The 44,459-nt window shown below is 71.0% G+C and carries 30 protein-coding genes, 4 tRNA genes and 1 riboswitch (1 of these 35 only partly in view); of the genes, 18 read left to right on the top strand and 16 right to left on the bottom strand.

Annotated features, from left to right (window positions below; translation table 11 throughout):
* Positions 1–2,078: the 5' portion of an ATP-dependent RNA helicase HrpA gene (gene hrpA / locus IF67_RS0125210; RefSeq protein WP_051818570.1), read on the bottom strand. The gene continues 2,047 nt to the left of window position 1, outside the view; only the first 2,078 of its 4,125 coding nucleotides appear in the window; the start codon lies at positions 2,076–2,078; the stop codon falls past the left edge of the window.
* A gap of 135 nt (positions 2,079–2,213) precedes the next feature.
* Here hrpA and IF67_RS0125215 point away from each other — a divergent pair, with 135 nt between their 5' ends.
* Positions 2,214–3,314, top strand: a complete 1,101-nt coding sequence (locus tag IF67_RS0125215; RefSeq protein WP_030989317.1) for a membrane protein — start codon at positions 2,214–2,216, stop codon at positions 3,312–3,314.
* Positions 3,315–3,408: 94 nt separating this feature from the next.
* Positions 3,409–3,609, top strand: coding sequence for a hypothetical protein (locus IF67_RS0125220; RefSeq protein ID WP_030989318.1), 201 nt, complete (start codon positions 3,409–3,411; stop codon positions 3,607–3,609).
* A gap of 50 nt (positions 3,610–3,659) precedes the next feature.
* On the opposite strand, the gene IF67_RS0125225 is transcribed toward IF67_RS0125220, so the two are convergent.
* The 4 genes from IF67_RS0125225 to IF67_RS0125240 form a co-directional block, all read right to left on the bottom strand.
* A tRNA-Phe gene (locus tag IF67_RS0125225) sits at positions 3,660–3,733 on the bottom strand.
* Between the two features lie 4 nt (positions 3,734–3,737).
* Positions 3,738–3,812 (bottom strand) — tRNA-Asp (locus tag IF67_RS0125230).
* 48 nt (positions 3,813–3,860) lie between these two features.
* A tRNA-Glu gene (locus IF67_RS0125235) sits at positions 3,861–3,933 on the bottom strand.
* Positions 3,934–4,015: 82 nt separating this feature from the next.
* A complete protein-coding gene (locus tag IF67_RS0125240) occupies positions 4,016–5,677 on the bottom strand; it encodes a metallophosphoesterase family protein (RefSeq protein WP_030989319.1) in 1,662 nt (553 codons plus the stop codon).
* A gap of 121 nt (positions 5,678–5,798) precedes the next feature.
* On the opposite strand from IF67_RS0125240, the gene IF67_RS0125245 reads away from it, so the two are divergent.
* From IF67_RS0125245 to IF67_RS0125265, 5 genes are all read left to right on the top strand, one after another.
* On the top strand, positions 5,799–6,149 hold the full coding sequence (locus tag IF67_RS0125245) for a metallopeptidase family protein (RefSeq protein ID WP_030989320.1): 351 nt from the start codon (positions 5,799–5,801) through the stop codon (positions 6,147–6,149).
* Between the two features lie 233 nt (positions 6,150–6,382).
* Complete coding sequence (locus IF67_RS0125250; RefSeq protein WP_234341319.1) at positions 6,383–7,042, top strand: hypothetical protein; 660 nt, start codon at positions 6,383–6,385, stop codon at positions 7,040–7,042.
* A gap of 272 nt (positions 7,043–7,314) precedes the next feature.
* Complete coding sequence (locus tag IF67_RS0125255; RefSeq protein ID WP_030989322.1) at positions 7,315–9,483, top strand: DEAD/DEAH box helicase; 2,169 nt, start codon at positions 7,315–7,317, stop codon at positions 9,481–9,483.
* A gap of 175 nt (positions 9,484–9,658) precedes the next feature.
* Positions 9,659–9,734: transfer RNA gene (locus IF67_RS0125260), tRNA-Lys, on the top strand.
* A gap of 286 nt (positions 9,735–10,020) precedes the next feature.
* A complete protein-coding gene (locus IF67_RS0125265) occupies positions 10,021–11,163 on the top strand; it encodes a PP2C family protein-serine/threonine phosphatase (RefSeq protein WP_030989324.1) in 1,143 nt (380 codons plus the stop codon).
* A gap of 99 nt (positions 11,164–11,262) precedes the next feature.
* Here IF67_RS0125265 and IF67_RS0125270 read toward each other — a convergent pair whose 3' ends face one another.
* A complete protein-coding gene (locus tag IF67_RS0125270) occupies positions 11,263–12,447 on the bottom strand; it encodes a DUF2332 family protein (RefSeq protein WP_030989325.1) in 1,185 nt (394 codons plus the stop codon).
* Positions 12,448–12,730: 283 nt separating this feature from the next.
* Positions 12,731–12,886: riboswitch (cyclic di-AMP (ydaO/yuaA leader) on the top strand.
* Between the two features lie 11 nt (positions 12,887–12,897).
* Between IF67_RS0125270 and IF67_RS0125275 the strand changes: the two genes are divergently transcribed.
* Positions 12,898–14,025 carry a M23 family metallopeptidase gene (locus IF67_RS0125275; RefSeq protein WP_030989327.1) on the top strand — a complete coding sequence of 376 codons (1,128 nt, stop codon included), beginning with the start codon at positions 12,898–12,900 and terminating at the stop codon, positions 14,023–14,025.
* Between the two features lie 273 nt (positions 14,026–14,298).
* On the top strand, positions 14,299–15,255 hold the full coding sequence (locus IF67_RS0125280) for an aldo/keto reductase (RefSeq protein WP_030989329.1): 957 nt from the start codon (positions 14,299–14,301) through the stop codon (positions 15,253–15,255).
* Positions 15,256–15,352: 97 nt separating this feature from the next.
* On the opposite strand, the gene IF67_RS0125285 is transcribed toward IF67_RS0125280, so the two are convergent.
* A complete protein-coding gene (locus IF67_RS0125285) occupies positions 15,353–15,655 on the bottom strand; it encodes a hypothetical protein (protein ID WP_030989331.1) in 303 nt (100 codons plus the stop codon).
* Positions 15,656–15,691: 36 nt separating this feature from the next.
* On the bottom strand, positions 15,692–16,609 hold the full coding sequence (locus IF67_RS43890; RefSeq protein ID WP_158713164.1) for a hypothetical protein: 918 nt from the start codon (positions 16,607–16,609) through the stop codon (positions 15,692–15,694).
* Positions 16,610–16,798: 189 nt separating this feature from the next.
* Between IF67_RS43890 and IF67_RS0125295 the strand changes: the two genes are divergently transcribed.
* From IF67_RS0125295 to IF67_RS0125310, 4 genes are all read left to right on the top strand, one after another.
* Complete coding sequence (locus tag IF67_RS0125295) at positions 16,799–17,485, top strand: hypothetical protein (protein ID WP_030989335.1); 687 nt, start codon at positions 16,799–16,801, stop codon at positions 17,483–17,485.
* Between the two features lie 16 nt (positions 17,486–17,501).
* The gene (locus tag IF67_RS0125300) at positions 17,502–18,911 is read left to right on the top strand and encodes a ParB/RepB/Spo0J family partition protein (RefSeq protein WP_324608896.1); all 1,410 of its coding nucleotides are present in this window, start codon (positions 17,502–17,504) and stop codon (positions 18,909–18,911) included.
* 8 nt (positions 18,912–18,919) lie between these two features.
* Positions 18,920–20,734, top strand: coding sequence for a DEAD/DEAH box helicase (locus IF67_RS0125305; protein WP_037839827.1), 1,815 nt, complete (start codon positions 18,920–18,922; stop codon positions 20,732–20,734).
* Between the two features lie 183 nt (positions 20,735–20,917).
* Complete coding sequence (locus IF67_RS0125310) at positions 20,918–22,207, top strand: DNA cytosine methyltransferase (protein ID WP_063754392.1); 1,290 nt, start codon at positions 20,918–20,920, stop codon at positions 22,205–22,207.
* On the opposite strand, the gene IF67_RS42010 is transcribed toward IF67_RS0125310, so the two are convergent.
* The 5 genes from IF67_RS42010 to IF67_RS0125330 form a co-directional block, all read right to left on the bottom strand.
* Positions 22,148–22,606, bottom strand: coding sequence for a very short patch repair endonuclease (locus IF67_RS42010; protein ID WP_234341321.1), 459 nt, complete (start codon positions 22,604–22,606; stop codon positions 22,148–22,150). The two genes, IF67_RS0125310 and IF67_RS42010, sit on opposite strands and share 60 nt — an antisense overlap.
* A gap of 96 nt (positions 22,607–22,702) precedes the next feature.
* Positions 22,703–24,007 carry a PrsW family intramembrane metalloprotease gene (locus IF67_RS0125315; protein WP_234341322.1) on the bottom strand — a complete coding sequence of 435 codons (1,305 nt, stop codon included), beginning with the start codon at positions 24,005–24,007 and terminating at the stop codon, positions 22,703–22,705.
* Between the two features lie 27 nt (positions 24,008–24,034).
* Positions 24,035–24,940 (bottom strand): tRNA (guanosine(46)-N7)-methyltransferase TrmB, encoded by a 906-nt coding sequence (trmB, locus tag IF67_RS0125320; protein ID WP_030989344.1) that lies wholly within the window; start codon positions 24,938–24,940, stop codon positions 24,035–24,037.
* Between the two features lie 155 nt (positions 24,941–25,095).
* Complete coding sequence (lhgO, locus tag IF67_RS0125325; protein WP_030989346.1) at positions 25,096–26,307, bottom strand: L-2-hydroxyglutarate oxidase; 1,212 nt, start codon at positions 26,305–26,307, stop codon at positions 25,096–25,098.
* A gap of 236 nt (positions 26,308–26,543) precedes the next feature.
* Positions 26,544–27,992, bottom strand: coding sequence for a hypothetical protein (locus IF67_RS0125330; RefSeq protein WP_030088381.1), 1,449 nt, complete (start codon positions 27,990–27,992; stop codon positions 26,544–26,546).
* 813 nt (positions 27,993–28,805) lie between these two features.
* Between IF67_RS0125330 and IF67_RS0125335 the strand changes: the two genes are divergently transcribed.
* Complete coding sequence (locus IF67_RS0125335; RefSeq protein WP_030989347.1) at positions 28,806–30,905, top strand: asparagine synthase-related protein; 2,100 nt, start codon at positions 28,806–28,808, stop codon at positions 30,903–30,905.
* Positions 30,906–31,354: 449 nt separating this feature from the next.
* The gene (locus tag IF67_RS0125340; protein WP_078889625.1) at positions 31,355–34,903 is read left to right on the top strand and encodes a BTAD domain-containing putative transcriptional regulator; all 3,549 of its coding nucleotides are present in this window, start codon (positions 31,355–31,357) and stop codon (positions 34,901–34,903) included.
* On the opposite strand, the gene IF67_RS0125345 is transcribed toward IF67_RS0125340, so the two are convergent.
* Together IF67_RS0125345 and IF67_RS0125350 are read right to left on the bottom strand one after the other, a co-directional pair.
* Complete coding sequence (locus IF67_RS0125345) at positions 34,890–36,848, bottom strand: sigma-70 family RNA polymerase sigma factor (protein ID WP_030989351.1); 1,959 nt, start codon at positions 36,846–36,848, stop codon at positions 34,890–34,892. The two genes, IF67_RS0125340 and IF67_RS0125345, sit on opposite strands and share 14 nt — an antisense overlap.
* 277 nt (positions 36,849–37,125) lie before the next feature.
* Positions 37,126–38,055: a TetR/AcrR family transcriptional regulator gene (locus IF67_RS0125350; RefSeq protein ID WP_078889619.1), complete on the bottom strand. Its 930-nt coding sequence runs from the start codon at positions 38,053–38,055 to the stop codon at positions 37,126–37,128.
* Between the two features lie 435 nt (positions 38,056–38,490).
* Here IF67_RS0125350 and IF67_RS0125355 point away from each other — a divergent pair, with 435 nt between their 5' ends.
* Positions 38,491–39,879 (top strand): NAD(P)/FAD-dependent oxidoreductase, encoded by a 1,389-nt coding sequence (locus tag IF67_RS0125355; protein WP_030989354.1) that lies wholly within the window; start codon positions 38,491–38,493, stop codon positions 39,877–39,879.
* 309 nt (positions 39,880–40,188) lie between these two features.
* Positions 40,189–42,006, top strand: coding sequence for an ATP-binding SpoIIE family protein phosphatase (locus IF67_RS0125360; protein ID WP_030989357.1), 1,818 nt, complete (start codon positions 40,189–40,191; stop codon positions 42,004–42,006).
* A 129-nt stretch (positions 42,007–42,135) separates the two neighbouring features.
* Here the strand turns inward: IF67_RS0125360 and IF67_RS0125365 are convergent, their stop codons facing one another.
* Positions 42,136–43,440, bottom strand: a complete 1,305-nt coding sequence (locus IF67_RS0125365; protein ID WP_030989358.1) for an MFS transporter — start codon at positions 43,438–43,440, stop codon at positions 42,136–42,138.
* A gap of 188 nt (positions 43,441–43,628) precedes the next feature.
* Here IF67_RS0125365 and IF67_RS0125370 point away from each other — a divergent pair, with 188 nt between their 5' ends.
* Positions 43,629–44,189, top strand: coding sequence for a MarR family winged helix-turn-helix transcriptional regulator (locus tag IF67_RS0125370; RefSeq protein WP_030989360.1), 561 nt, complete (start codon positions 43,629–43,631; stop codon positions 44,187–44,189).
* Positions 44,190–44,459: the final 270 nt, after the last annotated feature.

The following is a 44,459-nucleotide window of genomic DNA, read 5'->3' on the forward strand; positions in this document are numbered from 1 at the left end:
TTGGCGTCCGTGTCCTTGATGCCGATGTGAGAGAGCAAACCGGAAAGCAGGGAGGTATGGATGTGGTCGGGGGCCGCATCCTCCTCGCTGAGGTGAATGCCCATGGTCTTGGCGACCGAACGCAGCTGGGAGTAGATGTCCTGCCACTCACGTATCCGGAGATAGTTCAGGAATTCACTCCGGCACATGCGGCGGAAGGCGGAGGAGGACAGCTCCTTCTGCTGCTCGCGGATATAGCGCCAGAGGTTGAGGAAGGCAAGGAAGTCGGAGGTCTCGTCCTTGAACCGGGCGTGCTGCTGGTCGGCCTGCTGCTGCTTGTCGGCGGGCCGCTCGCGCGGGTCCTGGATGGACAGCGCCGCCGCGATGACCATGACCTCGCGGACACAGCCGTTGCGGTCCGCCTCCAGCACCATCCGCGCCAGCCGTGGGTCTACCGGCAGCTGGGAGAGCTTGCGGCCGAGCGGGGTCAGGCGCTTTTTGGGGTCCTTCTGCTTGCTGTCGAGCGCGCCGAGCTCGCTCAACAGGTCGACGCCGTCCTTGATGTTGCGGCGGTCCGGCGGGTCGATGAACGGGAACTTCTCGATGTCGCCCAGGCCGGCCGCGGTCATCTGGAGGATGACGGAGGCGAGGTTCGTCCGGAGGATCTCCGCGTCCGTGAACTCGGGACGGGAGAGGAAGTCGTCCTCGGAGTAGAGGCGGATGCAGATGCCGTCACTGGTACGGCCGCACCGGCCCTTGCGCTGATTGGCGCTGGCCTGCGAGACCGGCTCGATGGGCAGCCGCTGGACCTTGGTGCGATAGCTGTAGCGGGAGATACGGGCCATGCCCGGGTCGATGACGTACCGGATGCCCGGGACGGTCAGCGAGGTCTCGGCGACGTTCGTGGCCAGCACGATCCGTCTGCCCGTATGCCGCTGGAAGACGCGGTGCTGCTCGGCGTGCGACAGCCGCGCGTACAGGGGGAGGACCTCGGTGAACGGCAGGGCTTTCTTGTTGAGCGCGTCCGCGGTGTCGCGGATCTCCCGCTCGCCGGAGAGGAAGACCAGGATGTCGCCGGGCCCCTCGGACTGGAGCTCGTCCACGGCGTCGCAGATCGCGGTGATCTGGTCGCGGTCCCCCTCCAGATTGTTCGCAGCCTGGCCGCCCTCCTCCAGCAGCGGGCGATAGCGCACCTCCACCGGATACGTACGGCCGGAGACCTCGACGACCGGCGCGGTCGGCTTCGCCGCGTCGTCGCTCCCGGAGGCGTCCGGGGCAGCCGGGGAACCGGCGCGGCTCGGCGCCGCCCCTACGGACGCGAAGCTGCCGAAGTGCCGCGCGAACCGCTCCGGGTCGATGGTCGCCGAGGTGATGACGACCTTGAGGTCCGGGCGCCGGGGCAGCAGCTGGGCCAGATAGCCGAGGATGAAGTCGATGTTGAGGCTGCGCTCGTGGGCCTCGTCGATGATGATCGTGTCGTACTGGCGCAGCTCGCGGTCCGTCTGGATCTCGGCGAGCAGGATGCCGTCCGTCATCAGTTTGACGAGGGTGTCGCCGCCGACCTGGTCCGTGAACCGGACCTTCCAGCCGACCGCCTCGCCCAGCGGGGTCTTGAGCTCCTCGGCCACCCGCTCGGCGACCGTACGGGCCGCGATCCGGCGGGGCTGGGTGTGCCCGATCAGGCCCCGGATGCCGCGGCCGAGCTCCAGACAGATCTTGGGGATCTGCGTCGTCTTGCCGGAGCCGGTCTCACCGGCGACGATCACGACCTGGTGGTCGCGGATCGCGGCGAGGATATCGTCCTTCTTCTGGCTGACCGGAAGCTCTTCCGGATACCTGATCTCGGGCACCGCGGCGCGCCGCTGGGCGACCCGCAGCTCGGCTTCGTCGATGCCGTCGGAGATCTCGGCGAGGACGGCCGCCCGGGCTTCGGGCTTACGGATCCGGCGCGCGCCGTCGAGCCGGCGTCCCAGCCGCTGCTGATCGCGCAGCATCAGCTCGGGCAGCCGCTCCAGCAGCGCGTGGAGGGTGGGAGCAGGGATGCCCGGCAGGGCGGGAGCAGTGCCGTCGGGCAGGGCGGAGGCAGGCTGACTGGACATACGTCCCCCAGGATCTCACCTCACGTAATCGACTGGCGAACCATTTGCCCGCACGGCCGGATCACGGACATCTGGGAGGCCGCACACGGGGTATCTGCCCGGGTATGCCCGGCATTGCTGTTTTAGCGTGTCCCTATGGCTGATCACCGCGGCCCCTCGGGCGATTCGGGTCCGCCCGGCGAACCCGCCCGGCACGGCGCACACGGCAGGCCGCGGACCGTGGCGGAGAAGTGGGCGGACTTCAAGGCGTCGCCCCACTTCCCCGCGGTCGTGCTGGTCTTCATCGTCGCCGCGGCGGCCGGCCTCTTCGCCGGCTCGTACACGTACGCCATGGCCAATCCGACCCCGCGGTCCATCCCGACCGCCGTGGTCGGCTCGCCCGCCGTCCCGCAGGTGAAGGCGTTCACCCTGGGGATGGAGAAGGCGCTGAAGGCCTCGCTGCAGGTGACCCGGTACGCCACGTACGGCCAGGCCCGGCGGGCCGTCGACGAGCAGGAGGAGTTCGCGATCCTGGGCGCCCGCGGCAAGAGCGTGGAGCTGGACGTGTCCGGCGCCTCGGGTGCCACGGTGGCGCAGCTGCTGGCCGAGTCGGGCGCGAAGGTCGGCAGGGCGATCGGCGTGGACGTCCGGATCCGGGACATCAAGCCGCTGCAAATGGGTGACCCGCGCGGCCTGGCGCTGTTCTACATCTCGCTCGCCGCGGTGATCATCGGCTTCGTCGGGGCGATCCAGCTCAGCGTGCACGCCAAGGCCCTGGAACCGGCCGAGCGGATCGCCTTCACCGTGGTCTATGCGCTGCTCGGAGGCTTCTGCATCGCGGCGGTCGTCGACTGGTGGCTGGGTGCGCTGCGGCTGCCGTTCGTGGAGTCCTGGCTGATCCTGGCGCTGACGATGTTCACGTCCGGGATGGTCTTCACGATGTTCAACGCCCTCATGGGGCGCTGGGCGATGATCCCCACCTGGGGACTGATGGTGCTGCTGGGCAATCCCTCCTCGGGCGGCGCGGTCTCCTGGCCGCTGCTGCCGTCCGGCCTCGGCCACATCGGCCGCTGGCTGCCCCCGGGCGGTTCGGTCAACGCCCAGCACACCGCGGTCTACTTCGGCGGTCACCAGCACGCCTTCCCCTTCCTGGTACTGGCCGGCTGGCTGGTGGTCTCGTGCACGGTCTTCTGGATCCTGCGGCACCGCCACCCGGGTGGCCGGGAGACGGCTCCGGCCCCTGCCGCGGACGCCTGAGCCGGCAGCCGCAGGAAAGCGCGACGCCGAAAATGGGATTACGGCGCCTTGGTACGTACGCGAGGATGGCCGTATGGACAAGGGATTACGACGAATGGCGGGCGTCGCAGTGATGGCCGCAGGTATCGCGTTCGCCGCCTGGCTGGTCTTCGGCGCGCCGCACGACTGGGACGGCGATGTGCGGCTGGTGCGGATGGCCATGGGCCTCGCGGCAACGGGAGTGATCAGCGGTGGTGCCCGGCTGATCTTCTGGCAGCCGAAGAGCGAGAGCGCCGAAACCGCCGACGTCGCATAGCAACGAAGAGGGCCCCGATTCGATGAATCGGGGCCCTCTTCCAAAGGGTGTGGCTGGGGCCGGGGTCGAACCGGCGACCTATCGCTTTTCAGGCGATCGCTCGTACCAACTGAGCTACCCAGCCGCAGCGGTCCTGACGGGATTTGAACCCGCGGCCTCCACCTTGACAGGGTGGCGAGCACTCCAAACTGCTCCACAGGACCTTGCATTGTGCGAAAGCGGCGTGAACCAGTCTCGCACACGGTGATGCGTGCCCCCAACGGGATTCGAACCCGTGCTACCGCCTTGAAAGGGCGGCGTCCTGGGCCACTAGACGATGAGGGCTGGTGGCCACCTTGGCGTCGTTACCGGCGCCGTCGGGGACGTGAGAAGCATATGGGATGGGAGGACGGTTCGCCAAAACGGTTTACCGGGGGCCGTCGGAAGGGCTCCCGGACGGGTGCGAAGGAGGGCCGGACGGTGGGCCGGACGAGTGAGGGGAGCCGGACGGCGCGGGCGTGGCGCCGGGTTGGTTCTCGCGGGGGAGGTGGCGGCTGACCTCGGCCCGGGACAGGCCCAGTCCGCCGAGGGTGATCTCGTCCCACGCCTGGAGCCGTCTCGTCGTGCGGTCCAGATAGAGCACGGACGCCTCGACCGGTGCGGGCTTCTTGTTCTGCACCGCCCGCAGCCCGCCGCCGCCCGTGGAGCCCTCGACCATCAGCCGGGTGCCCTGGGGGAGCAGGGTGTTCTCGCGGTGGTGGATATGGCCGGCCAGCGCCAGCGGGGCCAGTCCGTCCGCTTCGGTCACCGCGGTGGGGTTGTGGGCCAGCGCGATGTCGGCCGGGGTGCCGGCCAGCCGCTGGGTGCGCAGCGAGTCGGCGAGCCGGCCGCCGGCGGTGCGCTCGGCGGGTTCGCCGGCTGCCACCACGGAGCGGTCCGGGGTGAACTGCGGGTCGCCGACGCCCGCGATGCGCACTCCGGCGACCTGAGCGACCGTGCCGTGGTCGAGGACGGTGACGTGGGCGCGGCGGGTCAGGTACTTCTGCGTGCTGCGCGAGTCGTGGTTGCCGCGCACCCAGACGTACGGGGCGCCGAGGGTGGAGACCGGGTCCAGGAAGTGGTTCTCGGCGGCCGAGCCGTGGTCCATGGTGTCGCCGGTGTCGATGATCACGTTGATCCGGTACTGCTCCACCAGGGAGGCGATGATCCGCCAGCTGCCCGGGTTGAGGTGGATGTCGGAGACGTGCAGCACCCGGATGGTGGTGGGGTCCGGCTGGTACACCGGCAGCGTCGAGGTGGCGTCGTAGAGCTTGGTGACATTGGTGACCAGGCGCGCCAACTCCTTCTGGTAGACGTGGAATTCGCTGACGATGTTGCGGGCGTTGCCGACCACGGACGGGGCCGAGGAGAGCAGTCCGGAGAACTTCGGCTCCAGTACGGACTTGGGGTTCCACGTGGCGTACGCGGTGCCCGCGGAGGCGGCGAGCAGGGCGAGCGCCAGCCCGCCGGCGCCCAGCGCGCGGCGCGGGCGGCGGTAGACGGCCAGCCCCAGCGCGGTCGCGCCGGACGCCACGGCGACACAGGAGTGCAGCGCCAGCCCCAGCGTGCCGCGGGTGACGTCATGGGTGACCTCGGCCTGGAGGCCGGCGAATCTCTCGGGGTGGTCGACCAGCGCCTGGGAGCGGACCGGGTCCAGCCGGTCGACATCGACATCGAGCCGTACGGGCGCGTAGTGGCTGCTCAGTTCCAGGTCGCCGAGCGGCGGGACATTGATCGTCGTGCCGCCGGTCAGTGAGGGGCGCAGCGCCATGCTGGTGTCCATGGGGCCGACGGGGACGTGGACGCGGCCGATGAGGAGCAGCCCCAGCCAGGCACCCAGGGCGGCGACGGCTATCAGGCCGAGCGAACGGGCCAGGGGGTGCGGCGGCTCGATGAGGGTCGCAGTGGGGGCCGTACGGCGGGAGCGGTAGGTGCGGCGGACAGTCGCGGGCGGCGCGGGTACGCCGTCGAACCAGGTACGGAGCAGCCGGTGCAGCGGGTGGTGCGGTGGGTCGGGGTTCGGTGTCCGGGAGCGCGCGGCGCGGGCCATTGGTCCCGTATGCCCTGCCATGGCTGCCGTTAAGCGGGGAGTGGCGGCTTCCGGTTGGGGTGCGGAGTGACGGGCGGGCCGCGACGATCAGTGGTGGGGCCGGGTGGCGGAGAATGGTGGTGTGCTGGAAATGACGCGCGAGGAGTTCGAGGAACTGGTCGCCGAGGCGCTGGACCGGATCCCGCCGGAACTGACCCGGCTGATGGACAACGTGGCGGTGTTCGTCGAGGACGAGCCGCCGGCCGACGACCCCGAGCTGCTGGGGCTGTACGAGGGGACGCCGCTGACCGACCGTGGGGAGTGGTACGCGGGCGTGCTGCCGGACCGGATCACCGTCTACCGGGGGCCGACGCTGCGGATGTGCGACACGCGTGAGGACGTGGTCGCGGAGACCGAAGTGACGGTCGTTCATGAGATCGCGCACCACTTCGGGATCGACGACGAGCGGCTGCACGCGCTCGGCTACGGCTAGAGCGGCCTTGGGGCGGGCTCGAACGGTGGGCTCCCATCGGCCGGGTCTTCCGGGCCGGCCCTACGGGGGCGGGTCCGGCGGGCCGGTGCTGCGGGGCGGCGTGCGTCCGGGCCCGGTCCGAAGGCGCGGCCGGCGCGATCGGCCGGGCCCCGTGCGTGTCCTCAGGTGGGGAGCGGGAGTTGGGCAGGGCGTCCGTGCCGCTGTCCCTGCGCTCCGGATCCGGAGGTCCCGCCGTGCGCCCGAGCCCTTACGACCACTCGCCCCTGACGCCGACACCGTCCCCGTCGTCGTCCGTCACCCCCGCCCCCTCGTCGCGCCCGCCGACGAGCCGGATGCGCTCCCGGGCCACCGCCGCGGCGGTGGCCGTCTCCGCGCTGGCCGCGTCGCTGGCCGGCTGTATGAGCGTGAGCGACGCGGAGAAACCGAGACCCTCGGGCCGTGCCGCGCAGCATGACGGGAAGGACGGGCCGGGCCCCGGCGGGGTGACCGCGGACGGCCGTGGCACCGGCCCGCGGCGGATGGGTCACAAGGGTGCCGGGAAACCGGCCGGCGGCGACGACAAGGCGAAGAAGTCGTCCGGGAGCGCGGAACCGACGCCGTCCGAGCCCGGTGTGCCGTCCCACCCCGTGCAGCCGTCGGGTCCCGAGCCGGGCACGGGCGGGGCCCATGGCGGCTCCGACGGCCAGGGCGGGCGCCCCGGGCACCCGAAGCCGTCGCCGTCGCACCCCGATCACCCCGCCACCCCGCCGGCCTCGCCCCCGCCCAGTACGCCCACCGCCGCGCCGACCCCGCCGCCGAGCAGCGCCCCGCCGCCGCCGAGCTCGCAGGCCTCCGGACCGTCCCCCGTGGCGCCGATGTCGTCGCAGCCGGACCTCTACGAGGAAGGGGCGTAGGGGGGACACAGCGGAAGGGACACACGGGCGCGTGGCGTTGTCCGGGCAGGGGGCTACAGGGGGCGGAAGGCCGGGGCCGGAAGGTCATTTGCCATCCGGGGGGCGGAGTGCGTATGGTGGTAGATCGTTTGATCCCATTTGCCCGGCGCCAGAAAAGAAGCGCGCCGCGTGGCGCGTTCTCTCCCTTGCCGTGGCTGACCGCATAGAGGCGGTCGTGTGAAACACACGGAGTTTGGGCGCGTGCCGAGACTCCGGAAGGTTTCGCATTTCGCATGTCCATTTCCACTGAGCAGTCCGTCATGCCCGCATCCGACGAGCAGACGGCCCCCGAGGTGACGGCGGCCGACGAGTCGCCCGAGACCCCCGCGGCGGAAGCCGCCACCGACACCGTCACCTTCGCCGACCTCGGACTGCCCGAGGGCGTCGTCCGCAAGCTCGCGCAGAACGGCGTCACCACCCCCTTCCCGATCCAGGCCGCGACCATCCCGGACGCGCTGGCCGGCAAGGACATCCTCGGCCGTGGCCGCACCGGCTCCGGCAAGACGCTCTCCTTCGGTCTGCCGACCCTGGCCCAGCTCGCCGGCGGCAGCACCGAGAAGAAGAAGCCCCGCGCGATCATCCTCACCCCGACCCGTGAGCTCGCGATGCAGGTCGCGGACGCGCTCCAGCCCTACGGCGACGTGCTCGGCCTGAAGATGAAGGTCGTCTGCGGCGGTACGTCCATGGGCAACCAGATCTACGCCCTGGAGCGCGGCGTCGACGTCCTCGTCGCCACCCCGGGCCGGCTGCGCGACATCATCAACCGTGGCGCCTGCTCCCTGGAGAACGTCCAGGTCGCGGTCCTCGACGAGGCCGACCAGATGTCCGACCTGGGCTTCCTGCCCGAGGTCACCGAGCTGCTCGACCAGATCCCCGGCGGCGGCCAGCGGATGCTCTTCTCCGCCACCATGGAGAACGAGATCGGCACCCTGGTCAAGCGTTACCTGACCAACCCGGTCACCCACGAGGTCGACAGCGCCCAGGGCAACGTCACGACCATGACGCACCACGTCCTCGTCGTGAAGCCGAAGGACAAGGCGCCGGTCACCGCCGCCATCGCCGCCCGCAAGGGCCGCACCATCATCTTCGTCCGGACGCAGCTGGGCGCCGACCGCATCGCCGAGCAGCTCGTCGAGTCCGGTGTGAAGGCCGACGCGCTGCACGGCGGCATGACGCAGGGCGCGCGGACCCGGGTGCTCGCGGACTTCAAGGACGGCTACGTCAACGCGCTGGTCGCCACCGACGTCGCCGCCCGCGGTATCCACGTCGACGGCATCGACCTGGTCCTGAACGTCGACCCGGCCGGTGACCACAAGGACTACCTGCACCGCTCGGGCCGTACCGCCCGCGCCGGCCAGTCCGGCACCGTCGTCTCGCTGTCGCTGCCGCACCAGCGCCGCCAGATCTTCCGCCTGATGGAGGACGCGGGCGTGGACGCCTCGCGCCACATCGTCGGCGGCGCCGGTGCCTTCGACGACGACGTCGCCCAGATCACCGGTGCGCGTTCGCTCACCGAGGTTCAGGCCGACGGTGCCAACAACTCCGCCAAGCAGGCTGAGCGCGAGGTGGCCGAGCTCACCCGCGAGCTGGAGCGCCTGCAGCGCCGCGCCACCGAGCTGCGCGAGGAGGCCGACCGGCTGACCGCCCGTGCCGCCCGTGAGCGTGGCGAGGACCCGGCCGAGGCGCTTGCCGCCGCGGCCGTCACCGCCGAGGCCGAGGCCGCCGCCGAGGCCGCCGTACCGGCCCAGGCCGGTGGGCCGGACGAGCGCCGCGACGACCGGGGCAACTTCGAGCGCCGCGACCGTCGTGACGACCGCTCGGGTGGCCGTTCTTTCGACCGTGACCGTCGCGATGACCGTTCCGGTGGTGGCTTCAACCGCGACCGTCGTGACGACCGTTCCGGTGGGCGTTCCTCCGACCGTCGTGACGACCGCTCGGGTGGCCGTTCCTTCGACCGTGACCGTCGCGATGACCGTTCCGGTGGTGGCTTCAACCGCGACCGCCGCGATGACCGTTCCGGTGGGCGTTCCTTCGACCGTCGCGATGACCGTTCCGGTGGTGGCTTCAACCGCGACCGTCGTGACGACCGTTCCGGTGGGCGTTCCTTCGACCGCCGTGACGACCGTTCCGGTGGTGGCTTCAACCGCGACCGTGGCGACCGTCCGAGCCGTCCGTTCAACCGTGACGACCGTTCCGCCGGCCGTCCGGCCTCCGGTGGCTACCGCTCCGGTGGCGGCGACCGTCCGTTCAACCGTGACGACCGTTCCGCTGGCCGTCCGGCCTCCGGCGGCCACCGCTCCGGCGGCGACCGTCCGTACGGCCGCCGTGACGACCACCGTGGCGCCACGACCGGTTCCTTCGGCCGCCGTGACGACAAGCCCCGTTGGAAGCGCAACGGCTGATCATCCAGGCTGACCGCAGGGCCCGTACGCACTCAAGTGGCGTACGGGCCCTGCGTGTTGAGCGGGGCGCCGACCCCGTGGAGGTCCCCCGAAGGGGCCTGTGACACCCTTCGGGACAGCCTGATCCCTAATGCCTTCGGGCTGTGGCACGTCCTCGGGCTATGCTGCTCGGTGCGGGCCATTAGCTCAATTGGCAGAGCAGTGGACTTTTAATCCATTGGTTCAGGGTTCGAGCCCCTGATGGCCCACCAGAAGTGGACGGGAGAACCGTCCGGCCTGCTGAGCAGGACCCGAAGGGCCCGGACCGTATGCGGTCCGGGCCCTTCGCGCTGCCCGGGCCGTGAGCGGCCGCCAAGTGGGCCTGAGGAGGGCAATCTTGTGCTGCGGTCTGCGGTCTGCTGCCCTGGCCTGCCCCGTGACCCGTCCGGCCCCTGAGGATTCGCCGCCCGGTGCCGTACCGGAAACGCTGGGGACATCGACGCGGCCGCCACCACGGTGCTCGTACGGACGGGCGGGAGCGGGAAGAGGCCGGTGCGGATGCTCCAGGACGAAGCGCCCTCCAGGGACGAGGGGGAGCGGCGGGTGCGCCGCGGCCGGCGGGGCCCGTCCGGCCGCTCCCTGACGCGCAGGCTCCCCGTCCTTCTGATCGTCTGCGGCCTCGCCCTCGGCATCGGGATGCCGGCCGGCTACACCGCCGCCCCCTTCTTCTGCGCCGCCCCGCTGGTCGCCGCCTCGCTCTCCTCCCTGCGTACGACCGCCGTCACGGCCCTGGCCGCCGTGCTCGGTGAGATCTGGGCCGTCACCTACCGCGGCGCCGCACCGGGCTACGGCGAGTCGCTGGCGGAGACCGCCATGGTCTTCGTCATCGCGCTGCTGGCCCTCGGCATCAACCGGGTCGTGCGGAGGAGCGATGCCCACCTGGCGTCCGTACGGGACATCTCGGAGGCCGCCCAGCGCGCCGTACTGCCCACACCGCCCGAACAGCTCGCCGGCCTCGCCGTCGCCGCCCGCTACGTGGGCGCGCGGGCGGATGCCCGGATCGGCGGCGACCTCTACGCGGTGCAGGACACCCCGCACGGCGTACGGCTGATCGTCGGCGACGTACGGGGCAAGGGGCTGGAGGCGGTGGAGGCCGCGGTGATCGTCATCGGGGCCTTCCGTGAGGCGGCGGAACAGGAGACGACCCTGGAGGCGGTGGCGGGCCGGCTGGAGCGGGCGCTGCAACGGGAGGGCGGGCGGCGTGCGGGGCTCGACCAGTTCGAGGGGTTCACCACTGCCGTCCTGGCCGAGATCCCCGCCAACGGGCAGTCCGTACTGCGCGTGCTCAACCGTGGCCACCCGTCTCCGCTGCTGCTCACCCCGGACGGCGGTCTGCACGAGCTGGTTCCCGCGGCGCCGGCGCTGCCCCTGGGGATGGGCGAGGTGGCGAGCTGGCCGGACCGGTCGGACGAGACGTTCTTCCCGGCCGGCGCCCTGCTGCTCTTCTTCACCGACGGGGTGACCGAGGCCCGCGATCTGCTGGGCCGCTTCTACACCCCGTCGAGCAGACTGCGCGGCCGCCGTTTCACGGGCCCGGACGACCTGCTGGAGACCCTCGTCGAGGACGTCGCCCGGCATACGGGCGGTGCGCCGGCCGACGACATGGCCTTGTTGGCGGTGCAGCGGCCGATGGGGGCGTAGCGACCGGGGATGGGGGCGTAGGGAGGCGTTGCGGGGCGCCGTGACCGGGCGTACGAGGTCGTACGGGGGTGCACGGGGGCGTACGGGGGCGCCGTCCGCTCAGCCCCCGGCCACGCCGTCCGCGCCCGGGAGCCGCCGCAGGATCTCGCCGTGCGGACCGGTGAGCGCGACCGGGCGCTCGTCCAGGGCGAGGGTCAGCAGCGCGTCATCCGGGTGCGGCGGGTGGTGCGCCGGCGGGGTGGTCCAGGGCAGGACGGAGTGGTGCTCGTTGGCGAGCCAGTGCCCGCCGCCCGCTCTGCCGTCGAGCAGCGACCGTACGAGCCGTGCGAACTCCTCGCGGCGGGCGGGCGGGAGGTGGATCAGCGCGTCGGTGTGGAAGACGACCAGCGTCGCCCCGGGCGGCGCCTCGGCGGCGAGCGCGGGCAGCTCGTCGAGCAGATCGCCGCGCACCATCCGCGGCCGCGGCGCCGACCGCACCGCGTCGACGGCCGCGGACAGCCGCGCCGCCCGCGCCCCGTCGCCCGGCCAGACCAGTGCCTGTAGCCAGCGCAGATCGTCCGGTTCGGCAGCCGGGTCGAGCGGGTCGAGGCCGATCCCGCCCCGCCAGACGATGTGGGGCAGCCGGTCGGGCAGCTCGTCGGCCGGCCATCCCGTACGGCACCCGAACACCAGCGGATTGCCCGGCTCCCCTACCTCGGTCCGGAGGGGGCCCCGTTGGAGGGCATCTCCGTGGTGGGCGTCTCCTTGGAGGGCGCCTCCCGGGAGGCCACCCCCGCCCGCACCCCGGTCGTCCTCGTAGCGGTAGTGGTAGCGATAGCGGTCGGGGTACAGACACAGCCCCGCCGACGTGCCGACCTCCAGCAGCGCCAGCGGCTGCGGCAGGCGGGTGAGCAGCGGCAGCAGCGTGGCGCAGTGGGCCGGCTCGTCGGTCCGGGCGGAGCGCTGCATGATCACCGCGCGCACCTCGTCCCAGTGCCGGATGGTCCACTCGCGCCAGCGCCCGTACGCCATGTCACCGCGCGGGCCCAGCTCGGCGTGCGGGCCGTCGAGGTAGCGGACGGCGGCGAGCAGGAGGTCCGGCTGCTGTTTGTCGCCGGCCGGCAGCGATCCCGACAGCAGATCGCAGAGCTCCGGGTCGTGGCCGATCCGCGCGCTCAGCTCCTCATGCGCGGTGCACCGCCCCCGGGCCTGACGCCAGGAGAACTCCCGGTACCGCCCCGCCACTCCCCATGCGCCGGCGGCAGCGCTCTCGACGTTCCCGGTGTTCCCGACGTTGACGACCATGATCCGACGTTACTGCTCTCACGTTCCGTAATCGAGGGGCACCCCTCCGCATAACAACTGACGCACAATCAACGGGAGATCGTTTAGGGGTGGGCGGTCAACTCGCCCGGTTTGCGGCCATGCTGGCCGAAAAAGTCCATGCCAAACCTTGTGCGGAGACGACAGGGATTCACGGGAAGGCTTGGAATTCGGCTGCGATCTCTATTACTGTCCGATAACGCAGCGCGGTCGTCCCAGCCGTCGCAAGAGGCGGCACCGCGCGCCGACGCCGAATCCCGCACGCGCTTTTCACGCACCTCCAGCACCTCGAACTGCACCAAGGGAACCGGGGAACCACTTCCTTGGGGTGAATCGGACGCCCTCCGCCAGCGGGCGCCCGTAGGAGACCTTCCTGCTCCGAACCCGTCAGCTAACCCGGTAGGCGAGAAGGAAGGAAAGGAGAGCGCCCCCGTGGCGTCCAACAGGCCTGCCCCCGAGGGTCCGTCCGCCTACGACCTCGATGACCGAGGTGCCTTTCAAGGCCCCGGTGATGCGGACAACATGAACGACGGACCGTGGGAGGAATGGAATCCCACCGAGGACTCCATCCGCTCCGTCCGCGGCAAGCACCGGGTGGCCAAGCAGCGCGGCGGCGGACTCGCCCGCAGCAGCACGGTCCTGGGCGTCGGCGTCATCGCCGCGGTCGGCGCCGGCGGAATGGCCACGGCCGAGGGCCGCCCGGCGGTTCCGATCTCCATGCCGGACGTCGGCGGAATGGCCGACGACCTCGCCGACAAGCTCCCGGACGCCGAGTCCCTCCCCGGCGTCGGCGACCTCATATCGGACTCGGACTCGGGCACGGACTCCGCAGCGGCCGCGACCTCTGCGACGGACGGTGCGGTTCAGGACGTCTCCGGCCCCCTGACCCAGGCCTCCCGGACGGACTCGGGCACGGGCGCCGGCGAGGCCCTGCGCAGCCGCATCCTCGAGCAGGCCGACGCGCAGCAGGGCGCCGCCGAGCACGAGGCCCGTGAGGCCGCCGAACACGCCGCTTTCCAGAAGGCCGAGACCGAAGCCGCCACGCACCAGAAGTCGGCCGAAAAGGCCGCAGCAGCCAAGAAGGCGGCCGAGATGGAGGCCAAGCGCGAGGCCGAAGAAGCGGCCCGCCGGAAGGCGGAGGCCGCACGCCTCGCCAAGCTGGCGAAGAACTTCATCGCCCCGGTCTCCTCGTACACCCTCACCGCCGCCTTCGGCCAGGCCGGCGACCGCTGGGCCGCTGACCACACCGGACAGGACTTCGCCGCGCCGACCGGCACTCCCGTCAAGGCCGTGCACTCCGGCACCATCACCCAGGCCGGCTGGGCCGGCTCGTACGGCTACCGCATCGTCCTCACCCTCGACGACGGCACCGAACTCTGGTTCTGCCACCTGTCCTCGATGGTGAAGACCTCCGGCAAGATCAATACGGGCGATGTCATCGGCCGCGTCGGCGCCACCGGCAATGTCACCGGCCCGCACCTCCACCTGGAGGTGCGCCCCGACGCCGGCGACCCGATCGACCCCATGCCGTGGCTGCGCGATCACGGCATCAACGTGTGAGGTACGGCTTCAGGGCAGGCGTGACGCGCGGCCTCAAGGTGTGACGCGCGGCCTCAAGGTGTGACGCGCGGCCTCAAGGTGTGACGCGCGGCCTCAAGGTGTGACGCGTGGCCTCAAGGCGGGCGTGGCGCGCGGCCTCAACGTGTGGCGCGCGGCCTCAGGGCGTGACGCGTGGCCTCAACGTGTGACACCGCTGGAAACACCACTGACGGAAGTGGCTGCTGGGGGGCAGCGGAAGGAATAACTCCGCGCCCCCCGACGCTGCAACCACGCATGACCACGGCACAAAGCCCCCGAAACCACCGGCCGCTCGGCTCGCTCTCCGTTTCCCCGCTGTCCCTCGGCGGGAACGTCTTCGGCTGGACGGCCGACGAAGCCGACTCCTTCGCCGTGCTCGACGCCTACGTGGCGGGCGGTGGCAACTTCATCGACACCGCCGACGCCTACTCGGCCTGGGTCCCCGGCAACAAGGGCGGCGAATCCGAGACGGTCCTCGGCAACTGGCTGGCCTCCCGCGGCAACCGCTCCGCTGTCGTCATCGCCACCAAGGTCGGCGCCCACCCGGACCTCAAGGGCCTGTCCGCCGCCACCATCAAGTCCGCGGTCGACGGATCCCTCACCCGTCTGCGCACCGACTACATCGACCTCTACTACACCCACTACGACGACGAGTCGGTCGAGGTCGGGGAGTTCCTCACCGCCCTCGACGACCTCGTGCGGGCCGGCAAGGTCCGCGAGATCGCCGCGTCCAACATCTCGGCGAAGCGCCTGGAGGAGTCCCTGGCCTTCTCCGCCCGCGAGGGCCTGGCCCGCTATGTCGCCCTCCAGCCCCACTACAACCTGGTCTCCCGCGACACCTACGAGGGCGAACTCGCCGACGTGGCCGCCCGCCACGACCTCGCCGCGGTCCCGTACTTCGCCCTCGCCTCCGGCTTCCTGACCGGCAAGTACCGTCCGGGAACCACTGTCGACAGCGCCCGCTCCGGAGGCGCGCTCAAGTACGTGGACACCGACCGCGGTCAGCGCGTCCTCCAGGCCCTCGACACCGTCGCCGCCGCCCACGAGGCCGAGCCGGCCACCGTCGCCCTCGCCTGGCTCGCTGCCCAGCCGACCGTCGCGGCACCCATCGCCAGCGCCCGCACGGTGGAACAGCTGCCGGCGCTGCTCGCGGTGGCCGACCTGACCCTGACGGAGGCGGAACTGGCGCTGCTGAACGAGGCGTCGGCCTGAACCACGCCAGACGGGGGAGGGGACGGGGCCACCAAGGCTCCGCCCCTCCACGCACTCCGCTCCTGCTCTCCTGCTCTGCGCCCGCTCTGCTCCCGCCCTACTTCCGGCGGTCCACCGCCACCCAGGACGCGAGCGCAACCCCACCCGCCACCGCACACACCGAAGGCCAGGCCCCGATCTTCTTGGCCAACGGATGCGACCCGGCAAACGCCGCCACGTACGCCCCACCCAGCGCCGCCGCCGTCGCGTTCCCCGCCTTCTGCTGCCACCCCTTGGCCGCCACGGCCCCGGCCGCAGCGAGCGCCACCCCACCGAGCGGCCGCTTCTTGGTCCAGCGGGCCACGGCGTAGCCGCCCAGCAGGCCGGTTGCTGCAATTGCTGCGGTGGGAACTTCAGCCATCAGTACACCCTCCTTGTCGGGACAACTCTTCCGGCCTCAAGCGTGCGGGCTCTTCGATCCCTTGCGGTCAGCAGCACGCCGGCCGGGTGCTGCGCGCTCCTGTTTGACCGCCACGCGGAGCAGTGTTTCAGCGTCAGAAAAGAGCCTGTACTCCAGCAGGCCGTGGGCGAGACCGATGACATCCTCGGCAGGCTGGTCTCGTGCGTACCCCCGGAGGAGCGTCTCCGCCTCGTCGCGAACTCCTCTGCTGCGGAGGCCGACTACCAAGATTGCCACCTCCGTTGGCGGCAACACTTCGCCAGCATGGCTAAGAACGGCACTGGCTTCGTGATGATCCTGCGCGCTGGCCAGAGCCGACACACGCTTGGTGACGGTCTCGGCGGCACGGGTGTCGTTCAGCTCGCGCTGCCGGTCCGCGCGGTAGTAGGGGACCGGCAGGGCACTAGGCGGCCTGCGCCGGTGCTGCGAACGCTCATGGGTGCCGGCTCCTGAACCAGACCTGCGGCTCAAGTCGCGGCATTCGGCGAGGGCACGTTCCAGTTGCCACTTCTGGAACATGGCCGTCAGGCGCTCCGTCTCACTGCGGCTGAGTTCCTTGATGAGCTTGTTGCACCCAGAGCAGTCAGTCGGCTCGTTTGCTGACCTTTGCAGTGCCAGCAGCTCTTCGAGCGGGGATAAGGATCCGTCGGTATGGCGTCCACGCTCGATCGTCGCGTGTAACCAGCAGATGAACCATCCTGGCGCTATCAACTTGCCGCTGAAGTAGCGGGAGATGGTCGTCTTGCTCAACTGTTCACTATTGCAATCCGTGGCTGCTTGTTCGGCGATCGCGGTGTAGGTACCCAAGCCCGGTGGCAACAGCTGGCGCATCGCCCGGAGTGCTTCGGCGAGTCTTCTGTTGCCAGCAGGCAGACCAAGGTCAATCGCGGCCATGCGACGCCCCTGCTGCGCCATGCGATCCCGCCTTCGCCGTAGTGACAGTGACGGCAAGACTAAATCCAATTGTTGCGTTTGTCCGGGAAACCTCTGTTGCTGCTCGCAATCGTGAGGCGACACCGCTGATATGGAAACCACACGTCGACCGCCACACTTCCTCCGTGGCGGCCGAGTGGACCTTGACGTCAGCAGAAGGGTGGGGCCGTGATGAACGTGCCGTCCTGGCAGGACACGTCGTACGGAAGCAAGGTTCGCGTTGCCCGATGGCTCGTGGAAGTGGTGGGTGAGGGGAGCCTGTTCACGAAAACGGCGATGCGCGAGGCGTTCCCCGGAGTCGCGCAGATCGACCGCCGCATGCGCGACCTCCGCGAGGCGGGCTGGGTGATTGATACGAACCGGGAAGACCCGAGCCTCAACAGCAACGAGCATCGCTTTGTGGCAGAGGGCGAACCGGTCTGGTTGCCGGGCAGGGGAAAGGCAAAGCCGAACAGCACTCTGACCGCTACTCAGCGGAGTGAAGTGATGAAGGCCGACAACTATTTGTGTCGCAGTTGTGGCGTGGGGGCTGGCGAGAGCTTCGGGAGCGGGCCGGGGGCCGCTCAGCTGGAGATCGCACGCCGTCAGGTAAAGCTCACAGACGGCAGTACGGAGACGCAGCTGGTCACTGAATGCAACCGCTGCCGAGTGGGAAACCGGGGCAGCGAGGCCGACCTGACGGAGCTGCTGGGGAGGGTGGACACCCTCGGACCTGTCGAGCGTAAGGCGCTCGCTCGGTGGATGGAGGCAGACCAGCGTACGTACAGCATCCTTGAGAAGCTGTGGGGAACGTACCGGTCGTTGCCGGCGGATGCACGTGGAGCCGTCAAGCAGGCGGTCTGTGGCGAGAGCCAGTAGAGGGGTGGGGTACATCATGCAGGAATTCCCGCCGCCGCCGAAGGCGGCCGAGTTCAGTGAGCTGATCAAGAAGCGTGTGGGGGAGGTGAAGAACTCCGGAGGTACGCGCGAGACCGTGACGGTCGACTGGAACGGACAGCCGCTCAACGTCGAGGTCATCGACCTGCCTCTGTCAGGGCTCTATTACAACCCGGCCACGCACCGAATCCGGGCGCAGCGGACCCATAACGCCGAGAAGAATTCGGTACTTGAGTCTGACCCCTGGAGCCAGGCAGGACAGGACTACCTCGGGGATCTGCTGCAAGCGGAGCCGGCCGATCCGATCCGACGCGACCCCGCGTTCGACAAGCTCAAGGAGAGCCTCAAGGAATACGGGCAGAACGACCCGGGACTGATCACTCACCAGGGCATCCTGGTTAACGGCAACACCCGGGCCGCAGCATTGAAGGAGCTTGGCGCGGCTTCCATGCGTGTGGGCGTCCTGCCCGAGTCGTTCACTTGGGCTGACATCAACGCAGTGGAACTGTCGTTGCAGTTGCGCAAGGACCACCGCCGCGACTACTCGTACATCAACCGGCTCCTTGCCATGGAGGAGCAGGCGAGCCTGGGGCGTACCCCTGATGTCATCGCAAAGGCATTCCGGATCCAGGTCAAGACGTACGACCAGGAGCGTTGGATCCTCAGGGTCGTTCGCGATCAGATCGAGCGCAGCGAAAACGGGAAGGCGGCGCTGCGGCTGGTCGATTTCGAGGACCACCAGGAGAAGCTGAAGGAGCTGCATCGCGACTACAGCAAGCTCGCAGCGTCCGATCCTGACCGTGCGGAAACCCTCAAGGAGACCCGCATGGCAGCGATCACCCTGGGATTCTCGAAGACGGACGTCCGGCACATCGAGGAGGGGTTTCAGGAGCACTACCTGTCCCCTGCCCTTCCGCCTCATCTTGTGCCAGAGGCAGAGCAGGAAGAGAGCATCTCGGTTCCTGGCCTGGGTCTTTCCGTACCGGGAGCCTCGTCGAGAGTGTCCGCTGCGCGTGAACTCAACCGTCGCGTCCTCCAGGCAAAGGCGCGTGTTGCGGCGTCGGAGACGAGTGAGGACGAGAAGCGTGCGGCGCAGTCGTTGCAGGACGATGTGCGCAAGGCCTTCGACAAGGCCATTGACCGGGCGGGACGTGACGCACGGTTGCGCAAGCGGAAGCAGATCGCTCCGGAGCGGCTGATGGATGCTTGTGCCGCGATCGAACTCTGCGTGGTCGAGCTGGTGAAGGCGCGGGCCTCCCGCAGCCTGGATGAAGCGGCCTTTGATGAGGCGGCAGTCAAATTGCGGGATAGCGTCCGGCAGCTGGCACAGCAGGCCGGCCGGGGCCCCCACCAGCCCGGAGAAGGCGTCCAGTGGCTCCTCGACGCTGCGACTCTGGAACGTGACTGATGCCGGACATGAGCAGCGGCGTCACGCTGCACCTCGGCTTCGACACCTCACACACCAAGGTCGTCCTGAGGGCTACTGAGGAATACCGCTCTGCCCTTGTCCAGCTGGCTGCCCGTTTCCGCACGGGCGGCCAGCTCGCCCCCCTCGCAGTGATCGTTGAGATTGACGATCTGCTTTCCCAGCTCAACGCCGTTGGCAGCTGGCCCGACCCTCAAGGTGTCAGCTGGGCCCCGGAACTCAGACACCTGGTCGTTTCCAGCGTCCAGGACGCGGAAATGGTCCGAAAGGAGCTGGAAGCCCCGGATGCTCAGCAGCGACTGGCGGCGAGCGACGTCGCGGACCTGCTGGGCAGCAACTGGACTGCTCCGCTGACAGAGTTCCAGGAGCGGGATATCGCGAAGCTGCTGTCACTCCGGCATGGCGCTAACTTCAGCGTTCCGGGGGCTGGCAAGACCCGCGTTGGACTCGCGGTCTACTCCGCGATGAAGGAGCAGGGCGAGGTGAGCCGGCTGATGGTAGTCAGCCCGAAGTCGGCCTACGAGTCATGGCTCTACGAAAGTGGCGCGTGCTTCCGCAACCGGCCTCGCCCGATGCTGCTGGAATCCGCCCGCGACCAGTGGGCCGAGATCCTCATTGTCAATTACGAGCGGCTGGACCGCTCGCTGCCGTTTCTCGCTGCCTGGCTGCGGGAAGCCCCCTCCATGATCATCTTGGATGAGGCGCACCGTATGAAGCTTGGCTCACGCGGTACGTACGGTGCTGCGTGTATGACTCTGGGGCCTCTGGCCAGGCGACGGCTGATCTTGACGGGAACTCCGGCACCGAACGGTGCGAAGGATCTGGAGAACCTTCTGGGCTTCGTCTGGCCGGGTTATGGACAGCGCTCTGTCGCCCAGGCAGTGGCGGACGGCGACCTGGCGCACGCGAGTTCCGTGCTCCGTCCACTCTTCACCCGGACGACCAAGCATGAACTGGAGCTCCCGCCGCTGGAACCGGTGATGGTTTCCGTAGAGATGTCTGCGCTGCATGGGGAGATTTACCAGGCACTTGTGGGCGACATGTCTGCGCGAGCCGAGCCTTCCGCTGACGACTTTGCTGCTCTCGGCAAGTCTGCCCTCCGGCTCCTCATGGCGGCGACCAACCCGGCGCTGCTTCTGGAGGGGAGCAGTAGGTACGAACCGGTGGAATACCGCCTTCCCCCACTGGAGATCCCGCAGGGTGACTCTCTCTACGAGCTGCTGAGGGATCTTCCCAGTTACGAACTGGCCCCCAAATACACGGAAGCCGCGAAAATTGTGGCGGCCAATGCTGAGCAGGGGCGCAAGACGCTGGTGTGGACGACGTTCGTGCGCAGCCTGACCTCGCTGGCCAAGCTGTTGGAGAACTTCGGACCAGCGGTCGTTCATGGTGGCACTCCCGATCGTGAGGAGCAGTTGCGCCGGTTCCGTGAGGACCCGGACTGCATGGTGCTGGTGTCAAACCCGGCCACCCTCGGAGAGGGCATCAGCCTGCACCAGGTATGTCATGACGCCGTATACGTGGACCGGGATTTCATGGCGGGCCGGTATCTGCAGAGCCTCGACCGTATCCACCGGCTTGGGCTGGATCCCGATGTCGAGACCCGGGTCACGGTTCTCGCTGCCCAGGAAACGGTGGACGAAGTGGTGGCGGTTCGCCTGCAACAGAAGCTGGATTTCATGGCCAGGGTGCTGGACGACCCATCCGTCCAGCAGCTAGCGGATCTACAGGAGGCACCGTCCATGGCGGGAGGCCTGGACGCGCAGGACATCCGGGCGATGCTGAAGCACATCGGCCGCGGCTAGCAGCCGTGCGGCGTGAGAGTTCTGCTCCTGACAGGAGGCCCTGCCAGGAGCAGACTTGACGTGTGCTGGGAAACTTCTGGTGCTGACAGCAGACCATCGGTCAACTGCGTTTCGTAAGCGGCAGCCGAGAACTCTGCGACACTTGAGAATCTGCTTTGAGCCACACCAGGAGGATCCACGCCCATGGGCGCGAGCAGCCGTGACGAGAGCACTTCGCTGACCTCGATCGAGATCTGCGCAGGAGCAGGGGGGCAGGCACTCGGCTTGCACGGGGCGGGATTCCGGCACCTTGCCCTAGTCGAGATCGACAAGTACGCGCATGCCACCCTTCAGGAGAATCTCTCCCAGAACGATGAGTGGGGTGACTGTGAAGCACTGAATCAGGATCTCGTCTCAGAGTTCGATGCCCGGCGACCCATGGCTGCCCTTGGCGGCAGGGAGGTCGGTGAAGAAGATCTCGACCTCTTGGCTGGAGGAGTGCCGTGCCCCCCCTTCTCTGTGGCTGGGAAGCAACTCGGTGGCGACGATGAGCGGGATTTGTTCCCGCGCATGGTTCAGTTGATCGACGAATTTAAGCCTCGGGCTGTCATGATTGAAAATGTACGCGGTATCATGGATGCCAAGTTTGATGAATATTGCAATTCAATCATCAAGAGCATTGAGGGAATGGGATACTGGTTCTGCGGGTGGCATCTCCTTGAAGCTCGCAACTATAACGTTCCCCAGCTGCGGCCGCGTTCGATCTTCGTCGCTATTCGTGAAGAGGACCGTAAGAAGGCAGGTCTGGGGCTTGATGAATTCCCTTGGCCGGTCGGCGTAACGGAACGCAAAGAGAACGTTTTCGATGCGCTCGAGAAGACCATGGAGTACCGTCGTGACCGGCTGATCGAAGAATTTCCGGCCGACGTCGCCCGCATCAAGGATGCGTACATTAAATGGTGTGATAAGGCTGATCAGCCCAGGGGGGTAGCGCCCACGCTCGTCGGTGGGTCCAAGAAGCATGGAGGCGCTGACCTCGGGCCGAGCAGGGCTAAGGCCGCCTGGCGTGCTCTCGGCGTCAATGCCCTTGGGGTTGCCGACGACATCGACAGTGTGAAGCACATCGACCGGGACAAGCATCTTGAGCGTGAATTCCTGCGCCCCGATGGACCGATGCTGACCGTACAGCAGGCTGCGCTCATTCAGCAGTTCCCGGAGACCTGGAAGTTCCAAGGCGGTAAAACAGCGCAGTACCGGCAGGTGGGAAATGCCTTCCCCCCGCCGGTGGCTAAAGCGGTTGGGCAGGCGATTGCTTCTGTGCTGAAGCCTGACCGTCGCGAAGAGCTGCTGGAGGGCCTACAGATTGAGCAGCTCGGTGCGAAGAGGGGAAAGCGCGCCTTCCAGCAGCCGGAGATTGCTGAGGTGCTGGAAGTTTCAGTTTCCCCCGCTGAGGCGCCGTTGAATGACTGTAGCGGCGATCTTGTCGGCGCATAGTTCCGCTGGCTCGTGCTCCCAGAACCGGAGCACGAGCCAGCCTGCGTTGATGAGCTGCTGATCGGTATCGCGGTCACGGGTGACGTTTCTGGTTACTTTCTCTGACCAGTAACCGGAATTTGTCCGGGGGGCGACGTAGTGCTCTGGACAGCCGTGCCAGTAACAGCCGTCAATGAAGACCGCGACTCTGGCCGGGCGGAAGACCATGTCGGCGGTTCGCCGAAGGTCCGGCAGCGGGCGGGCGGATACGCGATAGCGCAGCCCCTGGGCATGGACCAGGCGGCGGATCCGTTGCTCGGGCTTGGTGTCGCGGCTGCGGATCGCCTGCATGTTGCGACGGCGTGCAGCCGACGAGGCCCAGGAGCCCTCTGGAGCACTCCACTCAATGTCATCGGGCACATCTCCGAGCCTAGCGTTGGCTACGAATCGCGTGCTGGTGGCCGCAACCTGCCGGATCGGGCCCATGAGACTGCTGCGATCACAAGGCCAGCGCTCCTAGCTGTGCGTGCTGTCGTGCCCGTGCGCTTGATGAGCAGTGCCCTGCCCTCGCCGCTCCGCATCCCACGCATGGATGAGCGACGCCCGCCCCCAAGCCTGGTAATGCCGCAAATGCTCCAACAAGTGCTGCTCCCGGCTGAAGAAGTCCGGGGAGGGGCCCAGGAGGCAAGCGCGTCGGCGGTGGAAGGAGAGGGTGGTGGCGATGGTGGCGTATTCGGTGACGGCGCGGGCGGCGGCGGGGCCTTGGGTGTGGCGGGCGATGTCGCGGGCCAGGGCGCGGGTTTTGAGGGAGGAGAGGGCGGCGGGTTCGGTGGGGGTGAGCCAGCCGGCGGTGATGTAGGGGGCGAGGTAGCCGCGCAGGGAGAGCAGTTCTTGGTTGCGGGCCCAGATCGCCAGCCAGGTGAGGGCGATGAGGACGGGGACCATGAAGAGGCCGTAGACGGTGAGGAAGCCGAGGTCGCCGAGGGAGGAGGCGCCGTTCCAGATGGCGTGCAGGAGGACCGAGGTGAGCAGGCCGAGGAGGGCCAGCGCGATGCGGGCGGCGCGGCGGCGGGGGTAGCGGGTGGCGGCGATGCCGAATGCGAGGCCGGTGAGGATCGTGAAGAGCGGGTGGGCGAAGGGGGAGACGATGATGCGGAGGAAGAAGGTGCCGGCGGTGAGTGAGTCCAGGCCGGAGTGGCCCAGGGACTGGTCCTCGCCGAAGGCGTTGCCCAGGTAGAGGACGTTCTCGGTGAAGGCGAAACCGGTGGCGGTGATGCCGGCGATGACGATGCCGTCCGTGATGCCGTCGAAGTCGCCCCGGCGGAAGCGGTAGAGGAGGAGCACGGCGGCGGCCTTGACCACCTCCTCGACGACCGGGGCGATGGCCGTGGCGCCCCAGGCCTCGGCCTCGGAGGGGGAGGCGGAGGCGATGTTGGCGGCCAGCCAGTCGGTCGCGAAGCCGTTGGCCAGGAGCGCTACCAGGGTCGCGGCACAGGCGCCCCAGGCGAAGGCGAAGGCGAGGTTGCGCCAGGGCTCGGGCGCGACGCGGTCGAGCCAGCAGAACGCCGCGATGAGGAGCGGTACCGGGAAGACGGCCAGACCGAGCCCCACCAGGAAGCCCTCGGTGCCGGTCTCCTGGCGGACCATGCCGACGATGATCACGCCGGAGAGCGCGAACATCGAGATCAGCGCGAGGGCGCGGAGCGTTCGGCTGTGCCAGGGGGCCGTCCGGCGGCGGTGCGCGCCCGCGTGTTCGTGCGGGTGGGGTGTGTACGGGGGAGGGGTGGGCGCGGACGGCGGGGGCGGCTGGGACGGGTACACCCATCGACCCTAACGAGCGGCGATCGCCTACGCGTCGCGGCGGCGGAAGACGAGGTCGTGGACGACATGCCCCTTGTCCAGGCCCTGACCCTCGAACTTGGTGAGGGGGCGGAAGTCCGGACGCGGCGCATAGCCGGGGTAGAGGTTTTCGAGCGTCGGCTCGGCGGAGAGGACCTCGAGCATCTGCTCGGCGTACGGTTCCCAGTCGGTCGCGCAGTGGACGAGGGCGCCGGGCGCGAGCCGGGTGGTCGCCAGGGCGATGAACTCCGGCTGGACGAGACGGCGCTTGTGGTGGCGCTTCTTCGGCCAGGGGTCGGGGAAGTAGATGCGCAGGCCGGCGAGGGAGGCGGGCGCCAGCATCTCGCGCAGCAGGATGATCGCGTCGCCGTTGGCCACCCGGATGTTGGACAGCCCGTTCCGCTCCGCGAGACCGAGCAGATTGCCCTGCCCGGGGGTGTGGACGTCGCAGCCGAGGATGCCGGTGGCCGGGTCGGAGGCGGCCATCTGTGCCGTGGCCTCACCCATGCCGAAGCCGATCTCCAGGACGACCGGCAGCCCGTCGAAGAACGCGTCGAGGTCGATACGGGCGAGCCCGTCGATGTCCAGCCCCCACGTCGGCCACAGGCGGCGCAGCGCATCGGCCTGGGTGGGCGAGACACGGCTGCGGCGGGGCTGGAAGGAACGGATACGCCGCTCGTGATGCGAACCCGCGGGGTCGGCGGCGGGGCCCGTCCCGTCGGGGAACATGGGCTCACCGCGGCGCGGGGTGGCGGCCGAGACGGCGGTGGAGCCGAGGCTGCGGGCTTCCTGCGCGTCGGCTTCCTGGGGGACGGCTTCGCGGGCGGGGGCCTGGGGGGCGGCGGCCGGAGCGTCGGCTTCCAGGGCGTTCGCTGCGCGGGCGTCGGTTTCGGGGGTGGCGGGATTCTCGGACACAGTGAGTTGATTCTACGGATGGTGGGGTGGGGGAGGGGCGGCCGAGGGCGGCCGGCAGCCGGTGGGGAAGCGGGAGGCGGTGGGGGCCTGGTGGTTGGTGCGGCGATGGCTGGTGGGTTGGGGTGGGTGGTGCCGGGGGCTGCCCCGGGCGTCCGTCAGCGCCCCAGCACCCCCAGTACCCGTCGTGCCACCTCGCGTCCGATGGGGAGCGAGGCCGTGGCCGCCGGGGACGGGGCGTTGAGGACGTGGATCATGCCGGGGGATTCGGCGAAGAGGAAGTCGTCGACGAGGGTGCCGTCGGGGAGGACGGCCTGGGCGCGGACGCCGGCCGGGGACGGGCGCAGGTCCTCCTCGCGGGCGGCGGGGAGCAGGCGGCGGACCGCGTCGGCGAAGGCGTGCCGGGACAGCGAGCGGTGGAGTTCGCCGGCGCCGTAGCGCCAGTGGCGGCGGGCTATCCGCCATGCGCCGGGGTAGGCGAGGGTGCCGGCCAGCTCGGCGGGGCGGAGGGTGCGCCAGTCGTAGCCCTCGCGGGCCAGGGCGGGGACGGCGTTCGGGCCGATGTGGACGGCGCCGTCGATGCCGCGGGTCAGATGGACGCCGAGGAAGGGGAAGGCCGGGTCGGGGACCGGATAGACCAGGCCGCGGACGAGCGAGGCGCGCTCCGGGGCGAGGGTGAAGTACTCGCCGCGGAACGGGACGATCCGCATGCCCGGGGCGTCGCCGGCCAGCCGGGCGATCCGGTCGCAGTGCAGACCGGCGCAGTTGACCAGGGCGCGGGCGCGGTGGACCGTGCCGTCGGCGCTGCGGACCGCCACCCGGCCGGGGCGGCGGCCGATGGTCGTCACCTCGGTGCCGTACACGATCCGGGTGCCGGCGTCCTCGGCGAGCCGGGCGAAGCGGCGGGCGACCGCGCCGAAGTCGCAGACGCCGGTCGTGCCGACATGGATGGCGGCCAGGCCGCGCACCTCGGGTTCGTACTCCGCTATCTGGGCGGGGCCCAGTTCGCGCACCGGCAGGCCGTGTTCCCGGCCGCGCTGGATCAGGCCGTGCAGCCGCGGCAGCTCACTGCGGTCCGTGGCGACGATCAGCTTGCCGGTGACCTCATGCGGGATGTCGTGCTCGGTGCAGAATTTCACCATCTCCGCCGAGCCCTGGAGGGCGAAGCGGGCCTTGAGCGAGCCGGGTGGGTAGTAGATGCCGCTGTGGATCACGCCGCTGTTGCGCCCGGTCTGATGGCGGGCCGGGCCGGGCTCCTTCTCCAGGACCACGACGCGCGTGCCGGGTGCGGCGCGCGTGATCGCGTAGGCCGTAGAGAGTCCGACGATGCCGGCACCGATCACCAGCACATCGCAGTCGTACGCCGCCACTGCACCTCCCCAACCGCATGACCGCCGGCCCGCCCGTCGCCGCGGACCCGCGCATCATCGCCGACGACGTATCCCATCATGACGGCCGGCACTGACAATGCCGATCGGACAGCCCCGGAACGCCGGCGCGACAGTGTCCCGGGCCGCTCCTCCGCGGCCCGCTCTTCGGGCCGACGACGGAAGTGCGACGACTCAGGGCCGAGGGGGTGTCTCCACGGAGCTCGGGGAGGCAGCCCCTAGGCCGGCGCAGCCAGCAGCGGTCTCGCCCGCTCCCGCAGCTCGACCACCCGCGGCTCGTCGCCGTACGGCTCCAGGCGGTGCAGCAGATCGCGGACGTACTCGGTGGTGCGGGCGGAGGAGATGCGGCCGGCCACCTCGACCGCGCGGGTGCCCGCCGCGCAGGCCGCGTCCAGATTGCCGGACTCCAGTTCGGCGACCGCGGACACGACCAGGCGCAGACCGTGGGAGCGGACGAACTCCTCGGTGGGGCGGGACAGCGCCTGCTCGGTGAAGCGGCGGACCTGACGTGGCAGCCGCAGATCGCGGTAGCACTCGGCGGCGTCGGCCGCGAAGCGTTCGTACGAGTAGAAGTCCAGCCACGACGGGTCGGGGTCGCCGCTGCGGGAGCGTTCCAGCCAGCCTTCGGAGGCCTTCAGCGCCACCTCGCAGGCACGCGCCTCGCCGGCCTTGGCCTGCGCCCGCGCCTCCACCAGGCGGAAGAAGCTCATGGTCCGGGCCGTGGCCAGACCGCGGTTGCGTTCCAGGGCGGCCTGCGCGAGGTCGACGCCCTCGTCGGCGAAGCCGCGGTAGGTCGCCTGGAGGGACATCGAGGCGAGGACGTATCCCCCCAGGGGGACGTCGGCGGCCGCGCGGGCCAGTCGCAGTGCCTGGATGTAGTACCGCTGTGCGGCCTCCTGCTGGCCCGTGTCGAAGGCCATCCACCCGGCGAGCCGGGTGAGCTCGGAGGTCGCCCCGAACAGCGCGCGGCCCACTTCGTCGCTGTACGAGGCGAGAAGTAACGGCGCCGCATCCACCCGTAGACACTCCGGGACCATCGAGGAACGCCAGTCCCCGCCGCCGTACTTGGAGTCCCAGCGGCGCGCGTCCTCCGCCGCCTCGCGCAGCTTGCTGACATCGCTGTGGCCGACGTGCTGCGGAATCCCGCCGTCGCCGGCCGCCGCGGCGTCCTTGTCGCGTGCCTCGGCCGCCTCCCGCGCCACCGAACTGTCGGCCGGGGATATCAGCCAGCGCGAGGCGGGGGTGGCGTACGCGCTCACGGCGAAGGATCCGGCCAGGCTCTGCCAGATGCCGCCGCCGCCCGCCCGTCGTCCGGCCAGATCCAGTCGGTACAGCTCGGTCGCGGAGCGCACCGCGGCGCCCACATCGCGGGGAAATGCCAGGCCCACCTCGGGCGCAGGGTCCGCGTCGGCCAGCCCGATCTCGTGCAGCGGGACCGGCCGGCCGAGTTTGCTGCCGATCGCGGACGCGATCAGATGGGGCGCGGCGCCCTGGGGCACCATGCCCTTCGAGACCCATCGCGCCACCGACGTCTTGTCATAGCGAAGCGTCAGTCCGCGCTGCGCACCGAGGTCGTTGACCCGGCGCGCCAGTCCGGCATTGCTGATACCCGCGAGGGCGAGAACAGTGCCGAGCTTTTCGTTCGGCCCGCGTATATCCCTGGACATGCGCACCCCTCGACACAGCGACGGCCGCCCCGGTACCCCGGGGCATGCGTCCACCCAGAGTAGTTCGCCGGATCCCGACCGTTAAGAGTCGGTGTCCCGGATGGCGAGATTCGTGTTCAAACAGGGGTGCGGGAATTGGCATGTGCTCCGGGTACGTGTGCCCGTGCGCCCGTCCGTGCGCGCTGGCCGCCCGATATCGGGAGCGCTTCCATGTCTTCTGCGTGGGTCGGCCCGCTGCACTGGATCCAGTGGGCTGGGGGATACCGTCACCCCATTCCCCGCGGGTGACGGTCCGGTCCGGGGGGCGCAGCCCGCCTCCCGGACCGTCGCACAGACCGGTCGCCGGCCGTCCCTGTCGCCGGTTGACGCAACGCCCGAATGCGTCAACTGGACTGTATGGAACGGACTTTGGCCGAAAATCGACGGGTGATGATTTCACGCCGTCGCATGCTCGGGGGTCGCCCCGGGGGCCACACGGGGGGCCTCCCGGGGCCGATGCGACGGAGTGCTCGCGCCCGGTGCGAGGCGTACCGGGGGCCCGGCTCGGACGGCCGTGCCCCGATGCCGGCGCCCCGTCCGCTCCACCGTTCACGGCCCGCCCGTGGTGACCCCGTGACGCTCCCGAGGGCCCGCCCGCGGACCTTCGGTGGCCGCCGGCGCCGCGAACCGCCCGTATACGGCCCCGCTTCGGCACCTCCCCCGTGCCCCTGTCATGGCAGCATGGTCGCCACAACAGCTCGGCGACAGCCGGGCAATCCGCTGTACGGGGTGGCCGTTGGCCCCGGCGCACGGGGAAATCGGGTGGAGGCGGCGATGCGCTGGTTGGTGGGGTGGAGCAGTGCCGCCACGGGGCCGTCCACCACAGGGCCGACGGTCGGCGAGGAAAGCCGCGCGGTCCTTCCCGTAGGCGCCCAACTCCTGTGGAACGAGCCGGATCCCCTCTGGGCGGTCGGCGACTGGCGGCCGGACGAGGTCCGCGTCGTACAGGCCGACCCCGAGACCCGGCTCGCGGTCTTCGGGGTCTGCGGAGCCACCGACGACCAACTGCGGGTGGGGCTGTTCGCGGCCCGCGGGGGCGCACTGCGCCATCTCACCGCCTGGCCCGGCAGTTACACCGCCGTCGTCCAGGTAGGGCGGCGGATCACCGTCACCGGCGACCTGGCCGGTGCCCGTCCCGTCTTCCACACCCCCTGGGCCGGTGGCACCGCCTACGCCACCGCCGCCCTCCCGCTCGCCGACCTCGTCGAGGCCAGTCTCGACGTCGGCCACCTGGCCGCGCTGCTGGCCTGCCCGGACATCCCCGAGGCACTCGGCGCCGGCACGCCGTACGAAGGGGTCCGCCGGACCCCGCCCGGACACGCGCTGGTGCTGCGCGGCGGCGCCGGCGAGATCACCTCCTTCGAGCCGACCGCCTCGCTCGCTGTCGCCGCGCCCCAACTCGCCCCCGAACAAGCCGTGGACGGCGTCCGCGACGCCCTGGTCGAAGCCGTCCGCGCCCGGCTCGCCGGGCCCCGGCACGCCCCCGATCCGGAGGGGCTCGACGGCCTCGACCCCGGCCCGGTGCCCGGTATGGGGCCCGCCGAGCGGCGCGCGGCGCGCGGGGCACCGGCCCCCGGCATCGGCGCCGACCTCTCCGGCGGCAGCGCCTCCGGGACCCTCGCCCTGCTGGCAGCGGGCCTTCCCGGCCAGCCCGGAAGGCTCAACGGTCACGGCGAACGCCTCCTGGCCGTCACCTTCAACGACCGCGCCACCAACGGCGGACAGGCCTACCGCGACGCCGAGTTGGAGCGCGCCCGCACCATTGCCGAGAACCCGCGGCTGCACCATGTCGTCGTCGCGGCGGGCGAAGAGGCCCTCCCGTACGCGGACCTCTCCACCGGCCCGCTCACGGACGAGCCGGGCCCCTCCCTCACCACCGCGAGCCGCCACCGCCGACGGCTGCTGGCCGGCAGCGCGGACCACTTCGTCGGACACGGCGCCCGCCAGGTCCTCGACGCCCACCCCGCCCGCCTCGCCGACCTCCTCATGGACCGCCGCCGGCGCCATCTCTTGCGCCCGGTCACCGCGCTGGCCAAGGCGGACGGCCCCTCCGCGCAGTCCGTCCTCGTCCCCTTCACCGTCTACCGCGCCGCCCGCAGGCTCGCCCGTACGCCGTACTCGGCCGGTGTCGCCGATACGGCGCGCCGCCTACTGGAGCGCCAGTTCGCCGACGAGCCGGTGGCCGGCGGGGCCGTGGACGCCTCGCTGGCCGCGCTCGCCTGGTGCCGGCCGGGGCCCGCCGCGCGCTGGCTCACGGGGGAGGCGCTGGCTGAAGTATCGGTTCGGCTCAGCGATGCGGCGCACCGCTCGCCCGCCGTCGGCCGCCCCGGCGAGCGGCGCGCCCGTGCCGCGCTGGCCCGCCAGGCCGCCGACCACCGCGTCTTCGAGCAGGCCGCCGAGGTCCGCAACCAGCGGCTGCACGCCCCGTTCCTCGACAACCAGGTGGTGCTCGCCTGCCGCGCCCTGCCGGACACCCTGCGGGTGCAGCCGGGGGCGCGGGCGGCCGTGCTGCGCTCCGTACTGGCCGGGGCCGGGGTACGGGATCTGCCGGCCGGCTGGGGCGCCACCTCGCACGTCACCCATACGGCGGCGGTACGTGCCGGGCTGCGCGGCGCCGTCGGTGACCTGGTGCAACTCTTCGACACGCCGCTGCTGGCCGATGCGGGGCTGGTGGAGGCGCGGGTGGTCCGCAAGGCGCTGCGGTCGGCGGCGGAGGGGGCGGCGCTGCCGTTGGACGGGCTGGCCGAGCTGGTCTCCACGGAGCTGTGGCTGCGGCGGCTGGTGGCGCGGCGGGGGACGTGTTGGACGGGGGCGGGGGCGCCGCGCCAAAAGGCGGTCGCGGGGGGAGTGGTTCCGCGGGCGCGGCTGGCTTGAGGCCGGGGCATCGGGCGTTGTCGTCGGCGGGTGGCCGGGTGAGGGCGGGGTGGGTTCTGGCGCCCAGCTTTGAGGGCGCCGGCCTTGGCGGGAGGGTCGCGGGCGGGAGGCCGCCCGCGCGGGAGCGGGTGCACGCGGGAGCGGGTGCGCGGGTGTCCGCCCCGGTCGCTGGTGGCGAGCGGCGGGTGGGGTGCCCTCCGGCCGGTGGATTCCCGGCCTGCTTCGCCTGACGCACGGAAGCCGACCGTCTCGGGCCGACCGTCTCGGGCCCGCCGTCTCGGGCCCGTCGCCTCCCGGTGTTCGCGGCTTCCCGGTGTTCGCGGCCGTTCCGGGCAGGGAGCGGCGACATCACAGCCCCGCCTGTGCGCGACTGTGGACAACTGAGGTCCGAGTGGAATCGGGCTGTGGATAAAAATCGGGGGAGCGGCGTGGGGCTGGACAATGACCGGGTGAGATTTCGGATTCTGGGTGCGACGGAGGCCCTGGACGCGCGGGGGCAGCCGGTGTCGCTGGGCGGGGCGCGGGTGCGGGCGCTGGTGGCCGCGCTGGCCCTGCGCGGTGGGCGGCCGGTGGCCGTGGAGACGCTGATCGACGAGGTGTGGGCGGTGGATGCGCCGCCGCAGGACGCACCGGGTGCGTTGCAGGCGCTTGTGGGGCGGCTGCGCCGGGCTTTGGGCAAGCAGGCGGTGGAGTCGCTGCCGGGGGCATATCGGCTGGTCACGGGGCCGTACGAGGTCGATCTGCATCAGTTCGAGCGGCTGGTCGCCATGGGGACGCGACAGTTGCGGGAGGGGGATCCGGCCGCGGCGGCCGGGACGTTGCGCACCGGGCTCGCGCTGTGGCGTGGACCGGCCCTGCTGGACCTGCCCGACGGGGCGGGAGCGGCCCATGGCCCGGAGGCGTTGCGGCTGGCGGCGCTGCATCGACGGATCGATGCGGATCTGGCGCTCGGCCGTACCGAGGAGCTGCTGCCCGAGCTGCGGCAGCTGACCGCGGACCACCCCCTGGACGAGCCGTTCCGGACCCAGCTCATGCGGGCCCTGTACGGCGCGGGACGCGGCGCCGATGCGCTGGCCGCGTACGAAGAGACCCGGCAGCTGCTCGCGGACCGGCTCGGGGCGGACCCGGGCCCGGAACTACGGGCGCTGCACGCCCAGTTGCTCGCACAGAAGGTGGAGCCGGCGCCGGCGGCGGCCCCTCCGGCCCCGGATGCGGGCCCCCGCTCCGGCAATCTCCGCTCCCGCCTCAACTCCTTCGTCGGCCGGGAGTCCGAACTCTCCTCTCTGCACTACGAGTTGAGGTCACACCGCACACGCCTCGTCACACTCACCGGAGCGGGCGGATCCGGCAAGACCCGGCTCGCCGAGCAGCTGGCCGGCTCGCTGGCCGGGGAACACCCCGACGGAGTCTGGATCGCCGAGCTCGCGCCGCTGGACGCTCCGGAGGCCGTGCCCGGGGCCGTCCTCTCCGCGCTCGGCCGACGGGACACGACCGTCTTCTCCCCGGCCATGGAGGCCCGTACGGCCGCCGAGCACACCGACCCGGCGGCCCGGATCGTCGACCACTGCGCGCCGCGCAGACTGCTGCTCGTCCTCGACAACTGCGAGCATGTGGTGGGCGCCGCCGCCGAGCTGGCCGACCGGCTGCTGCGGCACTGCCCGGGACTGACCGTGGTGGCCACGAGCCGGGAACCGCTCGGCGTGCCCGGCGAGGTCGTACGGCCGCTGGAGCCGCTGCCGCCGGCCCCCGCGCACCAGCTGTTCGCCGAGCGGGCGGTGGCGGTGCGGCCGGATTTCCGGGCCGCGGACGACCCCGCGGCGGTGGACGAGATCTGCCGCCGGCTGGACGGTCTGCCGCTCGCCATCGAGCTGGCCGCGGCGCGGCTGCGACTGCTCTCCCCGCGCCAGATCGCCGACCGCCTCGACGACCGCTTCCGGCTCCTGACCAGCGGCAGCCGGACCGCGCTGCCCCGCCAGCAGACGCTGCGCGCGGTCGTCGACTGGTCCTGGGACCTGCTCGACGAGCCCGAGCGCGCGCTGCTGCGCCGGCTGTCGGTGTTCGCCGGCGGCTGCACCCTCGCGGCGGCCGAGGCGGTGTGCGGCGAACGGGCCGAGGAGGTGCTCGACCGGCTCGGAGCGCTGGTGGACAAGTCGCTGCTGATCGTCGACCACCGGGGCGCCGAGCCTCGCTACCGGATGCTGGAGACCATCCACGCCTACTCCAGGGAGCGGGCCGCCGACCGCCCCGAGGAGCACGAGCACACCCTCGCCCGGCACACCGGTCACTTCCTGGACTTCCTGACGGACGCCGAACCGCGTATCCGTTCCGCCGAGCAGCTGCCGTGGCTGGCGCGCATCGAGGCCGAGCTGGACAACGTACGGGCGGTGCTGCACCGCGCGGTCACCGGCCGGGACGCGGACACCGCACAGCGGGTCGTCCTGGCCATGGGCTGGTTCTGGTGGCTGCGCAACTACCGCGAGGAGGGCGCCTCCTGGGCGGAGCGGACCGCGGCCCTCCGTCCCGGTCCGGAGCAGCTCGCCGACACCGACCCGGCGTTCTGGGCGCAGGCGGACCTACAGTTGCTGCTCCTCTTCCTGCTCCAGGACCAGAGCCGCGACCGCCATGACGAGCCCCCGAAGCAGCGCGCCCTGATCGACCGGCTGCTGACGGCCTACCGCCGCCCGCATCCGCGCAGCGCCCGCTTCCCCGGACTGCTGTGGCCGTTCACCGCGTTCTTCCTCGGCGGCTACGACCAGATACTGCCGCTCGCGGACGGGGCCGTGACCACCACCCGTGCACTGGGCGGCAGTTGGGAGCTGGGCGTCTCGCTGATGTTCCGTACGCATCTCGCGATCGGCCTGCCCGGCGGGCTGGAGTCGGCAGAGGCGGACGAGCCGGAGCTGGTCGCACTGGCCCGGTGGGTCGGCGACCGCTGGATGCTCGCCCAGGTCGCCGCCGCCACAGCGGAGATGCGGCAGATCCGTGGCCGCTACGACGAGGCACGTACCGCCTACGAGGAGGCACTCGCGCTGACCTGCGAACTGGGCGCGTACGCAGAGGGGCCGTTCATCCTGTCCCGGCTGGCCGAACTCCACTTCGCCGACGGCGATGTGGACAGCGCCGAGCAGGCGCTGGTGCGGGCGGACGAGCAGGCCGCCGAGTGGGGCGTGCAGGACCCACTGGCCTTCAACCACTCGCTGCACGCCCGCATCGCGCTGCGCCGCGGGAAGCTCGAGGTGGCGCGCGAGGAGTGCGAGGCGGCGCGTACGGCCGCCGCGCTGGGGACCCCGCCGCCCCATTTCACGCTCGTGCTGGACGCGTTGGCGGGCCGGATCGCGGCGGAAGCAGGTGAGCTGACGGACGCGCTGAGCCGGTGCCATCAGGCGCTGAGATCGGGGCTGGCGCACTACTGCACCCAGCCGGTGCTGGCGGCCGTCGTGGAATCCGCGGCCGTCGCACTCCAGCGCGCCGGCCGCCCGCGGGACGCGGCCCGGCTGCTGGGTGCCGCCGGCGCCTGGCGCGGCGAACTTCCGCGGCTCGTCCCCGAAGAGGAGGACGTACAGCACACGGCGGACACGCTGCGCGCCGAGCTGAACGGCGCATCCGACGACGACCTTCGCGGCGGCATACGGGACGGCCTGCACGAGGACACAGAGAGTGGCCTGCACCAGGCCATGGAGGGTGGCGGCCTGCACGAGGGCATACGGGACGACACACGCGACGACACGGTCGGCGGCCCACGCAGCGACATGGACGGCGGCACTCACGGCGACACGGGCGGCGACCTACGCGGCGGCTTCTACGATGCGCTGTACGCCGAGGGAGCGCGCCTCACCCCCGCCGAGGCCGTCGCGCTCCTGGCACCGCCCCCCGACGCTGCCGACCGGGAGCCGTCCCGCGACGCCGCCGACCAGAAACCGCCCCCCGACGCTGCCGACCGGGAGCCGTCCCGTGACGCCGTCGGCCAGGAGCCGCCCCGCCCCCTCAACGACAGCTGATCGTCGACTGCGCCCAGTCCCCCAGCGCCACCGAGCCAACGGGCGACGCCGGCTCGGCCACCAGCCGCAGCGACTTACGGCCCGCCAGCGGGACATGCACCGGCACCGCCCTCTCCCCGCCGCGCACCACCGCCGACTGCCAGAGCCGCACCCCGTCCGCGTAGACGGAGAAGCGCACCGCACCCCGCACCAGGCTCAGATCGTCGATGCCCGCAACGGCGTCGTACGCGGTGCACCGGCGGTTGAGGTCGACGGTCACCGAGGACCGCGCATGCACGCTCACGCCATGCGCATACGTGGTGCCGGCGATCTTCGGTTCCTGCCGCTGCCACAGCCAGCTGCTCCCGAGGGTGCGCACCTCCGGCCTGCTGCCGTCGCCCATGAAGTCGTGGTCGAGCGCATTGAGGCGGTACGCGGTCGGGGCGGGAAGCGGCGGCTTGGGTGAGGGCTTCGGCGGCGTGGGCCGGGGGACCGGCGTCGAAGGCGGGGGCGATCCGGGCGCCGGCCGCTGCGGAGCCCGCGGCGGGACGGGCGTCGGCTCGGGGCGCGGCCTGCGCGTCGGAGGCGGCGACGGGTGCGGCTTCGCGGTCTGCTTCGGTGGTGCCGGTGCGGCGCCGGCCGCCGGCGGGAGCGCCGACCCCGACGGCTCGGGAGCCGGCTTCTGCGGCGCGGACGGGCGCGGCTGCGCGGGCTGCGCATGGGGCGCCGGTGCCGGCTCGGGGGAGCCGGTCAGTGCCAGCGCCAGTGCCGCGCCCGCCACCACCGTCGCCCCGACCCCGATACCGACCTTCACCGCCGCGCCCAGCCCCTTACCCGCGGCGGCACCACCGCTGCCGCCCGCCGCACCGGAACCGCCACCACCTGCGACACCCGCCGCCGCACCGGCACCGGCCGCCGCACCCGCGACACCCACCGCCGCGGCTGCCGCCTTGACGGCGTACCCGGCGGCAAACCAGCCGATGACCGCGACCGGCAGCACCGCCCCGATCCGCTGGTTGACGTCTTCGACCTCCAGCGCGGCCAGCCGGCACCGGGCACATGCGTCCAGATGCTTGCGCAGCCCCCGCTCGGCCCGCATCCGCAGCCCACCGCGGGCATAGGCGCCGAGCCGGTCGGCGTACCGGGCGCAGTCGCCCCCGGCGGTCAGCGACTGGCTGACATGCGCCTGCAAATAGGCCTGTTTGAGGCCCTCCCTGGCGCGGTGCGCCAGTACGGCGGTGGCGTTCGCGGTCAGCCCGAGCAGCGGGGCGACCTCGCTGGGAGACTCGTCCTCGACGGCCGTGTGCCACAGCACCGTCTGATAGCGCTCGGGCAGACTGCGGAACGCCTGCACGGCCATCGACTGCTCGGCCTCGTGCAGAGCGCGCACGTCCGCGCCCAGATCCAGAGTGTCCCTGTCCCCCGGCGCACCGGCGGCGGACACCGCGAACACCGCGAAGTCCTCGACCAGTTGCTCCCGGCGTGCGGTCTTCGCCCAGGACGCGGCGACCCGGCGGACGGTCGTCAGCAGATAGGCACGCACCGCGGAATCCGGGCCCGCGCCGCCGCGCACCGCCTGAAGCGTGCGCGCGAAGACCTCGCCGGTCAGATCCTCCGCGGTGTGCGCGTCCCGGCAGCAGCTGCGGGCATAGCGCCGGACCGCGTCGGCATGCCTGCGGTACATCTCCTCGTACGCACTGTCGTCCCCGGCCCGCAGATCGGCGAGCAACTGGGCGTCGGACGGCGGGAGTTCGCCGCCTTCGGGGTCGGCGGCCGGGGCCGTCCGGCGGCGGGAGCGGTCCCGCTGCGGCGGCACGCTGTGGCCCTCGCCCGTCGGGTCACCGGCGCGATCGTGCCGCTCGGCGGCCGGCCCGGTCCGCCCCGGGGACTGCCCGGACGGCGTCCCCGTGCGCTCTTCCACCCCGGCCTCGCCGTCGCGCCGCCCGTCCCGCCCGTCAACACCCATCTTCGAGGCCCCCGAAGCCGCCGTCACACCGGAACACCGCGCCAGCGTGCCACACCGAACCCCGGTGGTTGAGGGCCCTGACGGTCATCCACTCATCCGGGGTGAGAACGTGGACGACCGCACGGACGTTCACCCGTACGAGCAACCACACATACGGGCTGAATCGCGCATACGGGCTGAACCGCCCCGCGCTCCACCCACGACACCACCCCGCGGCGCGGCCCCGCCCGATGAACCCGGCACACGGGTCCACCCGGACGGGGCCGGCCACCGGACCTCACCGAGCGGGGCGCGAACGCAGCCCTTCCAGCAGAATCTCCAGCAACCGCGCGGAGGCGGCCTGCTGATGGCCGGGATCGGGCAGCGTGGGCGCGCCCGTGGCAATCACTAAAAGGATGTCGGAGACCGTTACGTCGGCGCGCAGTTCGCCCGCCGTCCTGGCGCGCTCCACGAGCCGGCCGACGACCTCCAGCAGCGCATCGGCGCCGGTCGTCTCCTCGGCCGAGACCGAGGCAGAGGCCGAAGCCGCCTGTGCCGCCTCGCCCTCCGGAGCGGACCCGCCCTCCGAGGCGCCCTCCGGGGCGACCAGCCGGAGATCGACCGGTACCCCGTCCGCGCCGGACGCCATCCGCTGCTGCGGCACCCGTGCGTCACTCAGGCCGTCCGGCACCCGAGGGCCTTCCACGCCGTCCGCCGTCTCCGCGAGCCGGTCGGCGTCCGCGCTCCCCCGCAGAATGCCCGGCGGCAGCAGCCGCCCGGCACCCGAGGCGACCGACGTCCGCAGAAAGCGGGACAGCGCCGACCACGGGTCGTCCTCCTGGCCCAGCGCCGTACGCGCCTGGTCCGTCAGCCGTGAGGTCTCCTCCTCGGCTATCCGGCGGACCAGCACGTCCTTGCTCGGGAACCGGCGGTAGACCGTGCCCACCCCGACCCGGGCCCGCCGGGCCACGTCCTCCATGGGCGCGCCGTACCCCAGCTCGCCGAAGACCTCGCGCGCGGCGCGCAGCACATGTTCCAGATTGCGCTGGGCATCCACCCGCAACGGCGTGCTCCGGCCGCCCGCCCCCGAGCGGGCACCGTTGCTCACGCCGGAGCCGTTGCCGGCGCCGCTGCCGTTGGTTCTGTCGTTTCTCTTACCGCTCCCGGCATCGTCGGCGGCAGGTGCCACAGCGACGTTGGTCGGCCAATGAGAGCCCTGAATGTGCATAGTGATCCCCCGGTAATGTCGTCTCCCCCCGGAGACTCCCCGCCCTGACAGTCAGGGCGTACCGATGACAGGGTGCACCCCAACGGATACGAACATAGTTGAGCCTGCGTCAAGAATGAAGGGGGCGTTCCGCGCAATGCGCCCCCCGATCGGCCCAAGGGGCCTGATCCGCCCGGATTACACCCCCGCTCTCCCGTCGTCACCCACCCCCTGACCAGGGCACCTCCTCTCGCATACACGGAATGGGCCGTTCCGTCCCCAGGGTCGCGACCGGTCATACATTTCGACGGGCCTGTGGACAAAGGCGCTCCGGCGGTGCGTCATGGAACAGTGCTGTGCTGTCCCGGGGGTGCAGCGCCCGATGGTGGCCGTGCCGGCGGCCGCCGTCCGGATCGGTGCTGCCCGGGCCTGGTCGACACCGCGAGGAGAACCTCTGTGAAGACTGAGTCTTCGAACGACGTGACGCGCATTCTCGTGGTCGGCGGTGGCTACGTGGGGATGTATACCGCCCTGCGATTGCAGCGGAAGCTGAAGCAGGAGCTCCAGCAGGGCACTGTCGAGGTCATCGTGGTCGACCCCGAGCCCTATATGACGTATCAGCCCTTCCTGCCCGAGGCCGCGGCCGGTTCGATCTCCCCGCGCCATGTCGTCGTACCGCTGCGCCGGGTGCTGCCGCAGTGCAAGGTGGTCATCGGTGAGGTCACCGCCCTCGACCACACCGACCGCCGGGCCACGATCACCACCCTGGCCGCGGAGGAGACCGGCAACGGCGCCATCGAGGTGGAGTACGACGAAGTGGTCCTGGCGCCGGGCTCGGTCTCGCGCACCCTGCCCGTCCCGGGCCTCGCCGACGTCGGCATCGGCTTCAAGACCGTCGAAGAGGCCATCGGACTGCGCAACCACGTCCTCGGGCAGCTCGACATCGCCTCCTCCACCCGCGACCCCGCGGTCCGCGACGCCGCGCTCACCTTCGTCTTCGTGGGCGGCGGCTACGCGGGCGTCGAGGCGCTGGCCGAACTGGAGGACATGGCCCGCTATGCCGTCCGCTACTACCACAACATCCAGCCCGAGGACATGAAGTGGATCCTCGTCGAGGCGACCGACCGGATCCTGCCCGAAGTGGGTCCGGACATGGGCCGTTACGCCGTACGTGAGCTGCGTGCCCGCAATATCGACGTACGGCTGGAGACCCGGCTGGACTCCTGTGAGAAGCGGGTCGCCCAGCTCAGCGACGGCTCCCGCTTCCCGACCCGGACCCTGGTGTGGACCGCGGGCGTCAAACCGCACCCCATCCTGGCCGCGACCGGGCTGCCGCTGAACGCTCACGGCCGCCTCAAGTGCACCCCCGCGCTCCAGGTGGAGGGCGTCGAACACGCCTGGTCCGCCGGCGACGCGGCCGAGGTCCCCGACCTGACGGCTCCGCCGCCCGCCAAGCCCGACGAGCCCCGCGCCGTGTGCGCCCCCAACGCGCAACACGCCGTCCGTCAGGCCAAGGTGCTCGCCGAGAACATCGCGGCTGCCGTGCGGGGCGGCCCGATCCAGGACTACGAGCACAAATACGTCGGCTCGGTGGCCTCACTCGGCCTGCACAAGGGCGTCGCGCACGTCTACGGGCGCAAGCTGAAGGGCTACCCGGCGTGGTTCATGCACCGTGCCTACCACCTCAGCCGGGTGCCGACCTTCAACCGCAAGGCGCGGGTGCTCGCCGAATGGACGCTGGCCGGCCTGTTCAAGCGCGAGATCGTCTCGCTCGGCTCGCTGGAGAACCCGCGCGCCGAGTTCGAACTCGCCGCGGGGACCGGACGGCACAACGAAGCCAGTTGACGCGCCGTACCCCACAAGAGTTGCCGTGCCGTCAGCCCTGGTACGCCGGATGTTCCGGAGTGCGGAACTCCACGCGGGCACCCGGGCGTCTGACGGATGTCCGTCCGGTCGGCCACACTGGACGTGTGACCATGGGTGGACTCGTATCTGCAAAGAGTGACAATCACGAGGATTCTGGACGTTTGCTGCATTCCGCAAATGGACGCCGAGAGTGTCCCCAGCCGACCCTTCCCCGGCCCCCGGCCGGGAGGTCCCGCCATGCCGACGGCCCGATCCCGCGCGACGACGCGAAGTAAGAGGTACCCCTCCGTGATCTTCACGCGCTGGAGCGCCAAACTCCCCGGCACACAGCGGCGTGCCGCCGCCCGGTCCGACCGCGCCGCACCCCGCCCCGCGTCCGGCACACCGGCCGCCCCGCCCGCCGCGGCCCCGGCACCGTCCACCGTGCCCGCGGCCCCGGACGTCACGCCCGCCGCCCCGACGGCAGCCACCACGGGCACCGTCCCCGCGGCCCGCGCCGAGCCCGCGGAAACGGCGCCGTCCCAGGACCCCACCCCCGTGGCCCTGCCGCCCACCGTCGACGCACTGTCCGTCCACGACATCCTCGGCACGATCCCCGCCCTCGTCGCCGTCGTCTACGGTCCCGAGCACCGCCTCGCCTACGTCAACGGTGCCTATGCCGCAGCCTTCGGCCCCCGCCCGGCCGGCCACACCGCCCGCGAAGCCCTCCCCGAACTCGACGCCCTGGGCCTGCTCCCCCTGATGGACCAGGTCCTGCGCAGCGGCAAACCGCGGACGGTCAAGTCCCGCAAGGTCCCCGGCGGCGCGGGCGGCGACCGCTCCCGCGACGGCTACTACACCTTCACCTGCACCCCGATCGAGGTCGCGGCCAGCGGCCCGGCACCCGACCCCGAGGTCGCCTGCGTCGCCCCGCACAAGGGCGTCCTGGTCTTCGGCGCCGAGGTCACCGACCAGATCGAGTCCGCCGAGCGGCTGCGGGCCAGCGAGGCGCGCCAGCGCGAGGCCGCCGTCACCCTCCAGCGCTCCCTGCTGCCCCAGGAACTGGAGCAGCCCGACGACCTCTGCGTCGCCGCCACGTACCAGCCGGGCGGCACGGACGCCGCGGTCGGCGGCGACTGGTACGACGTCATCACCCTCGGCGCCGGCCGTACGGCCCTGGTCATCGGCGACGTCATGGGCCGCGGGGTGCGCGCCGCCGCCGTCATGGGCCAGCTGCGCACCGCGGTCCGCGCCTACGCCCGCCTCGACCTCCCGCCCCACGAGGTCCTCCAGCTCCTGGACGGCCTGGCCGCCGAGATCGACGCCAGCCAGATCGCCACCTGCGTCTACGCCGTCCACGACCCGAACGAGGGCCGGCTGGTCTACGCCTCGGCCGGCCATCTGCCCATCCTCGTACGCGACCCGGACGGCACGATCCGCCGCGCCGCCGAGCCCACCGGGCCGCCGCTGGGCACCGGCGGCTGGCTGCACACCTCGGGTTCCGTCCCGCTGGGCCCCGGCAGCAGCGCCGTCCTCTACACCGACGGCCTGGTGGAGCGCCGCGACAAGGACATCGACCACGGCGTCGAGGCCCTGGAGCGCGCCTTCGCCGGTGCCGCCGGCGCCCCGGACATCGTCTGCGACCGCCTGCTGCGCTCCCTGGGCATCACCGCCAGCCACGACGACGATGTCGCCATCCTGGTCCTCCAGCACCCGGAGCGGACCGGCCATGACGCCGAGCTGTTCCACAACGCCGCGCTCGAACTCCACGGCGGCACCGAAGCGGCCCCGCGCGCCCGCGCCTTCGCCTCCGGGGTCCTCGCCTCCTGGCGTTTCCCGACCGAGCTGCACGACCTCGGTGTGCTGGCCGCCAGCGAACTGGTTGCCAACTCCCTCCAGCACGGCACCCCGCCCATGCGCCTCCGGCTGCGCCGCACGGACCGCCGGCTGATCGTCGAGGTCACCGACGGCGACGACCACCTCCCGCGCCGCCGCCGCGCCGAACCGGCTGACGAGGCCGGCCGGGGCATCTCCATCGTCGCCACCATCGCCTCGTCCTGGGGCTCCCGCCGCACCCCGGGCGGCGGCAAGGCCGTCTGGTGCGAATTCGCCCTGCCGCGCGGATAGCCGTACGTCACCGGCCCCCGGCCTGATCCGATCGGACCAGGCCGGGGGCCGGTGGGACGCGCCGCTCTCACGGCGCCGGAAGCGCGGGTTCAACGACCGCCCATGGTTCCGGCGGTCCGGGCACGCTGCTCAGGCGCCGCAGACCACCGCTTCCGCTGCCGGCTCCGCCGGCACCCGCGCCGCGGGCAGGGACGCCACCGCCCGGTGCGGATTGTCCTGCTCCGGACGCAGCATCCGCCCCAGCCGCAACGACAACACCGTGATCCCCAGCGCACACACCACGAGCATCCCGATGTACGCCACGTACATCCCATGCCCCACCATCAGTGCGCCCACGGCCGGACCGACCGCCAGCGCCAGCTGCTTGACCAGGGCGAATGCCGAGTTGTACTGGCCGATCAGGGAAGCCGGCGCCAGATCGGCCACCAGCGGAGCCACCGTCGGCGACAGCATCGACTCACCGATACCGAACAGCGCATACGTCGAGATCAGCAGCGTCGTCGCCACCACCTGCGCGCCGTGCACCAGCCCGGACAGCCCGGCGGCTATCCACGCCACCGTCCAGACCATCCCGACCAGCGCCATCACCCGGCTGCGCCGCCGGCGCTCGACCAGCTTGAGCACCACGAACTGCGCCGCCACGATCGCCGCCGTATTGGCCGCAAGCGCGATCCCCAGGCTCGCCGGTGGGATCCGGGTGACCTCGGTCGCGTAGGCCGCCAGCCCCGACTCGAACTGCCCGTAGCAGGCGAAGAACAGCACGAACCCCAGGACGCACAGCCACACCATCCGCCGGTCGGCGAACATCGCACGCCAGGCGCCCTTGGCCCGCTCCTCGGTCGGCACCGGGTCCTCGACCTTCGGCGTCCGCGGCAGCCGTACGCTCGCCACCGCCGCGCCGAGCACCAGGAACATCACGGCCTCGATGGCGAACAGGCGCACAAAGCTCGACGCATGCGACTCGTCGACCAGCAGCCCGCCGACCAGTCCGCCGACGCCCAGCCCCAGGTTGTTCAGGAAGAACTGGGTGGCGAACGCCCGCGACCGCGTGACCGTCGTCGAGCACCACACGATCATCGTCGCGAGCGCCGGCTGAATGACCGCTATCCCGGCACCGAGGGCGATGGCCGCCGCAATGACCAGCGGCTCGCTGGCGGACAGCCCTATCCCCAGGGAGCCGATGGCGGCGCAGACCGAACCGATGACGGCCACCGGCAGCGGCCCGCGCCGGTCGATGACGCGACCGGTCAGAGGCAGGACGACCAGCGCGGCCACCGCCAGCATCGCCAGTACGGCACCGGCCGTACTCGCGCCGAGATCCCGCACCTTCGCCACATAGACGTACAGATACGGAACGGTGAAGCCGCTCCCGAACGCGCTCAACGCGTTCCCGAGCTGGATCCGGCGCAACGCGGCGCCCATCGCGGTGGTCACACTCACCTACCTAGGTCAGGTCATCAGACGGATAAGAGGGACGAACCCACGAGCTGCGGCAGACGCCAGGGTGAGACCGTCCGAAGCCGGACAGTCTCACCCTGAAGACTTCAACTCTAAAGTTCGAAGCTAAAGACTACACGCCGAAGAACTTCAACGCCAATGACTTCCATGTCATACTGCGCCGCATGCCTGAGCCCTCCGATGCGGCCGCCGACACCGCCGAGCCGAGCCTCGAGGAACAGATCGCGGCCTACCAGCGCGAGTTCCAGGACCTCGACCCCCAGGTGGAGCAGGTCGTCTCCGCACTTCAGCGCCTCAACCGCCGGATGAACGTCGCCTACGGGCGGCAGACCGCCACCCTCGGCCTGAGCAACGCCGAATGGGAGGTCCTCAAGGCCCTCGTCGTCTCCGGGGTCCCCTACCAATTGGGCCCCGGCGAACTCGCCAAGCTCCTCGGCCTCACGCCGGCTGCCATGACCCACCGCATCGACCGCATGGCGAACGAGGGTCTGGTCACGCGCGAGCGCGACGAGAACAACCGCGTCCGCGTCATCGTCGCGCTGACCCACGAGGGCCGCGAGAAGTGGCTCGAGGCGATGCGCCTGGCGTCGGTCTTCGAGGAGGACCTCCTCCAGGACCTCTCCGGAGAGGAACGGCAGCTGCTCGGCCAGGTCCTGACCCGTCTGCTGCGCCGCGTCGAGGACGCCCAGCCCGACGCCGACGGGCGTCTGAGTGACCTTGACTGACGCGTGTTGACACGACCCTTCCCCATCCGTAGTGTTCTCCGAGTTGCCACAGAGCCGGAACGGTTCCGCGGCGACCATCCCGCCGCTTCGCGGCACCCACTACTGCACGGACCCTCACCGGGAACAATTTCGGCATGCCGGAATTCGAACCGTGACGTGATTATGCGTCAACGAGGAATTCCGCTAAAGTAGTGATCACGCCGAAAGGCGCGGCAGTTCAAATAGCCGCACCCGAGGCGGGGGAATCGGAAACGAATTCGGACCGGCAAC

The sequence above is a fragment of the Streptomyces sp. NRRL S-1813 genome, from assembly GCF_000719605.1.
Lineage (GTDB): Bacteria > Actinomycetota > Actinomycetes > Streptomycetales > Streptomycetaceae > Streptomyces > Streptomyces decoyicus.

Coding starts and splice junctions, on each gene's coding strand:
- IF67_RS0125215 (WP_030989317.1), top strand. CDS start 2,214: ATGGCTGATCACCGCGGCCCCTCGGGCGATTCGGGTCCGCCCGGCGAA.
- IF67_RS0125220 (WP_030989318.1), top strand. CDS start 3,409: ATGGCGGGCGTCGCAGTGATGGCCGCAGGTATCGCGTTCGCCGCCTGG.
- IF67_RS0125240 (WP_030989319.1), bottom strand. CDS start 5,677: ATGGCCCGCGCCGCGCGCTCCCGGACACCGAACCCCGACCCACCGCAC.
- IF67_RS0125255 (WP_030989322.1), top strand. CDS start 7,315: ATGTCCATTTCCACTGAGCAGTCCGTCATGCCCGCATCCGACGAGCAG.
- IF67_RS0125265 (WP_030989324.1), top strand. CDS start 10,021: ATGCTCCAGGACGAAGCGCCCTCCAGGGACGAGGGGGAGCGGCGGGTG.
- IF67_RS0125270 (WP_030989325.1), bottom strand. CDS start 12,447: ATGGTCGTCAACGTCGGGAACACCGGGAACGTCGAGAGCGCTGCCGCC.
- IF67_RS0125280 (WP_030989329.1), top strand. CDS start 14,299: ATGACCACGGCACAAAGCCCCCGAAACCACCGGCCGCTCGGCTCGCTC.
- IF67_RS0125285 (WP_030989331.1), bottom strand. CDS start 15,655: ATGGCTGAAGTTCCCACCGCAGCAATTGCAGCAACCGGCCTGCTGGGC.
- IF67_RS43890 (WP_158713164.1), bottom strand. CDS start 16,609: ATGGCGCAGCAGGGGCGTCGCATGGCCGCGATTGACCTTGGTCTGCCT.
- IF67_RS0125295 (WP_030989335.1), top strand. CDS start 16,799: ATGAACGTGCCGTCCTGGCAGGACACGTCGTACGGAAGCAAGGTTCGC.
- IF67_RS0125300 (WP_324608896.1), top strand. CDS start 17,502: ATGCAGGAATTCCCGCCGCCGCCGAAGGCGGCCGAGTTCAGTGAGCTG.
- IF67_RS0125305 (WP_037839827.1), top strand. CDS start 18,920: ATGAGCAGCGGCGTCACGCTGCACCTCGGCTTCGACACCTCACACACC.
- IF67_RS0125310 (WP_063754392.1), top strand. CDS start 20,918: ATGGGCGCGAGCAGCCGTGACGAGAGCACTTCGCTGACCTCGATCGAG.
- IF67_RS0125330 (WP_030088381.1), bottom strand. CDS start 27,992: ATGTCCAGGGATATACGCGGGCCGAACGAAAAGCTCGGCACTGTTCTC.
- IF67_RS0125335 (WP_030989347.1), top strand. CDS start 28,806: ATGCGCTGGTTGGTGGGGTGGAGCAGTGCCGCCACGGGGCCGTCCACC.
- IF67_RS0125345 (WP_030989351.1), bottom strand. CDS start 36,848: ATGGGTGTTGACGGGCGGGACGGGCGGCGCGACGGCGAGGCCGGGGTG.
- IF67_RS0125350 (WP_078889619.1), bottom strand. CDS start 38,055: ATGCACATTCAGGGCTCTCATTGGCCGACCAACGTCGCTGTGGCACCT.
- IF67_RS0125370 (WP_030989360.1), top strand. CDS start 43,629: ATGCCTGAGCCCTCCGATGCGGCCGCCGACACCGCCGAGCCGAGCCTC.